Raw genomic sequence first — 57,671 nt, forward strand, 5'->3', positions numbered from 1 at the left:
TCCCCATGAATTTTCAGGAGGGCAGTGTCAAAGAATCGGCATTGCACGGGCGTTGATATTGGAACCACGACTGATTATCTGCGACGAGCCGGTTTCTGCGCTGGATGTTTCCATTCAGGCTCAGGTCGTAAACCTGCTGCGGCAACTGCAGCGTGAAATGCGGCTGTCACTGATTTTTATTGCGCATGATTTATCGGTGGTGAAACACATTTCCGATCGGGTACTTGTTATGTATCTGGGGCATGTGGTGGAGTTGGGAACTTATGATCAGGTCTATCATAACCCGCAACACCCGTATACCCAGGCATTGATGGCGGCAGTACCCATTGCGGATCCTGATAAACAGAGAAATAAGCAGATACCGTTGCTGAAAGGGGAGTTGCCTTCGCCGTTTAATCCGCCATCGGGATGTGTGTTCTGCACCCGCTGTCCCATTGCCGGGCCTGAGTGTTCAGAAAACCGACCGCTGCTGGAGGGGAGTCTCACACATGCGGTGTCCTGTCTGAAGGTTGATCCGCAGTCGTTGCCGCATCATCACGGTAAAGATAAAGAAGCCCCTTTTTAACGGGGCGCATTTAAGGCGGTTTACTGCCGGAGGCTTACTCTTTCCACAGAATGTGGCAAAGCTTATGGTCTTTTTCCCGGCAGATTAACACGCGGGCAAAAATATCGGTGATATCTGCGCCATCCTGCTCTGCGAGTCCAATTATCACTTCAGCAAAAAAATCAGGGTTAAGGTCAAAATCAATATGCTCTGACCAGTCTTCGGCAGGATCGAATAACTCGGCGCCACCGCGCTCTTCAAATTGTAGATTAAACAGTAAGATATCCGCCGGGTCGAGGTTATCAGCAGCCAGCTCCAGAAAGATATCATAGGCCTGTTCCAGCGCTTCATCTTCGGTCAGACGGTTATTTAAATCCATACAAGATGTCCTGTTAATACATGATGGCGCTATTAAAACACGGGAAAAGCCGTATTTATAGCAGTGGACTGAAAAAGTAAAACAGTCGTTCGACGATCCGCTGCCAATAAGGCCGGTTTTGCCATTGCGTTGCATTCAGCAACGTTGAACGAGCGATATAATCTTCCTGCACACAGGCGAGATCGCTGCCGAAACCCGCATCGTCAATCACCACGGTAATTTCAAAGTTCAGCCATAAACTGCGCATATCGAGATTGACCGTACCCACCAGACTCAATTGCCCATCGACCAGGACGCTTTTGGTATGCAGCAATCCGCCTTGAAACTGATAGATTTTGACACCGGCTTCCAGCAATTCTGCAAAAAATGCCCGACTTGCCCAACCAACCAGTACGGAATCATTTTTATAAGGAACAATAATACTGACATCCACACCGCGCTGTGCCGCGGTACAAATGGCGTGCAGCAGGTCATCACTGGGGACGAAATAGGGGGTGGTCATGATTAACTGCTTGCGTGCGGAGTATACGGAGGTCAATAGCGCCTGGTGGATCATCTCTTCCGGATAGCCCGGCCCGGAAGCAATTACCTGAATGGTGTGCCCGGTTTCCTGTTCAAACGGCATCATATTGACATCAGGCGGGGGCGGTAATAGTCGCTTCCCGGTTTCCATTTCCCAGTCGCAGCAATAGATAATTCCCAACGTCGTCGCAACCGGGCCTTCAATACGGGCCATCAAATCAATCCACTGGCCAACGCCTGATCCCTGTTTAAAAAAACGAGGGTCAACCATGTTCATACTACCGGTATAGGCAATGCGGTTATCGATAAGAATAATTTTACGATGCTGACGTAAATCCATCCTGCGCAGAAATGCCCGGAATAAATTCACTTTCAACGCCTCGACGACTTCAATACCGGCTGTGCGCATCAGTTCCGGGTAAGCGTTGCGGAAAAACTGAACGCTGCCTGCCGAGTCGAGCAATACCCGGCAATTAACGCCACGACGGGCAGCGGCAATCAGTGAAGAGGTGACTTGATCAACAAGTCCACCGTTTTGCCAGATATAAAACACCATCTCAATATTGTTATGGGCAAGTTCAATGTCACGGATCAGCGCTTTAATGGTGTCTTCAAAGGTCGTCAGCAATTGCAACTGGTTGCCTTTTACGCCGCCTATGCCCTGACGGCGTTCGCACAATTGAAATAATGAACCGGCAACCTCGCTGTTTTCTGTTGCGAAAATCCGCCGGTATTCCTTCAGTTCACGCAACCATTTCGCCGTCGACGGCCACATTTTACTGGCTCGTTCCGCTCGGCGTTTGCCAAGATGTAATTCACCGAACGAGAGATAAGCGACAATACCGACAAGTGGCAGAATATAAATAACCAGTAACCAGGCCATTGCTGAGGGTACAGTGCGACGTTTCATCAGAATACGTAGAGTGACACCGGCGATCAGCAACCAGTAACTGAAAACAAGCAGCCAACTTATTACGGTATAAAATGTGGTCATAAAGGCGGTACAGCTCCCTTTGGTAAGTCATCGATAAAGTGTACGCATAGTTTGCTGAAAGAGGAAACGCCTTTGTTCTGAATAAAATAGGGCTATTGATGTTTTATGCCGGTAAGGGAGATTTAAACATTATTTGGATCGCGGTGTGAAGGGGCTATAATATACGCCGCGAGTTATCGATAAGAGTTATGTCATGAAACGCAGCCGGAATGAAGTTAGCCGCTGGCGAATGTTGCGTCAGGTTCAGCGTCGTAGAAGTCGTTGGCTGGAGGCTCAATCGCGCACTTACCGTCATATTCACTACGCCCGTTATTTGCAACAAAAGCATCAACGGCGTGCGCTGTTATATGCGATAGCTTACGAGTGGTGATCTGCTGAAAAAATTAGCGGTCGCATTGACACGATCGCTAATTTTTCAGGTAAACGCCGCTTCTTTTCAGGATAATGCCGGTATCAGTGTGGTGTCGGGAGTCGTGGGTAATTCATGGGCATTGGACGGCAGCAGAAATAGCGATACGGCAGTACTGAGTTGTTCTGTTTGTTCCAGCAGAGATGAAAACGTCTGGGCCGTGGCATCAACTTGGCCCGCATTCTGTCTGACGGTATCATTCAGCGTACTGATACGGCTGGTGACTTCATGGATACTCTGGTTCTGCTGATGCGATATTTCCGATATTTCACTTAAAAAAGTGCTGGTGCCTTTCGCCGCCTGAATAATTTCCTGCAGGCTTTCATTCAATTCTTTGACTAACTGCGTACCTGTCTCAACACTGTTGTCCGAGTCACGGATTAAGGCATTAATATTTTGCGCCGAATGACTGCTCTGCGAAGCCAGCGTACCGACTTCACGGGCAACCACAGAAAACCCCCGGCCCATTTCCCCCGCGTGAGCGGCCTCAATAGCCGCATTCAATGACAGAATATGTGTCTGAAATGCCACATTTTCGATCATACTGATGGCATCCGTCATTTCCCGTGTTCTGCCTGCAATATCCGACATGGCGGTTTTTACTTCATTCATCATTACCTCACCCTGAGCGGCGATATTGCTGGTATCTTCTGCGTGCAGACTGGCCTGCCGAGTATGCTGGGTGTTGTGTTCCAGATGTTGGCTTAACTGAATGATATGTTCGGTTGTGGCTTTCAGTTCGTGGGATTGCCTGTTTGCCTGTTCCGACAGTAGCCGGTTATCGGCGGCCACTTTATCAACTTGGTTAATCATGTTTTCAACGCTCTGACGAACCTGATAAACCAAAACAACCAAACCACGTTGCATTTGAATGACGCTGTTATTCAGCAGGTCTATTTCACGCGTGCTGCGTTTCCCTGTTTCGATGGTGTGGGAGAGATCACCTGCCGCAATGCGCCGCAAATGATCGATAATGCGTGTCAGCGGGTGGATAATAACCTTGTTAACGCCAAACCAAACCAGCACCGATACGCCCAGTAATAACCCCAAAACAACAAGCAAAACAGTATGTGCGCGATCAAGAGACAACAGAAATTGCTGACCGTGCTGTTTTTGCTGGATATCGTTGTCCTGAAGGTAGTGCGAATATTTCTGGGTAAAGTCGTTTTGATAAGCCTGAATAGGAACCGCAAAGAAGATGTCGATTTCATTGGTGGCTTTGATGCCCTGCGCGAGTTCGACTAGTCCCGTATACAATTGGTGATAGCTATTTTTCAATTCAACAAAAGCCGATGCGGTGGAGCTGGTATCCAGCGATTTATAATGGGCTTCAGCATACTTCAATGACGCCTCAGCTTCATCCATCAAGCTATGCCAACTGCCGACTGAACCCGTTTCTTTATCAACCAACAGGTAAATTCCCGCCCGGTTAAGTTTATCACTGGCGTTCATAACCTCCATTCTGGCTTTATCCATTAATGCCTGCTGTTGGCGCAGGTTCTCATTAGCGGAAATATCCAGCCTTACCTGAGTCATGGTTTGGGAAATAATACCTACTGAAACCAGTTGCAATAGAGAAAATAGCCCGATAACGAGCAGTAAACCAGAAAGAATGCTAAACCGGTGCCGACGGTAAGCGGTGAGTATCTTCAAACGTGGCATAGCGAACGCGAACATATGATTTGACTCTCTACACATGAAGAGAAGCCAATTTATCATGGTTAAATGACTAAAATATTTCAGGTTTTATCGAGCGGGAAGGGACGGTCATAGCCGATATCTCCGCTATGACCAGTGTCATGATCAAAATCAGAAAACTTTTTTGAAGGGTTTTACCGTCACCTGTTGGTAAACGTTGGCGGCAATGTAGGGATCTTCATCAGCCCAGGATTTCGCGTCTTGCAGAGAGGGAAATTCGGCAATGATGATTGAACCGGTAAAACCGGCTTTGCCGGGATCTTCGCTATCAACGGCTGGCAATGGGCCAGCTGTTATGAGTTGTCCCTGATCGTGTAATTGTTTCAGGCGGGCAAGGTGAGCAGGTCTTGCGGCCAGTCGTTTCTCCAGCGAATCGGCGGCATCTTCAGCATAAATAACATATAACATAGGCGGGCCTCACAGGTTGGGACGTAAAAAAGCAGCAGCGACTTATCATACGTGATGAAACGGCTGGGGCAATAGGCTGATTTACCAGACAATTAGCCTCTGCGCTGGTTTTTTTTAACAATCACATGGGTTGTTATTGAATATGATTGCTATTTGCATTTAAACTTGGCGGCATAAGAGGATGAAGAAATACTATGCCGCCAAAAAAGTTTCTCCTGACCCGCCGTTATTCATGGCCATTTATACTTTCAGTTGGGGTTCACGGTTCACTGATCGCTGGTTTGCTGTACGCGTCGTTCAATAACGCGATCGAACTGCCTCAGGAAGCTAAACCAATCAGTGTCGTTATGGTTAATCCGGCTGTATTGGAAGCGGCCCCTGCGGCAAAGCCTGCCCCCGCTGAACCGGAACCGGTAAAACAACCAGAGCCTGTTACTGAACCTGAGCCAATCCCGGAACCTGAGCCGATTCCAGAGCCGGTTCCCGTCCCGCTTCCTGAACCGAAGCCACAGCCTAAACCCAAGCCCAAACCGGTGAAGAAAGTGGAAAAGCCGAAGCCGGTCAAGCGCGAGAAGGCTGTTGAGAAACAACCGCCAGCCCCCTTTACCAGTGAAGAACCTACGCGCACTGTGACGAATGCGCCAGTTAGTCAGGCGCCGGCACCGGTAGCCAATACCCAGTCGACAGGGCCAAGACCGCTTAGTCGGGTTCAGCCGCAGTATCCGGCACGAGCATTTTCATTGCGGGTTGAAGGCCGGGTGAAAATGCAGTTTGATGTCGATAGTTCCGGGCGAGTAGACAATGTTCGGGTGATTTCGGCAGAACCTCGCAATATGTTTGAGCGTGATATCAAGCAGGCCATGCGGAAATGGCGCTATGAAGCCAATAAGCCTGGCAAAGATTTAGTGGTGACTATCGTATTTAGGATTGATGGCGGGGCGGCGATGGAGTAATCCCGCCAGCATTTTATACACAAAAAAAGCCGCTGACTGCGGCTTTTTTGTATTCCTGACCACCGTATCAACACGCGAATCAGGCATCGTCAGGGTTAAAGTTACTCTTGCCCAGGGGGAGCTCACGTGGACGGCTGTCTTCATCAACGGCAACATAAGTGAACAGGGCCTCGGTCGCACGATAGCGTTGCCCGATCGGCTCGGATGACACTTTTTTTACCCATACTTCGACATTCACATTAATGGAACTACGGCCTGTACGCACACAACGTGCGTAGCAGCAAACAACATCGCCGACGGCAACCGGTTTTAAAAAAGACATCCCGTCAACCCGGACGGTCACGACACGGCCTTCCGCAATCTCTTTTGCCAAAATAGCGCCGCCCATATCCATCTGCGACATCAGCCAGCCGCCAAAAATATCCCCATTTGCATTGGTATCCGCAGGCATTGCCAGTGTACGAAGCACCAGGTCGCCATGTGGTAAAACGTCTTGTTTGCTCATTGTGGTATCAATCAATTAGGTTGAATTATAACGTCATGCTGTTTTTATAACGTGGGCATTATCAGTGCTCGCCGCCATTTTCTTCTGACTTTTCCTGATCGCCGGGCAGATGCCGGTAAATATAAACGCCACAGAACAACGTAAACAGCAGGGTAAATCCCGTCAAACCAAAGACTTTGAAGTTAACCCAAACATTTTGCGGCATCCAGAAAGCAATATAAATGTTTAATAATCCACATACCAGAAAGAACATAGCCCAGGAGAAGTTAAGTTTTCCCCATACTGCTTGCGGTAAGGTTAGCTCTTTACCTAGCATTCTCTGGATCAGTGTTTTTTTCATCACGAACTGGCTAAACAGTAGCGCCACGGCAAATAGGGTATAGATGATGGTGACTTTCCATTTAATAAACTGGTCGTTATGGAATACCAGCGTCAAGGTGCCGAAAATGGCTACCATGGCAAAAGTCACCAACGTCATCTTCTCGATTCTGCGGTAAATCACCCAGGTGACGATTAGCGCAAGCGCGGTCGCCGCAATCAGTGCGCCTGATGCCACATAGATGTCATAAAGCTTATAAAAAACAAAAAAAACAACAAGCGGAAGAAAATCAAGAAGTTGCTTCATTATGTCAATCCGTCACTCAATAAATTGTTGGCGATAACCCAAATGGCTATCTGATAACTGGCCGTATTATCCTTTATTGTGGCGCACGGTTCCCTTGATATCGTAATAATTTGCAGAAAATTACGATTACGCCTTATCAGGATAAAATAAAGAAGAAAGCGTGCCGCAGGATAGGCGGCACACCGTTAAATCATGCGCGAAGCAGCATATATAGGCGGAACAGATAGATCAGCAGGATAGCGGATAGCAGGTTGCTCAGGGCATTTAACACCACGGCAATTACGGTAGGTGAAAATACCGGGATTTTTGTCACCAACAGCAGAATGGCAATTTTAGCCAGTAACCACAGGATCACCGCCGGTGCTGTCACGCGCAAGTTGGCGTAAGCCAGTCTTGCACTGGTATTAATGGAACTGAATACGCCACGCTTTTCGGTGACGGCAATAACCGGCGACAGGCTCAATGCGATAGCTAACAGCACACCTGGAATGACCAGGAACAACATACCGAGTTGTACTAACAGCGTGCAGAATAAAATCAGTAAAAAAAGGCGGGGTAAGACCGGCGCTGAGGCTCCGATTGCCCGTAAAGCGCTGGTGCGATTTCCGGCGGATACCATCTGAATCAGCATAAGTATACCGCCTGTAAGAATAGCGTTGCCGATCAGCGCCGCAAATGTTCCTGCCGCAGACATTTTAAGCAACACGGTTTGCTGTTCAGGCGTCATCTGCTGGATCAAGTCCATCATACCCAGTTCAACAGATGAGGACAGATCGCCGCCTGCGTTGTTAAGCGTCTGTAATTCCTCATTGCCGGGCGACAAGGCTTGATTCAGGATGACAGTAATGAATGCAGTCAGCAGAGCCATCATTAAAATAGTGATGAACTGGTTACGCGTAAAATTCATTGTGTCACGGTACAAAGTGTTAGCCGTGATAGGCATGAAAACTCCTTGAAGAAAGATGAGCAATGATACTTAGCCTTTAATTGTAACCTGTTACGCCAGACTGTGGCACCCCGTGCGTGCTGAGATACGCGCATTTCTCATGATTCAGCAGCCCGCATTTCAGGCGCGATTGTTAGCGGTGGCAATCCATAGTGTGCCCTGGCACGGTTACAGGCGTCATTTACCTGACCGTTTTCTCCGGATTGCATAAATTCACGGCAAGGGGAAGGGCGGTTAACATGAATCGAACAACGGACATTTACGCCGATACTGCCTTCTAAGGCGCAGCAACGGGGATTTTTGCCGTTTGATCCTTGCATACAACGTAAAAAAGGCGAAAGGGGTTCCGTGAGCAAGGCAGGAACTACGCCGCCGCCATCATCAGCCTCAGCCCAATAAAAAGATACCCTGAAATAAGCGCAGCAAGCGCCGCAGTGCATACAGGTGTTATCACTCATTTGTTATCTACCGCCCTTAACCGGTGTTGAATCACCATCGCCAGAGTGAAAATTTATCGCTGAAATCGCCGCTTTGGCAGTGCATTTTCGCTGTAGGGCACTTTATGTGCATTTGTTTGTTTTTGATGTAGATCAATTCTTGTCTTTTTAATGATTTATGTTCATTTGATGAGGTGCATAATTCGCAAAAAGTATTCGAAAGATGTGATCTGGCTTAAAACAAGAATGATTGCATCGGGGTATATTTTTTCCGGAATTTAAACCATATAAAGGGAGTGGATAATGAAAAAGGCGTCTTTCGTACTACTGGCAGCCACACTTATGCCAGCATTCGCTCAGGCTCATCAGGCGGGCGATATCATTGTTCGTGGCGGAACGGCAACCGTTCGCCCGGTGGAAGGTTCAGATAATGTTCTGGGCAGTCTGGGGTCGTTCAAGGTTGATAACAATACCCAACTTGGGCTGACGTTCAGTTATTTGGTTACTGATAACATTGGCGTGGAATTATTGGCTGCCACTCCGTTTACTCATCGGGTGGGGCTTAACGGGGTGGGTAATATTGCAGAGGTAAGCCATTTGCCGCCGTCGTTGGTTGCGCAGTACTACTTTGGCGACAAAGCGGATAAGCTTCGTCCTTATCTCGGTGTGGGGGTGAACTACACCATGTTTTATGATGAAAAATTCAATCAAAGAGGGAAAGAGGCGGGATTGAGCGACCTGAGCCTGAAAAACTCCTGGGGATTGGCGGCGCAAGCGGGGCTGGATTACAACCTGGATGAAAACTGGCTGATTAACGCCTCAGTGTGGTGGATGGATATTGATACCGATGTGAAGTTTACCGCAGGCGGGGAGCAGCATAGCGTCAGCACCCGTTTAGATCCGTGGGTCTTTATGTTTGGCGTCGGATATCGTTTCTGATTTCAGTAAAAATGGCGGGCTACAGGCCCGCCATCATACAAGGGCGGTGCTTATGTTCGTGTTGCCGCCTTCATTTCGCTAACAAAGGCGTGTAGCTGAGACAGCATTTCATCGGGGTGGTGCTGGTTTTTTTCAATAATCCGCACAATTGCCGAGCCGGAAATAGCGCCTGACGCCCCCGCCGTTAATGATTCCCGCACCTGAGAGGGTTCTGAAATACCGAATCCCTGAAGCGGTGGCGCTGCATGGTATTCATGCAACTTGGCAATCAAATGATGAAGCGGCAACTGAGCCCGTTTTTCTGCACCGGTTACGCCCGCACGTGACAATAAATAGGTATAGCCACGGCCATAGGATGCAATCTCACGCAGCAGGTCTTCATCGGCATTGGGCGGGCAGATAAAAATTGGTGCGATGCCGTGACGTTGTGCTGCTGCACGGAAAGGCGCAGACTCTTCAACCGGCACATCGGCAACCAGCACGGAGTCAACGCCAGCCTGAGCACAGCGTTGATAAAATTCATCAATACCGTTACTGAAAACCAGATTGGCATACATCAGTAAGCCGATAGGAATGTCAGGGTATTTCTGCCGGATAGCGGCAAGCATTTCAAAGCAGTGCCCAGGGGTGACGCCTGCGGCAAAAGCCCTTAGCGTGGCATCCTGGATCGTTGGCCCATCGGCGAGCGGGTCTGAAAAGGGGATACCCAGTTCCAGTGCATCAGCCCCTGCGGCAATCAGGGTATCAATGATTTTCAGCGATTGCTCAGGCGACGGATCGCCCAACGTGACAAAGGGGACGAATGCGCCTTCTTTATTGTCAGCCAGACGTTTGAACAGATGTTGATAGCGCTCCATTAAATTTCTCCCCGATCTTTCAGGATATCGTGAACCGTAAATATGTCTTTATCGCCGCGGCCAGACAGGTTGACCACCAGAATTTGCTCTTTCTCCGGCTCTTGCTTAATCATTTTCAGGGCATAAGCAAGCGCGTGAGAGGACTCCAGCGCAGGGATAATGCCTTCATGACGGGAGAGTTGTTTGAAAGCCTCCAGTGCTTCGTCATCGGTAATGGACACATAGTCAGCTCGGCCAATGCTATTCAGATAAGCGTGCTGCGGCCCAACGGACGGAAAGTCCAATCCGGCGGAAATTGAATAGGATTCTTCGATTTGCCCGTCAGTGGTTTGCATCATCGGCGATTTCATACCGAAGTAGATGCCCACGCGGCCATGCTTGAGCGGTGCGCCGTGCTGTCCGGTTTCAATCCCCAGTCCTGCGGGTTCAACGCCAATCAGTCGGACGCTATTTTCATCAATAAAGTCAGCAAACATACCGATGGCGTTGGAGCCACCGCCCACGCACGCCAGCAGCGCATCGGGCAGACGGCCTTCTCTTTCCAGCATCTGGACTTTTATTTCTTCCCCAATCATCCGCTGGAACTCACGTACGATAGTGGGGAAGGGGTGTGGGCCTGCCGCCGTACCCAGCAGATAATGCGCTTTCTCATAGCTGCCGGACCAGTCGCGCAGCGCTTCATTACAGGCATCTTTGAGCGTGGCGGAACCACTGTGGACCGGGATGACTTCGGCGCCCATCAGCCGCATACGAAAAACATTGGGTGACTGACGCTCAACGTCCTTAGCTCCCATATAGATGCGGCATTTCAATCCCAGCAGCGCACAAGCCAGCGCGGTGGCGACCCCGTGTTGCCCGGCGCCTGTCTCGGCGATGATTTCGCTTTTCCCCATCCGCCTGGCCAGCAACGCTTGTCCCAGAACCTGATTGGTTTTGTGCGCACCGCCGTGCAGCAAGTCTTCACGCTTCAGATACAGTTTGGTACGGGTGCCTTTGGTCAGATTTTGACATAAGGTCAGTGCGGTCGGGCGCCCGGCATAGTTCTTCAGTAAATCAGTAAATTCGGCCTGAAACTCGGGATCCTGCCGGGCATGAACAAAGGCTTCTTCCAGTTGTCGCAGGGCCGGGATGAGGATCTGCGGAACATACTGCCCGCCGAATTCACCAAAGTATGGGTTGAGTAACGTCATAATATTCCTGTCTTATCGATGTAATGTTGAGTCGCGCAGTTAGGGTTCATACTGCCCGTAATGCCTTAAAAACAGCGGCGATTTTAGTCGAATCTTTTATCCCAGGCTGACTTTCCACCCCGGAGTTGAAATCCAGTCCGGCGCACCCCAGTTGGGCGGCCTGCGCGCAGTTGTCCGCATTCAAACCACCGGCCAACAGCACGTTGTCCAGGTTCTGATCGTTAAGCACTGACCAATCAAACGGTTGACCACTGCCACCCTGTGCATTGTCCAGCACATAGCGATCGACCTCTTGCAAGTTTCTCTCAGGGAGTTCGCTTGCGACGCTTAAGGCTTTCCAGATTTGACAGGCGGCGGGTAACTGCTGGCGCAGTAGAGAAATAGTCTGTTGATCTTCGTTGCCGTGAAGCTGGACTGCCGCCAGATTCAACTGCTCAACAAGGCTGACAATACGCTCAACCGGCGTATTACGGAACACGCCAACATAACGTAACGGAGCGCCGTTGATAACCGTAATGGCCTGTTCTACGTTGATAAAGCGGGGTGATGAATCAACAAAAATCAAACCACCGTAGATAGCGCCAGCCTGATAGGCTGCCTGAGCATCTTCCCCACGGGTAAGGCCACAGACTTTGTTTTCCCCCAGAATAACGCGGCGAACGGCCAGCGCCAGGTCAGGCTCGGACATCAATGAACTGCCGATCAAAAAACCGTTGGCAAACTGGCTAAGTTCACTAATTTGCGCATGGCGGTGAATCCCCGACTCGCTGATAACGGTAACACCGGCTGGCAGACGGGGGGCCAGTGTTCGGGTGCGGTTTAGATCGATGGAGAGATCGCGCAGATCGCGGTTGTTAATACCCACCACCCGTGCTTCCAACTGAATCGCACGCTGGCGTTCTTCTTCGTTGCTGACCTCGGTTAATATCCCCAGCTTCAGGCTATGGGCGATATCGGCCAACTGCCGGTACTGTTGGTCGCTCAACACGGATAACATCAGCAGGATGGCATCAGCCTGATAATAGCGGGCCAGATAGACCTGATATTCCGAAATAATAAAGTCTTTACATAGCACAGGTTGATGAACCGCCGCGCTAACCTGCGGAAGAAAAGCGAAATCTCCCTGAAAATATTTTTCATCGGTCAGCACGGAAATGGCTGAGGCGTAGTCTTTATAGACCTGTGCAATTTTCACCGGATCGAAATCATCACGAATCAATCCCTTTGAGGGGGACGCTTTTTTGCACTCCAGAATAAATGCTGGTTTATTCTGTTGCAGGGCTTGATAAAAATCCCGCTGGCTGGGGACGACATCGTGCCGGAAAGTCGATAGCGGCTGCTTTTGCTGGCGTGCTTCCACCCATAGGGCTTTATCGCGCACAATTTTATTCAGAATGGTTTCCTGCATGAGTGCTTTATCCTCTTGCGGCCAGTGCGGTGAGTCGCTGGTAGGCCTGTCCGCTATGAATCACTGCCAACGCCTGTTGCGCATTTTGGCGTAAATCTTCCTGCCCGAACAGTTTTAGCAACAGGGCAACATTGGCGGCAACGGCCGCATCATGTGCTGGCTCGCCTTTACCTTGTAGCAGCGCAGCCAGAATGTCACGGTTTTCTTCAGGCGTTCCGCCCTGTAATGCTGATAGCGGGAAGCTGTCCAATCCGAAATCTTTGTGCGTCAGTTGGTAGGTTTCAATATCGCCGTTGTTCAGCTCCGCAACCTGAGTCGGCGCATGGATGGCGACTTCATCCATACCGCCACCGTGCACCACTGCGGCTCGCTGATATCCCAGAACCCGTAAGGTTTCGGCGATAGGGCGAACCAGTTCAGGGTGATAGACGCCAATCAGCGCCAGCGGAGGACGGGCCGGGTTAACCAGCGGCCCCAACACGTTAAACAGAGTACGGGTTTTCAATTGCTGGCGCACTGGTGCTGCATGACGAAAGCCGGGGTGATAGTTCGGGGCGAACAAAAAGCACACGCCCAGGTCGTCCAGCGCCTGCCGGGATTGTTCGGCGGGCATATCAAGCCGGATACCAAACGCAGCCAGCAGATCGGACGAGCCTGAGCGACTCGAAACGCTACGGTTGCCATGTTTGGCGATCTTCAGTCCGCAACTGGCCGCCACGAACGCGCTGGCGGTGGAAATGTTGATACTGTTGATGCCGTCGCCGCCAGTGCCGACGATATCGGCAAACGGATAGTCGGGACGGGGAAACGGTTGGGCATCCGCCAGCAAAGCGGTTGCTGCGCCAGCAATCTCATCCGGGTGCTCACCGCGAATTTTCATACTGATCAACGCTGCCGCCAATTGGCTGTTTTCAAGTTCGCCGCGAACAATCGCCCCAAACAGCGCCTGGCTTTCCTGTCGACTGAGTGTTTCAGCCTGATATAATTTTTCAAGAATGTTTTGCATGATCATGTCCTTTATTAAGCCAACGCCCAGTTCAGCGTCTGTTCGAGCAGTCGTGCGCCGTGGGTGGTTAAAATGGATTCAGGATGAAACTGAAAGCCACATACGCGATCGGCATCGTGGCGGACGGCCATCACCATGTCATTAACATGGGCGTTAACGGTCAGCGCCGCTGGAATATTGCTACCGACCAACGAGTGATAGCGTGCGACCGGCAATGGATTGGGTAATCCTGCAAACATCGCAAAGCCGTCATGATCGATAATGGATGCTTTGCCATGCAGAATTTCGCCTGCCTGACCAACATGGCCGCCATAGGCTTCCACAATCGCCTGATGTCCCAGGCAGATGCCGATAATCGGTAATTGACCGCGCATGCGTTGTAGCAACTCTGGCATACAACCGGCGGCGGCAGGGGTTCCCGGGCCGGGCGACAGCATCAGTACCGGCCTTTCCATTTTCTTTAAATGCTCAATAATGGTGCCGCCAGGCAGATGGTTGCGGTAAATGACCACCTGATGTCCACTGGCGCGCAGTTGATCCACCAGGTTGTAAGTAAATGAGTCGATATTATCGAGCAGTAAGATATCCGCCATCAGAATAACTCCTTTGCGTGGTGCGCACTGGCAATGGCCCGCAGAACGGCCCTGGCTTTATTAAGTGTTTCATCGGCTTCCGACTGTGGGTTGGAGTCCAGAACGATCCCCGCGCCCGCCTGAACCGTGGCGATACCCTCTTCAACATAGGCAGAGCGAATGACGATGCAGGTATCCAGATCGCCATGCGCGGTGAAATACCCCACGGCACCGCCATAGCTGCCGCGCCGGGTTTTTTCACTGTCGGCTATCAATTGCATGGCCCGGACTTTCGGCGCGCCGCTCAACGTCCCCATGTTCATACAGGCACGATAAGCGTGCAGTACGTCTAAATCTTCACGCAGGGTGCCTACCACGCGTGATACCAGATGCATGACGAAAGAGTAACGGTCAACCTGAGTTAAATCGGCTACATAACGGCTGCCGGGTTTACAAATGCGCGCCAGATCGTTACGTGCCAGATCGACCAGCATCAGGTGCTCGGCCATCTCTTTATGGTCGGTACGCATTTCAAGTTCAATACGGCTATCGAGATCGCGATCCAGCGAGCCGTCGGCATGGCGTCCGCGAGGTCGGGTGCCAGCTATTGGATAAATTTCAATCTGGCGGCTGTCGGCGTCATATTTCAGTGAACTTTCCGGTGACGCGCCAAACAGCGTGAAATCCTGATCCTGCATAAAAAACATATACGGGCTGGGATTATTGTCTTTCAGGGTTTGATAGGCAGCCAGCGGCGAGGGGCAAGGCAACGAAAAACGGCGTGATGGCACAACCTGAAAGATTTCACCGATGCGGATAGCCTGCTGCATCTGGCTGACCACTTCACCAAATGCTTCATCACTCTGGTTGCAGCTTAACGTCATGCTGTCAATGGACTGATGGGGCAGTGGCGGCGCGGGTTGTTCCAGTTGCTGCCCCAACTGGGTCAGCCGTTGTTGCAGACGTTGCCGTTCCGAGCTGTCCGGTGTAAACAGGCTGGCCTGGAGAGCCGTGACCTGCTGTTGATGATCGAGTATCAGCAGCGTTTCAGCCAGATAGAAGCAGAAATCCGGACAGCGTTGATGCTGGCTTAATGCGGGCAATGCTTCAAAACCGGCGACCAGATCATAAGCGAACAGGCCGCCAAAAAACATGGCTTCGCGTTCATCCGCAGGGCAGGCAACCAGTGTCAGGATGCTGCGAAGCGCATCAAATACGGATAACGAGCGTAAACGGGAGTCTTCATCCTGCATGTTATCGGCTGGAGGAAACGTCAGTTCCCGGACATTGGGGCGGGGTTCAATAATCACCCCGGATGGCAGCGCATCATCCAGCAACGGCAGCAAACCGGCGCCGTTGGCCGTCAGCGCCTGAACAGAAACTTGCTGACCGAGCGCGGTAATACGCAGTGCGCTGTCGACAATTAACAGGCTTTTCAGATTTTGTTTACTGTCAATTTCAGCCGACTCCAGCAGCAACGTGGCGGGTCTGGCGCCGCAAAGCTGGTGAAATATAGCGCTGGGATCGTTTCGATAGATGGCCTCGGTACGCAGAAGCTCCAGTTTTGGTCGTATTGTTTGCATCATTGTTACCTGTTTTGTGTTTGCCCATAAAAAACACATTAGTGTTTTTCAACGTCACACAGTGACGGCCCGAAGAGGGCGGACAGGAATTGTTCGCCATAAAAAAGCCCGCTGGGTAAGCGGGCCTGGGAATATCTGCATGTAATGATAATAGCTATGCGTGATTACTCCACCCGCGAAAGGGAAGAGCGCCACCAACCAAGTTTCATCATATTTTGCGTTGCCATTATCATTACCTTGTTATCTTGGTCTAAATCCGTGTACTAGTAAACTAGTTCAGTGAGCGAAAGTCAACAACAGGAATAACATTATTTTATTGGTCGGCGGAAAATGTTTGTCAGGTGTGCGTTAGCTTTGGTGGCATGGAACTTCATTATTACTATTCCTGCTGTGTTAATGGCATCATAGTCAATTCGAAACGTGAACTCAGCCAGTGATAGGAAATAGTTGTGCCACAAAAATCGCAACCGCTATCGTCTTTTCCGCTTTACGATTTGCATAGTCATACCACCGCTTCCGATGGAGTATTAACACCTGTTGATCTGGTGAACCGTGCGGTGGCGATGCGGGTCGGCGTGCTGTCGATCACCGATCACGATACTACCGGCGGGCTGGCCGACGCACAACGGGCGATTGATGACCAGGCGTTACCGCTGCGGCTGATCTCCGGCGTGGAGATTTCCACCCTGTGGGAAAACCATGAAATCCACATTGTAGGTCTGGGTATGGATGTCAGTCATCCGGCTTTGTGTGATCTGTTACAGCGTCAGGCGCAGTCACGGCAGGAGAGGGCCGAGCACATTGCGCTGCGTCTGGCGAAAGCACGCATTCCCGATGCGTTGGCCGGCGCGAGCGCGTTGGCAGTGGGTGGACAGATTACCCGAGGACATTTCGCTCGTTATCTGGTGTCGCAGGGCGTCGCGCCGAATATCCCTCAGGTGTTCAAGAAATATCTGGCAAAAGGGAAAACCGGATACGTTCCGCCACAGTGGTGTACAATAGAGCAAGCGATTGATGCTATTCATCAATCTGGCGGTGTGTCGGTATTGGCGCATCCTGGGCGGTATGATTTAACCGCCAAATGGCTGAAACGTTTGTTGACCGCCTTTGCGGATAACGGCGGCAACGCTATGGAGGTGGCGCAATGCCAACAGGCGCCGGATGAGCGTACCCGGCTTGCCTGCTATGCCCGTGAGTTTTGTTTGCTGGGGTCGCAGGGGTCGGATTTCCACCAGCCTTGTGCCTGGATTGAACTGGGTCGCAAGCTATGGTTGCCTGCCGGGGTGGAGCCAGTGTGGCAACATACCGTGTTGGCGGAATAGCGAATTGGGTATGACGATGACGCACGCCATATACTCCTGTCGCAAACGAAAATAACGATGTTGATTGAAAGAACCATGTTGCCGGTTAAGCGGGAGATGCTGTGAGTTCTTTCGTATTGCAGAAGCATGAGGTAGTGTCATGAGTCAGTTTTTTTATATTCACCCACAGAATCCGCAGCCAAGATTAATCAATCAATCAGTGGACTTTCTGCATAAAGGCGGGGTAATTGTTTATCCCACCGATTCCGGTTACGCGCTGGGATGTATGTTGGGCGACAAGAGTGCCATGGAGCGTATCTGTCGTATCCGCGATCTGGACAACAACCATAATTTTACCCTGATGTGCCGCGATCTGTCTGAACTGTCGACCTACGCCTACGTCGATAACGCGGCGTTTCGGTTGATCAAAAACAACACGCCGGGTAACTACACGTTCATCCTTAAGGCAACGAAAGAAGTGCCGCGCCGTTTGATGAACGAAAAGCGTAAAACGATTGGTTTACGCGTCCCCTCCAACCCCATCGCGCTATCTTTATTGGCCGCATTAGATGAACCATTGATGTCGACCACGCTGATGCTGCCGGGCAATGACTTTGCCGAGTCCGATCCGGAAGAGATTCAGGAAACGCTGGGGAAACATGTCGATCTGGTGATTCATGGCGGTTTTCTTGGACAACAGCCGACCACCGTTATCGATTTGACCGAATCAGCTCCCCGAATTGCCCGCGAAGGAACAGGGGATATTACACCGTTTCTGTAGTACGTTAGACGCCGCTAATCTCCCCCGGTTTTCGCTCAGAGGTTTTAGCATCATTCGGCTTAGGATTCGTGTATTATGTCTGACCCCAAAGCAGCTGGCGTGGCGGTTAACTTGACATGCCATATCTAAAAAGATTTTACAAATCATTTGGTTAGTGTTGAATGCGGCCTAGCTTATTGATGAAACAATTATAGACGACGCCTGGGAAGGCGGCACGCAGAGGTTGCTCGATGAGCGAAAAATTACAGAAAGTATTGGCGCGAGCAGGTCATGGTTCGCGCCGTGAAATAGAAGGTATGATTCAAGCAGGCCGAATCAGCGTTGACGGTAAAATCGCTACGCTGGGTGACCGGGTCGAAGTGACTAAAGCCACTAAAATCCGCCTTGACGGCCACGTGGTTTCCATCAAGGAAACGGAAGAAACCGTTTGCCGCGTTCTCATCTATTATAAGCCGGAAGGCGAGTTGTGTACGCGCAGCGATCCCGATGGACGCCCGACGGTTTTTGACCGCTTACCCAAGATACAGGGTTCGCGCTGGGTAGCGGTGGGGCGCCTGGACGTGAATACGTCAGGGTTGCTGCTGTTCACCACTGACGGAGAGCTGGCGAACCGCCTGATGCACCCCAGCCACGAAATTGAGCGTGAATATGCCGTGCGGGTATTTGGTGAAATCAATGACGAGAAGATCAAACAGTTGAGCAGAGGCGTGCAACTGGAAGATGGCCCTGCGTCGTTCCGCACTATTCGTTATCAAGGTGGTGAAGGGCTTAACCAATGGTATAACGTCACGCTGACCGAAGGCCGTAACCGTGAGGTGCGTCGTTTGTGGGAAGCGGTCGGCGTTCAGGTCAGCCGCCTGATCCGCGTTCGTTACGGTGACATTCAGTTGCCAAAAGGTCTGCCGCGCGGTGGCTGGTCGGAAATGGCGCTGGAGAGTCTCAACTATCTGCGCGAACGGGTGCAGTTGCCGCCGGAAACCGTCACCAAGCTGCCCGTTGAACGTGAGCGCCGCCGGGTGAAAGCCAACCAGATCCGCCGTGCGGTAAAACGCCACAGCCAGGTCGCGCCAGCGCGGCGAACCTCACCCAAGCCGAAACGTAACGGCTAATTTTAAAGCATGACCGGCAGCGCAGACTGCCGTCGTGTTATCCTGCATAGTCTTGCCACCAGCTTCAAAAGTATGTTTTAGCGGGCGCATTTTGTTTCCGCGAAGCTAATACGCCTGCACGCTAAATCTATTCTCCCGCTGATAAATTTGATTAAAATCACATTAAATGTCGCTTTTTTTGAATAAATTCATTAATAATGTTTAACTATTCATTGCGGTGACTTCTGTACGCAATGTCAGGCCGTTACGTGGTAAGAGCCACACTTGTCGGGAAGGCAGGACGTTTTAACGCGTAGACAGGGTCTTTTCTCGATACAGTAGCAACGACAAAGCAGCATGAAAACGGATGTTTCAGTAATAAACGAGATTATTGTATGGGTAGAAGGAATTCAGCGAAAGTAACAATGAAAGATGTCGCGGATAAAGCCGGAGTCGGTATGATGACGGTCTCCAGAGTGATTAGGGCGCCTCATCAGGTATCAGAAAAATTGAGGACGTTAGTTCGCAATACTATCGCTGAGTTAGGATATATACCTAATAAGAATGCACACTTATTAGCTTCTTCCATATCAAATCAAACCGTAATAGTCTTACCCAAAAGTGAAGATGTTATTTATCAGGATCTATTGGAAAAACTAATTGAATCCCTTCAGGATAAATGGATGCCTTATCATATTGTATACATTACCCCGAAAAGTCCGGAAGCTGAAAAGATCAATCTTATACATTTGATAGGCCCAAGAAATATATTTTTCGTCAAAATAAGTCCAACTGATGATTTTCTGGATTTAATTTCTGATGAAAAAATTGACGTATATAAAATAATCTCTCCTGATGATTTTTATGCTGTACGGATTTTTATTTAAACTATAACACCCTGAATAATTCGAGTTGCAGGACAAAACGTTGTTATTTTTAACAACGCAGAACGTTGGCCCTTTACGGGCGAGGCGCATTCATGAGCCTCGTAACGCGGCAAAAGAAGGACAAATTCGTCAGGAACGAATTTGACCAGCCAACACACATGCGGCTTGAAGTATGACGGGTAGAGGTGTTAATGATGATATCGGATATCAGGTTGCCGGACTCTCTTGGATGTACAGTCGCCAGTACCGCAGTAATATTGAGTCTCGTTAAGAGTGAATTATTCAAAACCATCAATGTGTTTACGAAATTTCCGTCACTCATCTGCAATTTTAAAAATATTGAAATTGTGGATGCCAGTATAACTGAGGCGGATTCCTATCATGTGGATTTGCGTACATACACGGCAAGAAGACCACATAATAGCCAGCCATATCGGCCGAGTTATGTCCATATGATTGAGATGGCGATGGATCAACTAAAACATGATTTATCAATTGTTAAACCCAATATCATTCTTACTGAAGATGATGAATTTTTTGCCAGGAATGAGATATCCAGATTTAAGAAACCATTAATTTGGCTACAAACAAAATCAACGACAGAAAACAGAAACTGGAGTGATAAATGTTGGCATGAGCTATATTCCATATTTTCCGATCATTTTGATTTTTTAGATTTATCCAATTCAAAATATTCGCTCAGGCAATCACTTGCGATAACGAAATTTAGTTTTGCTGGAATATGTCCGGATAGTTTTTTGGTTCATGGTTCAGCCGCAGTGGGCGCTAAGAATGTGATAGTATTACTCGGTAGCTCCAGAAAAGAGTGTGTCACGTACCCTGGACAAGTCGTGCTGTATAATAAATCGAAATGTGTTGCTCAACCTTGTGGTATGCATGGGTACTATAGAGGAAGCAATAGAGCGCATGATGCTTTATTTCGCAGCAAGAACTGCATCCACTCAACTCATTTGTGTATGGATACATTATCGGTGGCAGAAGTTTCCCGTCATATAAATTCGTTGACGTGACTGCGCTCTGCCAAGCGAAATGGGGTTGCGTCAGAGTTCAAAAGCCACAATTTCTTGATGGATTTGCCACACATTACCAGTCGATACCCTGCTGCGCCTTGATGCCAGCCTCAAAGGCATGTTTTACCGGGCGCATTTCGGTTACGGTATCCGCCATCTCCAGTAAATCACGGTGACAGCCCCGACCGGTGATGATTACCGTCTGTCCGGCTGGGCGATCGCGTAATGCGGTCAATATTTCCTCCAGCTCAAGGTAGCCGTAGCTGATCATATACGTCAGCTCATCAAGCACCACTAGATCCAACTGGGGATCAGCCAGCATACGTCTGCCGTGCTGCCAAACTTTTTGCGCGGCGTCGGTGTCGGTCTGACGATTCTGCGTTTCCCAGGTGAAACCGGTAGCCATAACCTGAAACTCCACGCCGTGTTTTTGCAACAGGTTTTTCTCACCGTTTGGCCACTCGCCTTTAATGAACTGGATGACGCCAGCCCGTAAATCATGGCCCACGGCTCGGGTTACCGTACCGAAAGCCGCAGTGGTTTTACCTTTGCCATTTCCGGTAAAAATCATCAGGATGCCGCGTAGTTCGCTCGCGGCGGCAACACGGGCATCGACCCTTTCTTTAATACGTTGCTGACGTTGTTGGTGGCGTTCATCGTTCATATGTGCTCTCTTGTGACTATTCGGCTGGGCCAGCTTTTCTACCGGGTTGCGCATCAAAACTCATGCCCGTTTTTCGACGGCTATCATCACCCATCAGGTAGAGATACAGCGGCATAATATCCGCGGGTGTCTTCAATTTTTCAGTATTTTCATCGGGAAACGCTGAGGCACGCATGGCGGTTCTCGTTCCGCCGGGATTGATGCAGTTTACTCTCAGGTTTTGCTGGCGGTACTCTACCGCCAGAACCTGCATCATGCCTTCGGTCGCAAACTTTGACACCGCGTAGGCGCCCCAGTTGGCGCGGCCCTGACGACCGACACTGGAACTGGTAAAAACCAGTGACGCACAAGGGGATTTCAGCAACAGGGGCAACAGCGCCTGTGTCAGCATAAATGTTGCGTTGACATTCACCTGCATGACCTCTTCCCAGGTTTTTACCGATTGCTGCGCCATAGGGGCGATATCGCCCAGTAGCCCGGCATTGTGCAGAACCCCGTCGAGGTGGGGAACGATTTGCGTCAATTGATTGGCTATCTGAAAAAACCGGACTGAATCGGCTGTTGACAAATCGCAGACGATAAAATGTGCTTCGGCCCCACCTTCATCATGAATCTGCTGTTTCACCGTTTGAAGTTTACTTTCGGTGCGGCCCAGTAAGATAAGATGGGCGCCGTAGCGGGCATAGGTGAGTGCAGCTTCACGACCAATACCGTCTCCGGCGCCGGTAACCAGAATAATTCGTTGCTGGAGCAGATCGTTTTGAGGCTGGTAGTACACGGGAAATTCCTCTTACAGACATACCGGATACCTGAAGTAAGACGAGATGGTATCGTTATCAAGTTATCTGGCTGAAAAGACAGAAGATGACGGATTTATGCCCTAAATAAGCGGCGTTTTCAATGAGACTGCCACCATTTCTTGCCACAGGTGCGGTAAAAAGCAGCGGAAAGAACAGAAACGGAGTGAATAACATCGCCAGATCCTGTTTGATAAGTTAGGTTAAAGGTTTCTCGTACGATGCTGACCAGGCCGTGGGCTGGCATCATCAATATGATATTTAATACTCAGTTAATGAGGGCGGTATTTGTGGAATTACTTTCTCAGTATGGTTTATTCCTGGCTAAAGCGCTCACCATCGTCGTGTCTATTGGTGCGCTGGTGATTTTAGTCGTCGGCATCACACAACGTAAACGTCAGCGCAAAGGTGAATTGCAGGTGGTTAATCTGAGCGAGCAGTACCGCAATATGCAGCGGGACATGCAGATGGCGTACATGAGTGATGTTGAGCGTAAACGGTTATCCAGGGAAGAAAAAAAGAAAGAAAAAGCACTAGCTAAACAAGAAAAACAGCGTGTTAAACGTGGTGAGAAAAATATTCCAAAACCCTGTCTGTATGTGCTGGATTTCAATGGCAGCATAGATGCCGGTGAAGTGCGTTCCCTGCGTGAAGAGATTTCGGCGGTGCTTGCGGTTGCCAAACCACAGGACGAAGTGCTGCTGCGATTGGAAAGCCCTGGAGGAGTGGTTCATGGCTACGGCCTTGCCGCTTCTCAATTGCAAAGGCTGCGTAAGGGCGGCGTCCGCCTGACGGTAGCGGTTGATAAAGTGGCGGCCAGTGGCGGGTACATGATGGCCTGTGTCGCGGATCGTATTGTCGCCGCACCGTTTGCCATTGTGGGATCAATTGGCGTGGTGGCACAGATCCCCAATTTCAACCGTTTGCTGAAAAGCAAAGATATTGATGTTGAGCTGCACACTGCGGGTGAGTTTAAACGCACCTTGACGCTGTTTGGTGAAAATACCGAACAGGGAAGGGAGAAATTCCGCGAAGAATTAAACGTCACGCACGACCTGTTTAAGCAATTTATTCAACAGATGCGTCCATCGCTGGATATTGATTCAGTGGCAACCGGTGAGCATTGGTTTGGTACTCAGGCCAAAGATCTGGGACTGATTGATGCGATTGGAACCAGTGACGAACTGCTGATTGCAGAGATGACCAATCACGAAGTGCTCAACGTACGCTACACGCGCCGTAAACGCCTGTTGGACAGGCTGACCGGCAGTGCAGGCGACACCCTTGAACGGCTGATGCTGCGCTGGTGGCAGCGTGGGAATAAGCCGCTAATGTAATGAAGATAAGTGGCTGAAGAACATACCTATCGCCCGCGATTGTCGTGGGCGATGTCCGTTTAATCGATCAGATAATATTTTTCCGACAGCACATGCGCCAGGTGCTTGAACATGTTAAACACGGCGGTGGTTTTTAATGTAGGTAAGCCGTTTTGATCGAGAAAAAACTCGCCGCGGAATACCAGCACGTCATTTTTCTGCTCAACATCCTCAGCCACCATGCCGTGTAAATAATCGTCGTGATTCTTGATAATGGTGTTGGCTTCGGCCAACAAAGTCCGGCGGTCAATGGGGGATTTTTCTGCAATAATCTGAATTTCATTGGACATTTATTACTTACTCCTGCAATCAAACCTGTTCGGGGCAATAGCGCATTATAACGGCTCAGGCATTGTGCGCGATTGTACTTCTCTGGCGCATTCTATCGCAAATGTACTAAGTTTTAATCACTTGCCTGCCGATATTGAGTTCATCGTCTGGTGGATAAAACGGTTTTTCCATGCTAATTAAGTTGCGTGACGTCATTTATCAGGTAGAGTGTGGGATTTTGCACGGTCACAGACAGAACATGAGGGTTACGGACGATCTTTTGAGCGGCAATGCTCACTCATAATAGACACGTGAACGACGCCGTGATCCACAATTAATCGAGTATCCGCTTTTGTTTCCTTACGGTGGGTGCCCCCAGAAGATATCTGATTTTCAGAAGAATTCAGCAGGTAATAGTACATATGGGTAAAGCTCTCGTTATAGTTGAGTCCCCGGCAAAAGCCAAAACGATCAATAAGTATTTAGGCAATGACTACGTGGTTAAATCCAGCGTCGGTCATGTGCGCGATCTGCCGACCAGTGGATCAGCCAGTAAAAAGGGCGGGGACTCAGCCAAAGACAAAACGAAAAAAGCAGTCAAAAAGGATGAGAAATCCGCGCTGGTGAACCGTATGGGTGTCGATCCCTATCACGGGTGGAAGGCCAATTATGAAATTTTGCCGGGTAAGGAAAAAGTCGTTTCCGAACTGAAGACGCTGGCGGAAAATGCCGATCACATCTATCTTGCAACCGACCTTGACCGCGAAGGGGAGGCCATTGCCTGGCACCTGCGGGAAATCATCGGTGGCGACGATAATCGGTTCAGCCGCGTTGTGTTTAACGAAATCACCAAGAATGCCATCCGGCAGGCGTTTGAGAATCCTGACAAGCTAAATATCGATCGCGTTAATGCCCAACAGGCCCGCCGCTTTATGGATCGGGTTGTCGGCTACATGGTTTCGCCACTTCTGTGGAAAAAGATTGCCCGTGGGCTATCCGCCGGACGGGTGCAATCAGTCGCTGTGCGCCTGGTTGTTGATCGCGAGCGTGAAATAAAAGCCTTTGTGCCGGAAGAGTACTGGGAACTCCATGCGGATTTACTGGCTGGCAGTGATACGCAGTTGCAAATGCAGGTCACTCACTATAACGGAAAACCGTTTAAGCCGGTCAATAAAGCCCAGACACAGGCAGCCGTCAGCCTGTTGGAAAAGGCTAAATATGTCGTAGCGGAGCGGGAAGATAAACCCACCAGCAGCAAGCCGGGAGCGCCGTTTATTACCTCCACGCTGCAACAGGCCGCCAGTACCCGTTTAGGCTTCGGCGTTAAAAAAACCATGATGATGGCACAGCGGTTATACGAAGCGGGCCATATTACCTATATGCGTACCGATTCAACCAATCTGAGTCAGGATGCGTTGACTATGGTTCGTGGTTATATCGGCGATGAATTTGGTAAACGCTATCTGCCTGAGGCCGCGAATCACTACAGCAGTAAAGAAAATTCTCAGGAAGCGCATGAAGCGATTCGGCCTTCCGATGTGAAAGTGCTCGCGGATCATCTTAAAGATATGGAAGCGGATGCGCAGAAGCTGTATCAACTGATTTGGCGGCAGTTCGTGGCCTGCCAGATGACGCCGGCGAAATACGACTCCACTACGCTGATTGTTGAAGCGGTTGGTTATCAACTGCGCGCCAAAGGGCGTACCTTGCGTTTTGACGGCTGGACGAAAGTCATGCCAGCGCTGCGCAAAAATGATGAAGATCGCACACTGCCGACTGTAGCCGTAGGTGAACAACTGGCACTACAGAAGTTGCTGCCGGGGCAGCATTTTACCAAGCCGCCCGCACGCTACAGTGATGCGTCGTTGGTGAAAGAGCTGGAAAAGCGGGGTATTGGCCGTCCTTCCACTTATGCCTCGATTATTTCGACCATTCAGGATCGCGGGTATGTTCGGGTAGAAAACCGCCGCTTTTATGCGGAGAAAATGGGCGAGATTGTGACTGATCGTCTGGAAGAAAACTTCCGTGAACTGATGAGCTATGATTTCACCGCACGCATGGAGAGCAGTCTGGATCAGGTGGCGAATAATCAGGCTCAGTGGAAAGCGGTGCTGGATGAGTTCTTTGCCGAATTCAGTCAGCAACTGGAAACCGCAGAGCAAGATCCTGAAGAAGGCGGTATGCGGCCCAACCAAATGGTTCTGACCAGTATCGACTGCCCGGCCTGCGGGCGCAAAATGGGCATCCGCACCGCCAGTACCGGCGTATTCCTCGGATGTTCCGGTTACGCACTGCCACCGAAAGAGCGTTGCAAAACCACCATCAATTTGATTCCTGAAACAGAAGTGCTTAACGTACTGGAAGGGGATGAGGCGGAAACCAATGCGCTGCGCGCTCGCCGTCGCTGTTCAAAATGCGGTACGGCAATGGACAGCTACCTGATTGATAATCAACGTAAACTGCACGTCTGTGGCAACAACCCGGCCTGCGACGGTTATGAGATTGAAGCCGGTGAGTTCCGCATTAAAGGCTATGATGGTCCCATCGTTGAATGCGAAAAATGCGGTTCGGAAATGCATATGAAGATGGGCCGGTTTGGTAAATATATGGCCTGTACCAACGATACCTGCGGCAATACGCGTAAAATTCTGCGCAATGGCGAGGTTGCGCCACCCAAGGAAGATCCAGTTCCCTTGCCTGAGCTTCCGTGTGAGAAGTCCGATGCGTATTTTGTGTTGCGTGACGGGGCGGCAGGCGTTTTTCTGGCGGCTAATACGTTCCCGAAATCCCGCGAGACACGCGCACCGCTGGTAGAAGAACTGCTTCGGTTTAAAGATCGTCTGCCGGAGAAACTGCGTTATCTGGCTGATGCACCGGTGGTTGATAAAGAGGGCAACAAGACGATGGTGCGCTTTAGCCGCAAGACGAAACAGCAATATGTCTCTTCAGAGAAAGACGGCAAGGCGACCGGATGGTCAGCGTTCTATGTTGATGGCAAATGGGTGGAAGGAAAGAAATAACTACTTTTCATGCCGCTTATTCTGTACTGAGCCAGCCTTTTCAGGCTGGCTTTTTTGATCTGGGTAAGGTGATAGTGACTTTCCCATGAGAATAATTATCCATTGATATACCCTGCATCTAGCAGGATCCGATGGCGTTGGCTTTCGGACGTTGAAAGGCATCAGGTATAGGTTGGCCATTTTCCGGTAGATGATGATTTTTCCTGATCACTCCGTTTATTTCTGTGCACTATTCGATCATGGTTATATAAAAACTATTTTTATGATTTAATGACATTAATTGATGAAAATATGCACCAGACGACTACGGTGCAAAAAACGTTTAGCGGAAAATGGAACATCGTCAGAATCTTGGATACCGTGCGCATAATTCAATTAATAATGGGATAAATTATGAAACTGCAACAGCTTCGTTATATTGTTGAAGTTGTTAATCACAACCTGAATGTGTCTTCTACAGCAGAAGGGTTGTATACCTCTCAACCTGGGATCAGTAAACAGGTCAGAATGTTGGAAGATGAACTGGGCATTCAGATTTTTGCCCGTAGCGGAAAGCATCTGACACAGGTGACGCCTGCCGGGCAGGAAGTCATTCGTATTGCGCGTGAAGTCCTTTCAAAAGTTGATGCCATCAAAGCTGTCGCCGGGGAGCATACCTACCCGGACAAAGGCTCACTGTATGTCGCCACCACCCATACTCAGGCTCGCTACGCATTGCCCCATGTTATCAAAGGATTCATCGAGCGTTATCCACGGGTATCGCTGCATATGCATCAGGGATCGCCAACGCAGATTGCTGAAGCCGTGGCCAAAGGATCGGCTGATTTTGCCATCGCTACCGAAGCCCTGCACCTTTATGATGATTTAATCATGCTGCCGTGTTACCACTGGAATCGTGCCGTGGTGGTTAAACCCGATCACCCGCTGGCGTCGAAAACGGATATCACCATTGAAGAGCTGGCCGCGTATCCGATAGTGACATATACCTTTGGATTTACCGGGCGCTCTGAGTTAGATACCGCCTTTAACCGCGCAGGGCTGACTCCCCGCATTGTGTTTACCGCAACGGATGCCGATGTGATTAAAACGTATGTCAGGTTGGGACTGGGCGTGGGGGTGATTGCCAATATGGCCGTTGATCCGCAGACAGAAACGGATCTGGTGACGATCAATGCGAACGGCATTTTCAGCTACAGCACCACCAAAATTGGTTTCCGCCGCAGCACGTTTCTGAGAAGTTATATGTATGACTTCATTCAACGTTTTGCGCCGCATCTGACGCGTGATGTGGTGGATACCGCAGTTGCTCTGCGTTCCAATGACGAAATTGAAGCTATGTTTAAAGACATTGCGTTACCGGTAAAATAGACTGGCAAAACACCCCCATCCCTGCGTACAAAATGTTTTTGTACGCAGGGATGATAAGGCGCTGATAGTCTATGCGTAGACTTTATCTTTGTATTCGCACAGATCTTCAATCAGGCAGGCGCCACAGCGGGGCTTACGGGCAATGCAGGTGTACCGTCCGTGCAGGATCAGCCAGTGGTGGCAATCAACCTTAAATTCAGCCGGCACCACCTTAAGCAGCTTTTCTTCAACTTGTTCAACGTTTTTGCCTGGCGCAAAGCCCGTGCGGTTACTGACGCGAAAAATATGCGTATCAACGGCAATGGTCGGCCAGCCAAAAGCCGTATTGAGCACAACATTGGCGGTTTTACGTCCCACGCCGGGCAAGGCTTCCAGCGCCGCACGGTCTTCCGGCACCTGACCATTATGCCGTTCGATAAGTATGCGGCAGGTTTTAATCACATTTTCCGCTTTACTGTTAAACAGGCCGATGGTCTTGATGTACGCTTTTATGCCCTCAACGCCGAGAGCGAGCATGGCCTCTGGCGTATTGGCAACGGGGTAGAGCTTTGCGGTGGCTTTATTGACGCTGACATCGGTTGCCTGCGCGGAAAGTAAAACCGCAATCAACAATTCAAACGGTGTGGTGAATTTCAGTTCAGTTGTGGGGTGCGGGTCATTCGTACGCAGCCTGCTTAAAATCTCAATCCTTTTTTGCTTATTCATAACGTTTCCCCAGCCACCCCCGCGGACGTGGATTTTATTTCTGCGGCCACCCTGGCTTTGCGCTGCTTCATTTTTTCATCAATCAGATATTTAGCCGCCAGCATCAGCCCCAGTCCGATAAAGGCGCCGGGAGGAAGCATGGCGAGCAGGAACGGCGAGTCCAGATGAATAACTTCAATACGTAGCGCTTTAGCCCAGTCCCCCAACAGCAAATCCGCACCGTCAAACAGTGTGCCGTTACCCACAAGCTCGCGCAACGAGCCTAATACAAACAGGGCGCTGGTGGCTCCCAGTCCCATTGCCAGTCCATCCAGCGCCGAAAGTCCCATCGGATTTTTAGAGGCAAACGCCTCTGCACGACCGATAACGATACAGTTGGTGGCGATCAGAGGAATAAAAATACCCAGTGACTGGTATAACCCGTAGGCATACGCATTGATCAGCATCTGTACCGTACTGACCACTGCGGCGATCAGCATGACGTAAATTGGAATACGGATTTCAGCAGGGGCCCAGCGCCGTAGCGCCGAAACGGCAACATTGGTGAGGATCAGCACCAACGTCGTTGCCAGTCCTAATCCCAGGGCGTTGGTGGCGGTTGATGAAACCGCCAGCAGGGGACAAAGCCCGAGCAACTGCACCAGTGCGGAATTGTTTTTCCATAATCCCTGGATCAGAAGATGTTTGGCTTCACTCATTGATTCTCTCCACACAGGGGCAGGGAACTAAGCTGGGATGGCAGCGTTTTCAGGTATAGCGCACTGCGTTTTACGCTGTTGATTACCGCACGCGGCGTAATGGTTGCACCGGTAAACTGATCAAACATGCCACCTTCTTTTTTGACCGCCCAGCGAGCATCATTACTATTTTGCACGGTTTGACCGCTAAAGCGCGTAATCCAGTCTGAAATACGGACATCGATTTTATCACCTAATCCTGGCGTTTCATGATGTTCGGTAACCCGAACACCCAGCACGTTACCATTGAAATCCGCACCAATCAGCAAGGAGATAACGCCTGAATAGCCATCCGGCGCGGTACTTTCTACCGCCGCCGCCACCGGTTCGCCGTCGTTGCGAGCAATGAACACCCGGTGTGGGGAAGCAGAACCCAGCGATTTATCGGTGACAATGTAACATTCTTGCTGTATGTCATTATTATACCTGTCGGCAGGAACAACCTGATCCAACAACCTTTTTTGCTGTAGCGCCGTCTGTTGCGCAATGGTCGGCGCCGTCAAGCTGTTGACCACTGCGGTAAGCGCGGTGGTACAGGCTGCGAAAAGCGCCAACGTCACCGCATGGCGGCGCATCGTGGAAAACATGATAACTCCTTAGCGATGGTGGCCGTAAGCGCGAGGCTTGGTGTAATAATCAATCAGCGGCACGGTAATATTTGCCAGCAATACCGCAAAGGCAATCCCGTCAGGATAACCGCCGTAGGTTCTGATCAACCAGACCAATAGCCCCGTCAGAGCGCCGAAAATCAGGCGGCCTTTATTGGTGGTAGAGGCGGTGACCGGGTCGGTGGCGATAAAGAACGCGCCCAGCATAGTGGCGCCGGAGAACAGATGTAGCAGCGGCGGCGCGCATTTTTCTGGTGACAGCATCCAGCCCAGTAAAGCGCACAACATCAGCGTAAGCAGAAAACTGGCGGGGATATGCCAGCGGATAGTTCCCCGTAGCAACAGGAACAGACCGCCGATCAGAAAGCCGATGTTAACCCACTGCCAGCCAACACCGGCAATAGCGCCGGAAAATAAGGGTTGCTGAAGAATATATTCTGGCTGATGGCCTGAGCGTAACGCCGTTTTGAACGTATCCAGCGGAGTTGCCTGACTGACGCCATCAACCGTTAGCATCAGTTGTTGTACCGAATGCCCTGAAGGCGTATGCCCGGTGAAGATGGTCAGCAGCGCGTCGTAGAAACCGACGGGAAGGCTCTGAAGCGGCGTGGGAGGCAGCCAGCTCGTCATCTGAACCGGAAACGAAATCAGCAACACGACATAACCTATCATGGCCGGGTTAAACGGATTTTGCCCCAGCCCGCCATAGAGTTGTTTGGCAATCACAATGGCAAACGCGGTGCCTATGACCACCATCCACCAGGGCGCCAGAGGCGGCAAACTGATACCGAGCAAAATACCGGTCAATAAAGCCGAATTGTCGGCCAGTATGGTGCGAACGTTGAATTTTCTAAGTGACAATGTCACTGATTCGGCAATCAACGCGGTAACCACCGCCAGAAAAACCTGAATCAGTGAGCCATAACCAAAGAAATAATACTGTGCCAACATGCCGGGAATACAGGCAATGATCACCAGCAACATGATGCGCTGAGTGCGCTGCTGATTATGCGTAAAAGGTGAACTCGCAATCTTGAAAGCCATTTATTCCTCTGGAGACGTCGATGAAGCCTGTGCCGCCTTGCGGGCTTTCACTCGCGCAATAGCCGCGGCAACGGCGGCTTTGCGTGGATCAACCGGCGCCTCAGCCGAGCCGTTGCTGGTTTCCGGTGGTGACGCCACCGGGGTTTCGCCGTTCGCTTCGGCCTGCTGTGCCGCCTTGCGGGCTTTCACTCGCGCAATGGCCTCGGCAACGGCGGCTTTGCGTGGATCGACGACAATATCAGGCCTGGCTTCGGCGGATACCGTCTGATTGGCCCGTGCCTGTGCCTTGCGGGCGGCACGGGCGGCAATAACCGCGCTGTTATCCGGTTGCTGGCCTGACGCGATCTCAATAACCGGTTGAGCCGTTGTCTGCTGGCGGCGTACTCTATCCAGCGCGGCTTGTACGGCTTGCCTGTCACTGTCTGTAACACCGGCGGCAGCCTGCTTATGACGCTGTTCCCGCGCCTGCTTTTCACGTTCAAGACGTGCTTGCTTGGCCTCAAAGCGGGCTTTGGCCTGCGCGGCGCGCAGGCCTTCTTCATCTATTACCCGAATTTCCGCCTTTTCCTGCCGGTAATACTGCACCAACGGGATATTACTGGGACAAACATAGGCGCAGGCACCGCATTCAATGCAGTCAAACAGATGATGATCGCGCGCTTTTTCATGTTCTTGTCCACGACTAAACCAGTACAATTGCTGAGGTAGTAACCCCGCCGGACAAGCATCGGCGCATTTGCTACAGCGGATGCAGGATTGCTCCTCAGCGACGGGTTCTATCTCTGCATGTGACGGCGCAAGAATACAGTTGCTGATTTTGACGATGGGGACATCCAGTGAAGGCAGCGTGAAACCCATCAACGGGCCGCCCATAATCACCATTGGCTGTTGTTGATTGATGTGGAACCCGGCGTGTTTCAGTAAATGGCTAACAGGGGTGCCCAATCTGGCCCATACATTGCCTGGCTGACGCAATGCTTCGCCTGTCAGCGTCACTACCCGTTCGGTCAGCGGTTCGCCATCAATAATGGCGCGTTTGATGGCAAAGGCAGTGCCGACATTTTGCATCAGTATGCCAATGGCGGCGGAGTGTTTACCAAAGGGAACTTCTTTGCCGGTTAAAATTTTGGTGAGCTGTTTGGCGCCGCCAGACGGATATTTGGTGGGAATAACGCGTAAATGGATATCCGAACGCGAGTTCAACGCCTGTTGCAGCGCCGCTATGGCTTCTGGCTTATTATCTTCAATACCAATCAGGATACGTTGTGGCTGCAACAGGTAGGCGAGAATATCGATGCCCTGGAGGATTTCATCGGCGTGCTCCTGCATCAATCGGTCATCGGCGGTAATATAGGGTTCACACTCGGCGGCATTGATGATCAGCGTTTCAATACCGCGCAGACCGCCCTGTAGTTTGGCCGCAGTAGGAAAACCAGCGCCGCCTAAGCCTGCAATGCCCGACTGATGCAAGTGAGTAAGCAGGGTATCCACAGACCGAGTGAGATAATCGCTGAGGGGATGGCGTTCACACCAACGGTCTTCCCCATCGGGGGCGAGGATCACGCTCAATTCAGGCAAAGCGGAAGGATGTGCCGTCATGTGCTGGCGAATGGCGCTTACCGTGCCTGATGTCGGCGCATGGACGGGTAATGTTCTGCCTTTACCCAGCGTGAGAGGCTGACCACGCAATACCTTATCGCCAGCCTTTACGCACAGTTCGCCTTCCGGCCCGAGATGCTGTTTGAGCGGAATAATAAACTGTTCCGGCAGCGGTATGACGCGTAACGGAATCTGACTGGATTGCGTTTTCATTTCCGGTGGATGAATTCCACCATTAAAATCCCAAATCCTCTCTTTTGTTATAACAGGCGTCCTGCCCGTTTCCCCGCGGGCCGTTGCAGGCGACGTTGAAAATCTTTTTATAACGGTAAACAGCTTAAACATGGTGTTCTACTTGAATAACGCGTACCGGAATGGTGTTGAGATCCCATTTCCAGGTTGCGGGCGTCGGGACGATAGGCCGCAGTTCAATACAATCCGTGGGGCAAGGAGAGACGCACAGATCGCAGCCAGTGCATAAATCACTGACAACGGTATGCACCGCTTTGGTACTGCCGATAATGGCATCGACCGGGCAAGCCTGAATGCATTTTGTACAGCCAATACAGTTGCTTTCGTCAATCCAGGCAACTTTTCGTTCGGGATGCCGCGCAGAACTGTCCTCATCAAGCGGCTGCGGGTCAATATTTAGCTTTTCAGCCAGTTTCAGCATCACCGCTTCGCCACCGGGCACACATTTATTGATGCTTTCTCCATTCAGGGACACGGCTTCGGCATAAGGTCGGCAGCCGGGATAGCCGCACTGGCCGCACTGGCTCTGTGGCAACATGGCTTCAACCTGCTCAACCACAGGATCTTCCTCCACCTGAAAACGGCGTGAGGCATAGCCGAGGACTAAACCGAAAAACAGGGCGAGCGAACTGAGCGCCGCGATGGCGATCCAAATAGCCGTCATCAGAATTTCACCAGTCCGGTAAAGCCCATAAACGCCAGCGACATCAACCCGGCGGTAATGAGGGCGATTGAGGAGCCGCGAAAAGGGGCGGGAACGTCAGAAACGGTAAGGCGCTCGCGGATGGCGGCAAACAGCACCATAACAAAAGAAAAACCGGCTGCTGCCCCGAAACCATAGATGGTTGATTGCAGAAAACCATGCGACATATTGACATTGAGTAACACAACCCCTAATACGGCGCAATTGGTGGTAATCAGCGGCAGGAAAATACCCAGCAAACGGTAAAGCTCCGGGCTGGTTTTACGCACCACCAGTTCGGAAAACTGTACCACTACGGCCAGTACCAGAATGAAAGCCATCGTTCGCAGGTAGACGATATTGAGCGGCACCAGGATAAATTCGTTGATTATCCATGAGAACATGGAGCCAAGCGTCATCACGAAGGTGGTGGCCAACCCCATGCCAATGGCCGTTTCCAATTTTTTGGAAACACCCATAAACGGACACAGCCCCAGGAATTTCACTAAAACGAAATTGTTCACCAGGAGGGCGCTAACAAATAACAGTGCGTATTCGGTCATTACTATGCCTAAAAAACAAAACCTGCATATTATCGGGTATTGTCAGGCTTTCGACAACATACCCAATGTAGGGATATAGATGAAAAACTGGGTAGATCTGATATCCGAACCAATATAAAGAAACGGAAAGGTCATCAGGCGGTGATGGCGGAGGGAGTTCAAAAAGATTGAATATGCATAACTATTTTCGATGTTGCAGCACCGTCGCCGTATTGATTACACCACATAATGCCATACCGATTTGGGAACACATGCTAAATCAATAAGTATTTTAAGCAATGGGTGCAGAAAGCGGCAAGGCGGGCGACCGGAGTCGCCCGTCACAGTATGACCGTATCAACAGCCACAGAGTTTGTAGTACACCTCGTTCCAGCGCAGCGCGTCTTTGAAATCAGGGAGCCGGGTATCATTGTCGATCACCAGTAATTCAATATTCTGCATTTCAGCGTATAGACGCATATAATCCACATCCAATGCCTGGCTGAATACCGTATGATGCGCCCCACCGGCTAAAATCCAGGCTTCAGCCGCCACCTCCAGAGATGGTTGGGCTTGCCAGATGGCGCGTGCGACGGGCAGTCTGGGTAATGGGCGGGGCTGTTCGATGGCATCCACCAGATTAACCAGCATTCTGAAACGATCCCCCATATCGATAACGCTGGCATTGAGGGAGAGACCGGCAGGCGTGGAGAAAATCAGACGGGCAGGATCGGCTTTGCCGCCAATGCCCAGATGCTGTGCATCCACACTGGGTTTCTGTTCTTTCGCAATGCTGGGGCACACTTCCAGCATATGGGAACCCACGACCAAATTGTTACCGCTCTGGAAGTGGTAGGTGTAATCCTCCATAAACGACGTACCACCCTGTAATCCGTCGGCCATGACTTTCATGATGCGCAACAAAGCAGCGGTTTTCCAGTCGCCTTCGCCGCCGAAACCATAGCCTTGCTGCATCAGGCGCTGTACCGCCAGACCGGGCAACTGCTTCAGCCCACACAGATTTTCAAAATCTGTGGTGAAAGCTTTATAGCCGCCTTGTTCCAGAAAACGCCGCATACCCAGTTCAATTTGTGCTGCATCCAGCAGGTTTTGACGGTTGGGGCCATGAAGTTTTACGGCATCCGTTAAGTGATAGCTGGCTTCATACTCTTCAACCAGCGTATTGATATCGCCTTTGGCGACGGCATCAACCTCGCTGGTCAAATCACCCAGCCCCCAGGCGCTGACGGAATAACCGAACTGAATCTGCGCACTGACCTTATCACCCTCCGTCACCGCCACTTCGCGCATGTTGTCGCCAAAACGGGCAATTTTCAGCCGTTTACTTTCCTGAATGGCGGCCGCCACCCTCATCCATTTGGCGATGCGTTCATGGGCATGTCTATCCTGCCAGTGACCAACAATAACCTGATGCGGCAGACGCATTCGTGCGCCAATGAAGCCAAATTCCCGGCCACCGTGCGCGGTCTGGTTCAGGTTCATAAAATCCATATCCATGGTATCCCACGGAATTTCCGCGTTGAACTGCGTATGAAATTGCAATAGCGGCTTGTTAAGAAGACTAAGCCCACCGATCCACATCTTGGCGGGAGAGAAAGTGTGCAGCCAGGTGAGCAGGCCGATACAGCTATCCTGATAGTTGGCGTCACGACACAGCGAGATAATTTCGTCCGGTGTTTTTACCAGTGGTTTAAGTACCAGTTTTACCGGCAGAGCTGCTTGCTGATTCAGACCGGCGACAACGCATTCCGCATTCTCTTTTACCTGACGTAAGGTTTCTGGCCCATAAAGAGGCTGGCTGCCAATAACAAACCAGACTTCAAGCGGTTTAAAATGATCCATGATGACTCCTGTTTATTCCCGGCGGGAAGAGAATGAAAATTGACCGGTGATTAAGCATCAGCGTTGCGCTTCGCGTTGTAAGCCGGTTCGGCCAGACGGCACCACTGTTGATAACGTTGGTAAAGCCGTTGGTAGTGTGCGACGCGTCGGCTATCTGGCAGTAATGTTCGCTCAATACGGCTGGACATATGGTGCTGTGCGGTTGGGATATCGGCATGAACACCCGCGGCGACGGCGGCGAAGATGGCCGCCCCCAGCGCACAGCACTGGTCGGACGCCACAATTTGCAAGGGACGGTTCATCACATCGGTACAGACCTGCATGATGGTGGGGGACTTCCGGGCGATGCCGCCGAGCGCCAGAATGTTCTCAACCGGAACGCCCTGTTGTTCAAAACACTCCATAATGGCGCGGGCGCCAAAGGCCGTGGCGGCAATAAATCCGCCAAACAGGGTGGGAGCATCCGTACCCAGATTGAGATCGGTGATGACGCCTTTTAACCGCTGGTTGGCGAAAGGTGTTCTGCGGCCATTAAACCAGTCAAGTACCACCGGCAGATGATCCAGGGTCGGATTTTCAGCCCAGGCCTGAGTGAGCCGCTCAAGCAATCTGGCCTCTGTAGCCTGCAACTGTGGCTTGAGCTGCGGGTGATCGTTGGCCGCTTGCTGTAGCGGCCAGTTTAACAGTCGGCCAAACCAGGCGTACATATCGCCAAAGGCGGACTGTCCGGCCTCCAGCCCGATATAGCCGGGCACCACGCTGCCATCGACCTGACCGCAGATCCCCTTGATCGCCCGATCGCCAATGCGTGCTTCATCGGCAATCAGGATGTCGCAGGTTGACGTGCCGATCACTTTAACCAGCGTATAGGGCTGCGCCCCTGCGCCAACGGTGCCGACATGGCAGTCAAATGCCCCGCCTGAGATAACCACCGTTTCTGGCAGGCCGAGCCGTTTCGCCCATTCGGGCGTGAGAGTGCCGACGGGCAGATCGGCTGTCCAGGTGTCGGTAAACAGAGGGTAGTGCAGATTTTCGGTCAGACAGGGATCGAGCGCGTGCAAGAACGCTTTTGGCGGCACACCGCCCCAGTCAGGGTGCCAGAGCGATTTATGCCCGGCGCTGCAACGGCCACGTTTGATGTCATGGGGGGCGTGGGTGCCAGAGAGCAGGGCGGGCACCCAGTCGCACAGTTCGACCCAGGACACCGCAGCCTGACGGACGGCGGCATCTTCACGTGATAAGTGGAGTATTTTTGCCCAGAACCATTCAGAGGAGTATACCCCGCCGATATAACGAGTGTAATCGGCAAACTGACCACTGCGGCACAGCGTGGTAATCGCTTCCGATTCCTCTATCGCCGTGTGATCTTTCCACAGCACAAACATGGCATTGGGGTTGTCGGCGAATTCAGGGCGTAATGCCAGAATGTTACCCTGTTGATCAATCGGGGCCGGTGTGGAGCCGGTTGAATCGACACCGATGCCGAAGACCTGTTGACGCTGCCCGGCGGTCAGGCGTTCCACCACGGCACGAATAGCCTGTTCCAGTGATTCAATATAATCCAGAGGATGGTGTCGGAATTGGTTATTCGCCGGTTGGCAATATTTTTCTTCGCGCCAGCGGGGGTAATAAACCACATCTGTTGCTAATTCTTGCCCGGTTTGACAGTCAACGGCTAAGGCGCGTACCGAATCGCTGCCAAAGTCGAGGCCAATCGTAATCGCATCCGCACTCATTTCTTTGCTCCTGCTCATCCTGTCTTTATTGCTGTTTACGATAGACAGGGATACGCGGGGGCGTGAGGAACGGTTAGCTGGATGTATGTATTTTTCTGCCGCCCGTCGTCATTTTGTGAGGTTCGTCAAAAGTTAACGGCTGGTTAAATTCGCTGGATATATGCACAAACCTGTCGTTGTTCCGCTATGTGATAACGCTCTATATTCTTGGCGAAAATAACAGCTAAAACATACAACGTCTGAATGCTGCTGCGTAAAGGACTTGCACTAACTCTGTGTTTTTTCTTTATCCAGACCGGAAATACCCTGCTGGAAACGATTACACTCCCAAGATCCTCTGGCGTGTAAAAAGATAAATATACCGGAGAACATCATGCATAAATTCACTAAGGCGCTGGTAACGATTGGGCTGACTGCGCTTATGTCACAATCGGCTATCGCCGAAACCATGAAACTGGGATTTCTGGTTAAACAGCCAGAAGAACCCTGGTTCCAGACAGAATGGAAATTTGCTGATAAGGCAGGAAAAGATCTCGGTTTTGACGTTATCAAAATCGCCGTCCCCGATGGCGAAAAAACCCTTAATGCGATTGATAGCCTGGCGGCCAGCGGGGCGAAAGGTTTCGTGATTTGTACGCCTGACCCGAAATTAGGGCCTGCTATTGTCGCCAAAGCGCGTGGTTATGATTTGAAAGTGATCGCGGTGGATGACCAGTTTGTTAATGCCAAAGGCCAGCCAATGGACACCGTTCCATTAGTGATGATGGCCGCCACCAAAATTGGCGAGCGTCAGGGGCAGGAGCTGTGGAACGAAATGAACAAACGCGGTTGGAAGGTTGATGAAACTGCGGTTATGGCGATCACGGCAAATGAACTGGATACCGCACGCCGTCGCACCTCCGGTTCGATGGCGGCGTTAAAAGCGGCGGGTTTCCCGGAAAAACAAATCTATCAGGTGCCAACCAAATCCAATGATATCCCAGGGGCATTTGACGCGGCCAACTCTATGCTGGTTCAACATCCTAAAGTGAAGAACTGGCTGATTGTCGGCATGAATGATAACACCGTGCTGGGGGGGGTGCGTGCCACAGAAGGTCAGGGCTTCAAGGCGTCCAATGTGGTTGGCATCGGTATCAACGGCGTGGATGCGATCAGTGAACTGTCGAAAGGACAGGCAACCGGCTTCTACGGTTCGCTGCTGCCAAGCCCGGATATCCACGGCTACAAAAGTATCCAGATGCTCAATGAGTGGATCACTAAAGGCGTGGAGCCGCAAAAATTCACTGAAGTCACCGACGTCGTGCTGATCACCCGTGACAACTTCAAGGTCGAGCTGGAGAAAAAAGGGCTGATGTAATCACGGTGACCAAGAACCGTGTATCCCGGTCTTAACTGAACAGATTTCGGCAGGACATGGATGTCCGCCGTTTCTGCGGTAACGTGTTAACCAAGAGGAAACGGAAATGACGGCACAGTCACCTTATTTGTCGTTTCATGGTATTGGTAAAGAATTTCCCGGTGTTAAAGCGCTGGCGGATATCAGCTTTTCCTGTCAGGCAGGCCAGATCCATGCATTGATGGGGGAAAACGGGGCGGGCAAATCAACGTTGTTAAAAATCCTGAGCGGCAACTATTTGCCTTCTGCCGGAGAAATTCACATTCAGGGTAAGCCGGTGCAGTTCAACAACACGATGGATGCCCTGAATGCCGGTGTAGCCATTATTTATCAGGAATTGCATCTGGTGCCGGAAATGACGGTGGCGGAGAATATTTACCTCGGCCAGTTACCGCATAAGTACGGCATGGTGAATTATTCGCTGCTGCGCTATGAGGCCAAATTGCAGCTTGAGCATCTGGGGCTGGATATCGATCCCGATACACCACTCAAGTACCTTTCTATCGGTCAGTGGCAAATGGTGGAAATCGCCAAAGCACTGGCCCGTAACGCTAAAATTATTGCTTTTGATGAGCCGACCAGTTCGCTATCCGCCCGTGAAATCGAACAACTGTTCCGGGTGATCGCTGAATTACGCCGCGAAGGGCGGATCATTCTGTATGTTTCGCACCGTATGGAAGAAATTTTCGCGTTGAGCGACGCCATCACGGTGTTTAAAGATGGCCGCTATGTGCGCACGTTTGAGGATATGCGACAGGTGAACCATGAATCGCTGGTGCAGGCGATGGTGGGGAGAAACCTAGGTGATATCTACGGGTATTCACCTCGTGCGCATGGCGAGGAACGGCTGACGTTGCAGGAAGTTAAGGCGCCGGGCGTGAAGTCAACGATTTCACTGCATGTACGGCAAGGGGAAATCGTCGGGTTGTTCGGGCTGGTGGGCGCCGGACGTAGCGAACTGATGAAAGGGTTATTCGGCGCGACCAAAATCACCAGCGGACAGGTGCTGTTGGATGGCCAGCCACTGGTGGTGAATTCCCCGATTGATGCGATCCGCCAGGGAGTCATGCTTTGCCCGGAAGATCGCAAGGCGGAGGGGATTATCGCCGTTCATTCGGTGCGCGACAACATTAACATCAGCGCACGGCGCAAGAGCCTGAAGGCCGGCTTTATCATTAATAACCCGTGGGAAGAGGAAAACGCGGCCCGCCGCATTCAGTCGCTAAACATTAAAACCCCTTCAGACGAACAACTGATGATGAATCTTTCCGGCGGTAACCAGCAGAAAACCATTCTGGGCCGCTGGTTATCAGAAGAGATGAAGGTCATCTTGCTGGACGAGCCAACGCGTGGGATTGACGTAGGCGCCAAGCATGAAATTTATCACGTCATTTATGCGCTGGCGAAGCAAGGCATCGCCGTTCTGTTTGCCTCCAGCGATCTGCCGGAAGTGCTTGGCCTGGCTGACCGCATCGTTGTGATGCGTGAAGGCGCGGTATCCGGCGAACTTCTGCACGATGAAGCCACCGAGCAGAAAGTGCTGAGTCTGGCAATGTTACGAACCCCCGATATCGAACCTGCGGTTGCCTAACCGCAAAGGAGCCAAATAATGTCAACAGCTACGTCTGCGACTTCGGTGAAGAAGAAAACCGGTAACGGGATGTCCCGCGTTTGGGATAACTACGGCATGTTGGTGGTGTTTGCCGTACTGTTTCTTGGATGTGCGATTTCTGTGCCGAATTTTGCCAGTTTTATCAATATGAAAGGATTGGGGCTGGCGATATCCATGTCAGGCATGGTGGCCTGCGGCATGTTGTTCTGTCTGGCGTCCGGGGATTTTGACCTGTCTGTCGCGTCTATTATTGCCTGCGCCGGCGTGACCACGGCGGTGGTTATCAATATCAGTGAAAGTTTGTGGATCGGCGTGGGTGCCGGGTTATTGCTGGGCGCGGCATTCGGTTTAGTTAACGGCTTTATTATTGCGCGCCTAAAAATTAACGCCCTGATCACTACGCTGGCCACCATGCAGATCGCCCGCGGCCTGGCTTACATTATATCGGATGGTAAAGCCGTCGGTATTGAAGACGAGCGCTTCTTCGCGCTGGGCTATACCAACTGGCTGGGATTACCCGCGCCTATCTGGATTACCGTGGCGTGTATGATGCTGTTTGGACTGTTGCTGAACAAAACCACCTTTGGGCGCAATACGCTGGCGATAGGGGGAAATGAAGAAGCCGCCCGTCTGGCGGGGGTTCCTGTGGTGCGCACGAAAATCATCATTTTCGCGCTTTCCGGTCTGGTATCCGCCGCTGCGGGCATCATTCTGGCATCACGTATGACCAGCGGCCAGCCGATGACCTCTCTTGGTTATGAACTGATCGTGATTTCGGCCTGTGTGCTGGGCGGAGTTTCATTGAAAGGCGGCATTGGTAAAATTTCCTATGTTGTCGCCGGGGTTCTGATTTTGGGGACGGTTGAAAATGCCATGAACCTACTGAATATTTCACCGTTCTCACAATATGTGGTGCGTGGTTTGATTCTGCTGGCCGCGGTTATCTTTGACCGTTACAAACAGTTGGCGAAGAAGAGCGTATAAGCCAGGTTTATTCGTTTTTTTCTGCGTATTCCGGAGGTTTGATGTATCACCGCGTGGCAGATGAATCCCAGTCTAATCCGTTGCTGCCAGGTTACTCGTTTAACGCCTACCTGGTTGCCGGATTAACGCCGATCCTGACGGACGGGCCGCTAGACTTCTTTATCGATCGTCCCGATGGCATGAAGGGCTATATCATTAATCTCACCATCAAAGGACAGGGACAGGTTTTTGATGGTGATAATGCCTTTTATTGTAATCCGGGCGATTTACTGCTGTTTCCGCCCAAATCAACCCATTTTTACGGGCGTTCGCCTAATAGCGACTGCTGGTATCACCGCTGGGTGTATTTCCGACCGCGTGCGTACTGGGCCGACTGGCTGGAATGGCATAGCAGGAATTGCGGTGTGGGCCGCCTGAGCCTGCCGAACAATTCACTGTTGCTGGAGTTTGATCGGCTGTTTGCCAATATTGAACAAACTCAGCGTTCAGGGCGACGATTCTCGGAGGAGCTGGGGATGAACCTGCTTGAGCGCCTGCTATTGAGGGCGATGGAAGAAGATCCGCAGAGCCCGCAAAAAATTATGGACCCCCGGATTATTGAAGCCTGCCAGTTTATTACCAGCAATCTGGCGGGGGAGTTGCGTATTGATGAGGTTGCCCGGCACGTTTGTCTGTCGCCGTCGCGGCTGGCGCATCTGTTTCGTGAGCAGGTAGGTATCAATATTTTGCGCTGGCGCGAAGATCAGCGGGTGATCCGCGCCAAATTACTGTTACAAACGACGCAGGAGTCCATTGCCAATATTGGCAGGGTGGTCGGTTATGACGATCAGCTTTATTTTTCACGGGTGTTCCGTAAACGAGTGGGCGTCAGCCCAAGTGATTTCCGGCGCCGCAGTAGTGAAATCAACTATCCGTCAGTCAAAAAACCAGACCCGCCGATGTGGGGGGCGAGGGAAGCCAGTATCCCCGGAACTTGATATACTGAGGTCAATATCACCACTAAACGCGGCCAGAGGGGAATCTGTATGAGTGACACCGTTCGTGTTGGGTTACTGGGATACGGTTATGCAAGTAAAACGTTCCACGCACCACTTATCGCCGGGACGTCAGGTATGGAGCTGGTGGCGATCTCCAGCAGTAATACCGATAAAGTTCATGCCGACTGGTCGAAAATGCGGGTAGAACGCGACCCGCAAATGCTGTTCAACGACCCTGATATCGATCTTATTGTCATTCCAACCCCTAATGGAACCCATTTCCCGCTGGCAAAACAGGCGCTGGAAGCGGGTAAGCATGTGGTGGTGGATAAACCTTTCACGGTGACGTTGTCACAGGCATATGAATTAGGCATGGTGGCGGAACATACGGGTAGGCTACTTTCGGTATTCCATAACCGCCGCTGGGACAGCGATTTCCTGACGCTAAAACAGTTACTTCATACTGGCTCGTTAGGCGATGTGGTTTATCTGGAATCCCATTTTGACCGGTTCCGCCCTCAAGTGCGTCAGCGCTGGCGTGAGGATGGCAGTGAAGGAAGTGGTATCTGGTACGATTTAGGGCCGCACTTGCTGGATCAGGTTTTGCAGCTATTTGGTTTACCGGTGGCGATTCAGGTTGATATGGCGCAGCTAAGACCCGGCAGTAAGGCGATAGACTATTTCCACGCCACCTTGATTTACCCTCAACGCCGGGTGGTATTACATGCCAGTATGCTGGTGGCCGCCCCTTCGGCGCGTTACATCGTTCATGGTACACGCGGCAGCTTTGTTAAATACGGCCTTGATGGACAGGAAGATCGGCTAAAAACCGGTGAGCGTCCGCCACAGGCTGACTGGGGACAAGATCGGCATGATGGCGTGTTGACCCTGCATCATGATGGCATTGCGGCCGAGCAGGCCGTGCCAACGATACCCGGTAACTACCCGGCTTATTATGCGGCGATCCGTGATGCACTAACCGGAAAGGGCGATAATCCGGTAACGGTTCATCAGGCCATCCAGGTCATGGAACTGATTGAAGTGGGATTAGCATCCCACCAGCAGAGAAAAGTGATGACGCTGAAAAATGGTTAGATCAGCCGGTCCTTATCGCAGATAGTTGGCGTTTTGTTTAAGCAGGCGATCTTGGGATCACCTGAGTTTGCTGACAAAGTCGCCTGTAAGCCTGAGATACCCGGGCTAGCGTACCGAGGGGCCATTATGGGACACATCCTTGTGTCCCACCCTGCGGGTCAGCATAAATGCTGTTCAAATTTTGCTCCCGGCAAATTTGTCGGCGGCTTACACCGCTACGCCCCCTCAGCACGCTCTCCCTAATAATGAGCTTTGTCAATAGTCTGAGGCGAAGGTGAATACTGTAATGCCGTTCTGATGGTGACTAAATTATTGCGCCGCTCCGCGTTTACGCCGTACCTTCTCTCGCAGTTGTCGTTTTTCCTGTTCACTAATAAACGCGATGGTTAATCCGTTTTCTTGCGCCTGCCGGGTTTCTTTGGCGGTTAACCCGGCTAATGGCGCCGCAACCTGATACTCATGCCCGATTTCGATGCCCTGTACGGCAGGATCGTCAGTGTTAATCGTGGCGGGAATACCATAACGCAGAAAATGTTGCAGCGGGTGCTTATCCAGCGACTCGACCGTACTGGTCTGGATATTGGACGTCAGGCAGGATTCAATACCGATACCGTTTTCCGCCATGTATGTCATCAACCCAGTATCGATAATTGCCGTCACACCGTGACCAATCCGCTCCGCTTTCAGTTGATTGATGGCCTGCCAGATACTCTCTGGTCCGGCAGCTTCCCCTGCATGTACGGTAATGTGCCAGCCTGCGTCACGGGCTTGTCTGAAGTGTGATGAAAAAAGCTCGCAGGGATACCCCAGCTCATCACCAGCCAGATCAAGGGCAACGATGTGATCGCGGTGGGCCAGCAGGCCATCCAGCTCCTGTTGGCAGGCATCAGTACCAAAGGTGCGGCTTAGGATGCCAATCAGACGGATATCAATGTCATGATCGCGGCTACCAGCAGTCACGCCATCAATCACGGCTTCCACCACACCGGCAATCGGCAGATGATGGTTCATCGCCATATAGTAGGGGGAGAAACGAAGCTCTGCATAATCCAGCCCGGCGTTGACGGCATCTTCAACATTTTCATAAGCAATGCGGCGGCAGGCATCCAATGACCCCAGAACGGCAACGCCCCAATCCAGTTTTTGCAAAAAACTCAGCAAATCCGGCTCATTTTCAGTGATTTGAACGTGAGGGCGCAGTGATGTCAGATCATTGGCGGGCAACGCAATATTGAACTGGAGACCCAGTTCCAGAATGCTCTGCGCCCGGATATTGCCATCCAGGTGGCGGTGAATATCCGTAAGGGGGAGTAGCAAGTCAATCATGATGTACTCTTTGCAAATAGTCGATCGGTAAACCGGGTCACAGCCCGTAAGTGCGGTGAAGTATAAAAAAAATGGCGGCTAATGACCGTTTTTTGCTAAAAAAAGTGAAATAGATTTTCAGATACAGGACAAAACGTTGCCGTTTTGATCAGTTTTCAGTAAGAGACAGGGTGTCTCTCAATAACTCACTCAACCTCACGTAAGTGGGGCTGTGCAGTTAGCTTAGGGATAACACGGATATAAATCAGTTCACTTAACAACTCCACCAATGTCTGGGTAACGATAATGGCGGGTAGTACCGGGATCGCACCGGGTATAGCCAACGCCAGAGGTAAAACAACCAGAGAATTTCGTGTCCCGGCACTGAAGGCGACGGCGCGGCCGCCAGCGGTATCCAGGCGGAAAATCTTGCCCGTTACCCACCCCAGGGCAGGCGCGACGATCGCGAACACCATATAGAACGGAATGGCTATCAGCACGGTAGACCACGTGGTTTTAAGCTGAGGAATGACGGAAATCACTACCACGAATAACACCAGCGCGGTGGCGGGAACGGGCAAAAAACCAAGCTTATCGGCAATGGTGTTTAATGACTGAGAACGGGATGCCCCCCATTGAACCAACCCGGCAAGCAGCAAGGGAATGACAATCAGCCAGATAAACGCGTGAAAAAACGGCGCCATATGGATGCGTTCAGCCGCATCCCGGCTGAGAAACAGGCCTAGATAAAACGGCAGTGCCAGCATTTGCACCACAAGCAGCACCGGTGTGGCGGCCAGTAGCTGCGGGGCATCGGCACGACCGAGATGAGAGAATGTCACTACGTAGTCAATGCATGGGGCGAGTAAGACCAGCAGTATGCCAAGCCGGATAAGCGGGTCGGGAGGTAAAAAAGGAATAAGACAGGCCAAGAACAGCGGGATAACGATAAAATTGGCAATCAGCAGGGCGGCAAGAAACCGTACCTGAGTAAAACTACGCTTCAGCGACGTTAATGGCACCTGTAAGAAAGTGACAAAGAGCATCAATGCCAGCGCAGGATTGATCGCCACGTCCAGTTTTTCTGTTTTGGGGAGTAACAGGGCAATCAACACCGCCGCTATCACCGAGATAAAGTAGATGGCGGTCTGATGTTCTTCCATGAATATTTTGAATTTTTGCATACAACATCTCTCAGCAGGAAAGACAGACTCAGACCGGAGAAAAATGCCTGTGGCGGCGATACCGCTACCACAGGCTTTTCTTTATCTGTTGATGTTCGGTGCTACTGCGCGGGCGGAGCGGCGGGTTCCTGCCCATTGGGGAGCAGCTCTTCATTGCTTTCGTCGGGGATAGTGATAAACGGCGCAATGAAATCTGCCAATGGCATTTTGTTGCCGTTGAAATCAACCTGACCGTCGGCATACTGCAATGAACTGGTGATGGCATTGTCTTTAGTGACGGTAATCTGGTTCATTTGACCGATACCTGCCATCATCTGTACCTGCTGCAGCGCCATTTTATCGGCCTGTGCTCTCTCTGCATCGTTTGCTGGCGGTTGCCCGGCCTGAACCATCAGTTCTGCCAGCATAACTAAGGGTACATTCAATTTAGCATCAAGTTTTTTGACAGACTGGAGGATGATTTTTTCTTCATCTGAAGCGGATGGATCGGCTGCTTTTGCACTGTTCTGAAGAGGATCGGACAAATCCACGGCCAGCGTGAAAGTGCTTTCGCCTTTGTTGTTTTTCCAACTGAGCGGAGAGAGGGTGATGTTCGGATTACCCTTCAACAAGTCAGGTAAATATTGCAGGAAAACCATTGCCAGTTCTTGCTGATAGGAATCCGGATTCATATTTTGTGGGTCTTGCAAAATCTGTTGCACTTTTTTCTGGTAGTTGGTTACAAAGCGTTTAGTGCCTTCAGCATCAATTTGCGAGAACGCGATAGCCATATTCCCTGAGCCGAGATTACGATCGCTGATAGCCAATGACAACGCCAGCGTCACATTGCCAGCCAGGTTCTTATCATCTTCCGTTAGGGCGCTTTGCAGTGAAAAATTGCTCACTGTAACCGGTTCTTCACCTTCTACGGTAAACGTCAGGGACTTAATCGTCAGATTGCCGTCGCCTAAGTTGATATCAAATTTTCCTTTATGATGATTGCTGTTCAGGACGACGTCTTTTACTTCAACTTTTTCCCTTTCTCCCCAGGGATTTTTCTTTTCCATCAGCAGGTTATTCATGGTTATGGATAGCTTGTTGCTGCGCAGATCGCGGGGAGTGACCCATTGCAGATCGGCACCGTTGAAAGACATTTTTCGATCGCTATCCTGATGCTCAATTGGAAGCAGCGTCACATTGAAATGGATGTCGCCACTGTAAGGCACGTGCGCTTCGGTGATGATAAACGGTTTATTTTGGGTAAGGTCGAACAGCGGTTTAACCGGCGGGGTATTCGCCAGTTCACCGTGTACGGACGCTATTGTGGGAACCAGATTAAACTTTTTGAGCTGCGCCAAAGGGAAGGGGCCGTGGGAAAACGTTTCATTGAAGACAATTTCTTCACCGGGGGCGAGGATTTGTTGCCCTTTTGCGGAGCCATCGGCTTGCATAACGTAGGCAAATTTACTGCTAAAAACGCCACCCTGATAGTCACGGTACACTAATTTCAGACCGGCGTTTGGGTAAGCCATTTTTAATTGCGTATTGATGTTGTCGGTAACCTCATCAATATTCTGAGCCAATTGTTTACCGGTGTACCAGGAAGCGCCGCTCCAGACTGCTCCCAAAGCGATGATGACGCTGACGGCAACTAATGACTTCTTCATTTTTATTCATCCTTATTTAAAAACGCGCCCAGCTTCTTCCGGGCGAGAGAGTATGTACCGGTGGTTATTACCGATTAAACACGCGGGCGATACGCCCTTGTCCTTGCACCATTACTGGTGATTCATTGGCGGAAATAAAGCAGGATTCGCCCGCTTTAAGCCCGAGCTGCTCATGGTCTTTTTGCAATAACGCATTGCCATCAATGCAGAAAATGATGGCTGCGCTGTGCTGGCTGATCGATTTTGGTTCATCGTTCAGGGTATGCACAGAAAAGGCAAAATCATCAACAGGAATAGGAAAGCGTAGCTCATTTCCATGCCTGTTGGGGGTTGTCAATAAATGGGCCGCAGGTTTGGCTTCAAATTTCACGTTGGCCAATAGCTCTGGAATATCAATGTGCTTAGGTGTTAAGCCTGCCCGCAGCACGTTGTCCGAATTCGCCATGACTTCCAGTGCGACTCCGTTTAAATAAGCGTGAGGGGTTTGTGCATATAAAAACATGGCTTCACCGGGATTGAGCGTAATCACATTAAGCAAAAGCGGAGAGAACAGACCGCTGTCGTGGGGGTAAAACTGCGTAATGTCCCGAATGGTTGCCCAGGGTTCACCGTGCTGACTGTTCAGCGCGGCCTTTAATACGCCCAGCGCATGGCTTTTTTGAATGCCGTCGATACTCAGCAGGTTAGCAAACAGCATGGAGAGATTTTTACTGTCTGGCTGCTGTAAAAAAACAGTGATAGAGGGGTGAGCGTTGGCGACTGGTTGTAATAGCGCGACAATTTCAGATAATTCCCGAAAGCCATTCATCGCCTGAAAGGAGGTCAGTGCGTAGACCAATTCAGGCTTGTGATTCGCATCTTTATAGTTTCGTTCAGCGGCATTCAGCGCGATACCTGCGGTATTTTCTTTCGCAAAGCCTTGTTCTGCTGAAGATTTATTTGGGTGTACCTGAATGGAAAGCGGCTGGTCTGCGCACAACACTTTAAATAAAAAGGGTAATTCCCCGAATTGCTGCGCTACGGTTGCTCCCAGGTGCAAGGCTGGATCCTCAGCAATCACTTCCCGCAGATTACGATCGTTGCCTTTTGCATCAATGATATGAGAGCTGCTTTTCGGATGGGCGCCCATCCATAATTCAGCCATTGGTAAATCGTTAGGATTATCAATGCCATATAGCTCAGTTAATGCGTGTTTGCTACCCCAGGAGTAGTGCTGGACACGATTGAGCATTTTTTGCATGTTGGTTTCCTGACGTTAAGTTCATTTTGATTAAAATAGCTAATAAACCCATGTGTTATGAATACACCGTACCTGCTCACACCATGGTAATGTTTTATGTGTCACTATTCCAGACAGTGTAAGGCTATTCATCATTCAGAAGGCTAAGGAGAAAAAGGCAATGACAACGACGCGTATTGAAAAAGACTCAATGGGGCCGATTGACGTTCCTGCTGAACGCTTATGGGGGGCACAGACGCAGCGCTCACTGGAGCATTTTCGTATTTCCGAAGAAAAAATGCCGCGAGCATTGATTTATGCTTTGGCACAGACGAAACGTGCCGCGGCCAGCGTTAATATGGATCTGAAATTGCTCTCCGATGATCGTGGAAATGCCATCATACAGGCTGCTGATGAAGTACTGGCTGGCAAGCATGTCGGAGAATTCCCGTTAGCCATCTGGCAAACCGGATCAGGCACGCAAAGCAATATGAATATGAATGAAGTGCTGGCAAACCGCGCCAGTGAATTATTGGGCGGGGAGCGGGGCAATAGCCGTCTGGTTCATCCCAATGATGATGTGAATAAAAGCCAGAGTTCCAACGATGTTTTTCCTACGGCAATGCATGTTGCGGCCGTTGTAGCCATTAATGAACACCTTATTCCTGAGTTAACGGAACTGCATCAAACGCTGGCGGCGAAAGCCGAACAGTTCAAGGATATCGTGAAAATTGGCCGTACCCATTTGCAGGATGCAACGCCATTAACGCTGGGACAGGAAATTTCTGGTTGGGCGGCCATGCTGCAACATAATTTGAAGCATATTAAAAACAGTGTGCCCCATCTCTGTGAATTGGCGTTGGGCGGAACGGCGGTAGGCACCGGATTAAACACACATCCTGAATATGCCGTCCGGGTCGCCGCCGAACTGGCGCAACTGACCGGGCAGCCGTTTGTGACGGCGCCGAATAAGTTTGAGTCGTTAGGCACCTGTGACGCATTGGTTCATGGGCATGGCGCTCTGAAAGGGTTGGCCGCGTCATTGATGAAGATAGCTAATGATGTTCGCTGGCTGGCTTCTGGCCCGCGCTGCGGTATTGGTGAACTGAGCATTCCTGAAAATGAACCCGGTAGTTCGATTATGCCCGGCAAAGTTAACCCAACGCAGTGCGAAGCCATGACCATGCTGTGTTGCCAGGTTATGGGGAATGATGTCGCCGTCAATATAGGGGGGGCTTCGGGTAACTTCGAACTGAACGTTTACCGCCCTATGGTGATTCATAATTTCCTGCAATCAGTCCGTCTGCTGGCTGATGGAATGAAGAGCTTTAATGAACATTGCGCCGTGGGTATTGAGCCGAATCGTGAGCGCATCGATCAACTGCTGAATGAATCGCTGATGCTGGTTACCGCGCTTAACACTCACATTGGTTATGATAAAGCGGCTGAAATTGCTAAAAAGGCGCATAAAGAAGGCTTAACCTTAAAAGCATCCGCCCTGAAGTTGGGGTATCTCACTGACGCGCAGTTTGACGAGTGGGTACGGCCACAGGATATGGTCGGTAGCCTGAAAAGCTGATTAGCGTATTACTTTACCTGCCGGCGAGTGATTGCCGGCAGGATTTATTACAGGTCGTCGGTATACAGATGCAAACGAGGTATCAACAAACGCAGCGGAATTGCCTGCGGTTTATGCTTATGTTTTATGTTGCCTGCATCATAATTATTCAACTCGCCAATAATGGGAACTTCACCGCCGCGCTCTTGCCGACACAGTACTAACAGCGGAGACGGGCAGGGGTGTTGCACTTGCTTTTGTTGTTGCGGATACCATACTCTGGCGATCGGCTGGACTTTAACCGGGCGTTTTATTTTCAATACCGCGTGTTCCGGCAATCGCCGGACTTCTTCCATTTCCTGCGTCACTAATTCAATCCATTGTTCTTTGCTATACGGTGCTGAACTTCTGCCTGCTTGCAGGCTTTTTCTCAGTTTTTCCAGTAATTCAGCGCGACTCATGTTTTTGATGATATGTTTATTTGCCCATCCAAAGCGTACGGAAGCGGGGTTAGTGATAAGTGTCAGCGATCGGTAGGCGCTTAATGTAATAAGCCCTTGCAGATGAGTATGTACAAACTCAAAGCGTTGTTCGGGTTCTAGCCCTGATTCGACGGTCACTATCTGCTCCAGCGTTTTCTTCAGCTCATTAATGTCGGTTATGCATTGTTGCGCCTGCTGATACTGCTGGTGGTCGACAGAAAAACACAGCGCTCCGGGTAGCCGTATTGCGGCTTTACTGCTGATTGTTTCTGGATAGTGGTGAATAAACAAACGTTGGAAATGTGTTAATCCTAGTTCACGCGCCTCCTTGCCTACATGCTGGTGAACGGCAATCTGTTCTATGACGTCGTGCTCGGTGCCTTTTTCAATATGGGGTAAAGAATAAACGCGGCCTGACAGCAATCTAAATTCTGAAAATAGGGTTTGCATTAAGGCCAGCTTTTCTTCCAACAAAGTAAAGCAATTGTGCATTCGATGAATAAGCGAATAACGATCCATAACATCACACTAATTTAGTTACAACATACTATTATTTATATTACTTATTCCCAATATCAGCAACAGTAATTTATTTTGTCAGACAGGAGAGAAAGGCAATCAGGAGAGTTGTTTTAAGCGAAAGCTAACCGCCAATGCAATAAATAGCAACGTCGCCAGAAATACGGTGATGCCCGCCCAGCCGTATGTGTACCAGAATACGCCGCCCAATGTTCCCGCCAAACTGGAACCCAGGTAATAAGAAAATAGATACATTGAAGAGGCCTGGCCTTTTGCCCGACGCGCACGCTGACCAATCCAACCGCTGGCAACGGCGTGAGCGGCAAAAAAACCGGCGGCAAACAGCATCATACCGATAAAAATACACACCAACGGACTCAGCGCGGTGACGCCTAACCCCAGCAACATCAATCCAATGGAAATACTCAGCACCGGCCCCCGGCCATAGCGGGAGGTCAACACGCCCGCTTTAGGTGAACTGTAACTACCGGTCAGGTAAACCACCGATAGCAGGCCGACGATCGCCTGACTGAGCAAGTAAGGTGTGGTCAACAATCGATAGCCGATATAGTTAAAGAGCGTAACGAACGCGCCCATCAGCAAAAAACCCTGTAAAAACAGTAACGGTAACCCGGCATCATGCCAGTGCACTTTGGCATTTAGCAATAAGGTCTTGGGCCGCAAAGAGCCTGGCCGAAAATGACGCGATTCAGGTAAAATTTTCCAGAAGGTTAGCGCAGCAATTAACGCCAAAACACCAATCGCCCCAACAGCAACCCGCCACGGGAAATAGTCACTCAATACGCCGCAGACCAGACGTCCGCTCATGCCGCCAATGGAGTTACCGCTGATATAAAGGCCCATAGAGAAAGCCAGCACACTGGGGTGGATCTCTTCACTCAGGTAACTCATGGCGACAGCCGCAACGCCACTGAGTGATAAGCCAATCATGGCACGCATAATCAGCACGCCGTGCCAACTGGTCATAAAGGCGCAAATGAGTGTGCAAATGGCAGCCAGCATCAGCGACACTACCATCACATTCTTGCGGCCGACGGTATCAGACAACGGGCCGGTAAACAGCAATCCAATAGCCAACATGACCGTTGATACCGAAAGCGACAAGCTGCTGGCCGCCGGGGAAATGGCAAAATCCCGAGAAAGAAGCGGTAATAGAGGCTGTACACAGTAGAGCAGGGCGAAAGTGGCTAATCCGGCAGAAAACAAAGCCAGTGTGACTCGCATAAACTGAGGTGTGCCACGTTTAATATAAGGTGATTTGCGATTAGCGTTCGGTTTCGATGGAAGCGTTTCTCCGTTGTTAATAGTGGAAACAGGCATGGGGTTCGACGCCGGAGATGACGGGGTACTCAAAATAATTCCAAGTTTAGGCGAGGGAAAGATGAGGCGATCATAGAAGAGCAATGTTAGAACGGCAAGCCGATCTTGGTATTATGCGTAACAACCCGTCACCAGACACGCTGGAGTACCAACTGTTGGCACATGCGGCACGATGCGGTTCGAAGTCTGGCTGGTTACGATCCGACATCGGCCTCTAAAGACAGCGGCCCAAGCGTTGATTTCGCTAATGATCAACCGACAATATCTTCAATATGTGCGTTAAATCACATAACGAATCAAATATTTGACGGCTTTAATGAAAAGCTCCACCATACCCTCAGTTTTTTTATTTTGCAGCGTGAAAATAAAATATTACCCCAAGCAGTGCTAGCAATGCAGAGTAGGAGCCAGGTTTGTGATTGCCGACGGTCAACCAGGACATATCGATCAAATTAAACAAATGAATGCCGGTACTGTATACCGACTGATCGACAAATATGGCCCGATATCACGTATTGAACTGTCCAAACGGGCACAGTTGGCGCCGGCCAGTATCACCAAGATTGTACGTGAACTGATAGAAGCCCATCTGGTACAGGAAACGGAATATCAGGATATCGGCAGCAGGGGGCGTCCGGCCATCGGGCTGATCCTTGATACGCAGGCATGGCATTACCTTTCGGCACGTATCAGTCACAATATTATGACGCTGGCGCTGCGCGATCTAAGCAGTACTTTGGTCGTTGAAGATAGCGTTCCTCTTCCCGCAGAACATCCACAGCCTTTACTCCAGCGAATTCTGAATGAAATCGATCAGTTCTTTATTAGGTATCAAAAACGGCTGGAACGACTGACAGCCATCGCCATCACCGCTCCGGGCATGATCGACGCCACAACCGGCATAATTCACCGGATGCCGTTTTATAATGTGGAAGAGATGGCGATAGGGCCAGCACTGGAGCAGCGAACCGGGTTACCCGTTTTTGTACAACATGATATCTGTGCCTGGACGATGGCAGAGGCGTTGTACGGCGCATCCCGCGGCTGTCAGAACGTCATTCAGGTGGTTATTGATCATAATGTAGGTGCCGGAGTCATTACCGGAGGACGTATTCTACATGCGGGAAGTCGTAATCTGGTCGAAATAGGGCATACTCAGGTCGACCCGTATGGTAAACGTTGTTATTGCGGTAATCATGGCTGCCTTGAAACGGTTGCCGGCACGGAAAGTATGCTGGATTTGGCGCAGCAACGCATGAATACGTCAATGAGCTCAATGCTGCATGGTTCCCCACTGACGGTAGACAGCCTCTGTGATGCAGCGCTGAAAGGCGATCAGTTGGCAAAAGATATTATTAACGATGTCGGTAATAATGTGGGTCGTATCGTCGCCATCATGGTTAATTTATTTAATCCCGATAAAATTTTAGTCGGTTCTCCGCTTAATAAAGCGGCCAGTATTTTATACCCGGCCATGATGGGGTGTATTCATCAGCAGTCTTTTCCTCCTTATAGTCATAATATTCAGGTAGAAGCAACCCTGTTTTATAACCAGGGCACTATGCCCGGCGCTGCATTGGTTAAAGATGCGTTATACAACGGGTCTTTATTGGTGAAGCTGTTACAGGGTTAAACGCCGACTTTCTATTCCTTTGTGTATTTTCATTTTCTGCTGTAGAAGTCCTGAGAAGCAAAACATTGAGCTAACGCAAGCTGCCTGGATGGCGCATCGCCTAGAATTTCACTATTGGAAAGCATTTTTGCAGTGCTTGTTATTTTCAGGTGGCCCGGAGTTGTCTCATGTTGAAACGCATTTTTGTCACAGGTACAGACACTGCAGTTGGTAAAACGGTTGTATCCAGAGCGTTATTGCAAAAGCTGGCAGTGACGGGAAAACCGGTGGCAGGCTATAAACCGATAGCAAAGGGATGTGTGGAAACGGAGGAGGGGTTGAGAAATAAAGATGCGTTGCTTTTGCAGGCTGCCTCTTCCCTTTATTTACCCTATGATTCGGTTAATCCTATTGCGCTGCGTGAAGATGAAATAAGCGCCAGCGAACAGCCGATTAATTACAGCGCCATGACTCAGGGTTTGCATCACTTATGTGAAATAGCAGACGCTGTGGTGATTGAGGGTAGCGGCGGCTGGCGCACATTGATGAATGATCTGCGACCTTATTCTGAATGGGTTGTTCAGGAACAGTTGCCGGTTGTTTTAGTGGTTGGTATTAAACTGGGTTGTATCAGCCATGCGTTATTAACCGCGCAGGCCATTATTAATGATGGATTACCACTAGTAGGCTGGGTCGCAAACCGTATTAATCCTGGTCTGGCGAATTATGCTGAAATTATTACAGCGCTGCGTAAAAAAATCCCCGCACCACAATTAGGAGAACTGCCTTATTTACCCCGCGCTGAACAGCGTGATTTATCTTCCTATATCGATCTTTCGGCTGTGAGTTATTAGTCCTGTTGGTATGTTATTTCTAGCGTAATTTATCCGACCATCCGATATAGTTTTTTAATTCAAAAGGATTGCCAGGGAAACCTGTTCGTTCCCCTGTGAATCCTTGAAAACGAAGTATGCCCATTACTGTGCACTGGTCGTTGACTGACCATCAGCATGTCGGGTATAAACGATTTTATGCGAGTCATTTTCACAATGACCGACCACCTGACCACCGGCCTGATCCACCTGATCGTTAGGAACAATATCAAGCGTGAAACCTGATTCCGGCACGCCGTTATTGATGATCTTCTGTGAAATATCCTCCTTAACGCTCTCACAAGACGCTTGCGCTGCCAGAGGAGCAATCACAAACAAAGCCGCACCAAAAATAATTGCCTTTTTCATCCCATCACCCTTTTATCTGAATAAATTCATGCCCACTGCCTGGTATTATATCCGTCAGGCAATAAGGCTTACTTTACAAGCGTAGACTAAAAATCAGGGTGTAACCGCACGACCGGTGCGGCGATCAAGACAACGCTCGGTATTGGCTTCCCAATAGGCATTAACATTATAGCTGGCGTTACACTTCTCCTGTCCGTCAATCGCCTTTTCAACTTTATCGAATTCTTTCTCAGTACGAGAGTTAACTTTATTACGCAACGAGCGGGTTGAATTCCACTGTTCACTGCTTTGTCGAACCGCTTCTGTCGATAAGGCGCTATTGCCAGAGTCAATCACGACATGTTGCGTTTCTGCCATTACAGTGGGCTGCCAGACAGCAGAGACCATTATTATGGACAGCGGGATCATGACCCGAATCAGAGATACAAAGGAATATTGGTTCATGTTTCACCTTGACATAAATAGGAGACATCGGATTCAGGTCAGAGTGTATCATTGTTCATATCAACGGCACTATAACCGCAAATGGGAAGAACAAGATGTTGTGTTGCGGCGCGAGAGAGACTCCGCGCCATGCAGGGTTAGCCTTCGCGGTTCACATTCAGCCCGGCAAAAGACTGGCTGACCGGCATCATTTCCAGTGAGTTAATGTTAACGTGGGCAGGCAGCGTCGCCACCCAGAATACGGCTTCAGCAACATCCTCAGCCGTAAGCGGTTTGGTATTATCATAGGTTTGGGTAACTTTATCTTCGTTGCCTTTAAAGCGTATGGCGGAAAATTCCGTTCCACCGACCAGGCCCGGCTCAATATTAGTTACACGTACCTGAGTACCGAACAAATCCGCCCGCAGACCAAGGCTGAACTGACGGACAAAGGCTTTAGTCGCGCCATATACGTTGCCGCCGGCATAAGGCCAGTTCCCGGCAGTAGAACCGATATTGATAACATGCCCGACATTACGTTTGACCATATCCGGCAACAGGGCGCGAGTCATAAAGACCAGCCCTTTGTTATTGGTATCGATCATATTTTCCCAGTCATTCACATAGGCTTTATGCGCAGGCTCCAGACCTAAGGCCAGCCCGGCATTGTTTACCAGAACATCAATTTTGCGCCAGGCGGCGGGCAGTGACGTCATTGCCTGATCGATAGATTTCTGGTTGCGGACATCAA

General features: G+C 50.5%; 54 protein-coding genes, 1 pseudogene and 1 other annotated feature (2 of these 56 cut by a window edge). Of the genes and pseudogenes, 21 read left to right on the forward strand and 34 right to left on the reverse strand.

Annotated features, from left to right (window positions below):
• On the forward strand, positions 1 to 565 hold the 3' portion of the coding sequence (gene oppF / locus BIY29_RS04655; protein WP_121573983.1) for a murein tripeptide/oligopeptide ABC transporter ATP binding protein OppF. The gene continues 479 nt to the left of window position 1, outside the view; 565 of the gene's 1,044 nt are visible here — the last part of the coding sequence; its start codon lies beyond the left edge, outside the window; it ends in the stop codon at positions 563 to 565.
• 34 nt (positions 566 to 599) lie between these two features.
• Here oppF and BIY29_RS04660 read toward each other — a convergent pair whose 3' ends face one another.
• Both BIY29_RS04660 and cls read right to left on the reverse strand, forming a co-directional pair.
• Complete coding sequence (locus BIY29_RS04660; protein ID WP_121573984.1) at positions 600 to 923, reverse strand: HI1450 family dsDNA-mimic protein; 324 nt, start codon at positions 921 to 923, stop codon at positions 600 to 602.
• Between the two features lie 55 nt (positions 924 to 978).
• Entirely contained in the window at positions 979 to 2,439 is a 1,461-nt protein-coding gene (cls, locus tag BIY29_RS04665; RefSeq protein ID WP_121573985.1) for a cardiolipin synthase, read from the reverse strand.
• Positions 2,440 to 2,632: 193 nt separating this feature from the next.
• On the opposite strand from cls, the gene BIY29_RS20015 reads away from it, so the two are divergent.
• Positions 2,633 to 2,809, forward strand: a complete 177-nt coding sequence (locus BIY29_RS20015) for a YciY family protein (protein WP_147437137.1) — start codon at positions 2,633 to 2,635, stop codon at positions 2,807 to 2,809.
• A gap of 66 nt (positions 2,810 to 2,875) precedes the next feature.
• Here BIY29_RS20015 and BIY29_RS04670 read toward each other — a convergent pair whose 3' ends face one another.
• Both BIY29_RS04670 and BIY29_RS04675 read right to left on the reverse strand, forming a co-directional pair.
• On the reverse strand, positions 2,876 to 4,525 hold the full coding sequence (locus tag BIY29_RS04670; RefSeq protein ID WP_121573986.1) for a methyl-accepting chemotaxis protein: 1,650 nt from the start codon (positions 4,523 to 4,525) through the stop codon (positions 2,876 to 2,878).
• A gap of 132 nt (positions 4,526 to 4,657) precedes the next feature.
• The gene (locus tag BIY29_RS04675; protein WP_121573987.1) at positions 4,658 to 4,954 is read right to left on the reverse strand and encodes a YciI family protein; all 297 of its coding nucleotides are present in this window, start codon (positions 4,952 to 4,954) and stop codon (positions 4,658 to 4,660) included.
• 194 nt (positions 4,955 to 5,148) lie between these two features.
• Here BIY29_RS04675 and tonB point away from each other — a divergent pair, with 194 nt between their 5' ends.
• A complete protein-coding gene (tonB, locus tag BIY29_RS04680; RefSeq protein ID WP_121573988.1) occupies positions 5,149 to 5,907 on the forward strand; it encodes a TonB system transport protein TonB in 759 nt (252 codons plus the stop codon).
• Positions 5,908 to 5,986: 79 nt separating this feature from the next.
• Here the strand turns inward: tonB and yciA are convergent, their stop codons facing one another.
• From yciA to BIY29_RS04700, 4 genes are all read right to left on the reverse strand, one after another.
• Positions 5,987 to 6,412 carry an acyl-CoA thioester hydrolase YciA gene (gene yciA, locus BIY29_RS04685; RefSeq protein WP_121573989.1) on the reverse strand — a complete coding sequence of 142 codons (426 nt, stop codon included), beginning with the start codon at positions 6,410 to 6,412 and terminating at the stop codon, positions 5,987 to 5,989.
• A 61-nt stretch (positions 6,413 to 6,473) separates the two neighbouring features.
• On the reverse strand, positions 6,474 to 7,037 hold the full coding sequence (locus BIY29_RS04690) for a septation protein A (protein ID WP_121573990.1): 564 nt from the start codon (positions 7,035 to 7,037) through the stop codon (positions 6,474 to 6,476).
• Between the two features lie 190 nt (positions 7,038 to 7,227).
• The gene (locus BIY29_RS04695) at positions 7,228 to 7,980 is read right to left on the reverse strand and encodes a YciC family protein (RefSeq protein WP_121573991.1); all 753 of its coding nucleotides are present in this window, start codon (positions 7,978 to 7,980) and stop codon (positions 7,228 to 7,230) included.
• A gap of 101 nt (positions 7,981 to 8,081) precedes the next feature.
• Positions 8,082 to 8,441, reverse strand: a complete 360-nt coding sequence (locus BIY29_RS04700) for a YkgJ family cysteine cluster protein (RefSeq protein ID WP_121573992.1) — start codon at positions 8,439 to 8,441, stop codon at positions 8,082 to 8,084.
• A 282-nt stretch (positions 8,442 to 8,723) separates the two neighbouring features.
• On the opposite strand from BIY29_RS04700, the gene ompW reads away from it, so the two are divergent.
• Entirely contained in the window at positions 8,724 to 9,359 is a 636-nt protein-coding gene (gene ompW, locus BIY29_RS04705) for an outer membrane protein OmpW (protein ID WP_121573993.1), read from the forward strand.
• A gap of 50 nt (positions 9,360 to 9,409) precedes the next feature.
• Here ompW and trpA read toward each other — a convergent pair whose 3' ends face one another.
• The 5 genes and pseudogenes from trpA to BIY29_RS04735 form a co-directional block, all read right to left on the reverse strand.
• Positions 9,410 to 10,216 (reverse strand): tryptophan synthase subunit alpha, encoded by an 807-nt coding sequence (gene trpA, locus BIY29_RS04710; protein ID WP_121573994.1) that lies wholly within the window; start codon positions 10,214 to 10,216, stop codon positions 9,410 to 9,412.
• Positions 10,216 to 11,406 carry a tryptophan synthase subunit beta gene (gene trpB / locus BIY29_RS04715; protein WP_121573995.1) on the reverse strand — a complete coding sequence of 397 codons (1,191 nt, stop codon included), beginning with the start codon at positions 11,404 to 11,406 and terminating at the stop codon, positions 10,216 to 10,218. The genes trpA and trpB overlap by 1 nt, the downstream gene beginning before the upstream one ends.
• 46 nt (positions 11,407 to 11,452) lie before the next feature.
• Positions 11,453 to 12,814, reverse strand: coding sequence for a bifunctional indole-3-glycerol-phosphate synthase TrpC/phosphoribosylanthranilate isomerase TrpF (gene trpCF, locus BIY29_RS04720; protein ID WP_121573996.1), 1,362 nt, complete (start codon positions 12,812 to 12,814; stop codon positions 11,453 to 11,455).
• A 7-nt stretch (positions 12,815 to 12,821) separates the two neighbouring features.
• A pseudogene (gene trpD, locus BIY29_RS20510) lies at positions 12,822 to 14,413 on the reverse strand (bifunctional anthranilate synthase glutamate amidotransferase component TrpG/anthranilate phosphoribosyltransferase TrpD).
• Positions 14,413 to 15,975 carry an anthranilate synthase component 1 gene (locus BIY29_RS04735; protein ID WP_121573999.1) on the reverse strand — a complete coding sequence of 521 codons (1,563 nt, stop codon included), beginning with the start codon at positions 15,973 to 15,975 and terminating at the stop codon, positions 14,413 to 14,415. The pseudogene trpD and the gene BIY29_RS04735 overlap by 1 nt, the downstream one beginning before the upstream one ends.
• A 98-nt stretch (positions 15,976 to 16,073) precedes the next feature.
• Positions 16,074 to 16,178: a sequence feature (Trp leader region), on the reverse strand.
• Positions 16,179 to 16,424: 246 nt separating this feature from the next.
• Between BIY29_RS04735 and rnm the strand changes: the two genes are divergently transcribed.
• The 5 genes from rnm to BIY29_RS04760 all read left to right on the forward strand — a co-directional run bounded on the left by rnm (position 16,425) and on the right by BIY29_RS04760 (position 21,063).
• On the forward strand, positions 16,425 to 17,297 hold the full coding sequence (gene rnm / locus BIY29_RS04740; protein ID WP_121574000.1) for an RNase RNM: 873 nt from the start codon (positions 16,425 to 16,427) through the stop codon (positions 17,295 to 17,297).
• Positions 17,298 to 17,436: 139 nt separating this feature from the next.
• A complete protein-coding gene (locus BIY29_RS04745; RefSeq protein ID WP_121574001.1) occupies positions 17,437 to 18,057 on the forward strand; it encodes an L-threonylcarbamoyladenylate synthase in 621 nt (206 codons plus the stop codon).
• A gap of 230 nt (positions 18,058 to 18,287) precedes the next feature.
• A complete protein-coding gene (gene rluB, locus BIY29_RS04750; protein WP_121574002.1) occupies positions 18,288 to 19,166 on the forward strand; it encodes a 23S rRNA pseudouridine(2605) synthase RluB in 879 nt (292 codons plus the stop codon).
• A gap of 404 nt (positions 19,167 to 19,570) precedes the next feature.
• On the forward strand, positions 19,571 to 20,032 hold the full coding sequence (locus tag BIY29_RS04755; protein WP_170158884.1) for a LacI family DNA-binding transcriptional regulator: 462 nt from the start codon (positions 19,571 to 19,573) through the stop codon (positions 20,030 to 20,032).
• A 191-nt stretch (positions 20,033 to 20,223) separates the two neighbouring features.
• Positions 20,224 to 21,063 carry a glycosyltransferase family 9 protein gene (locus BIY29_RS04760; RefSeq protein WP_147437138.1) on the forward strand — a complete coding sequence of 280 codons (840 nt, stop codon included), beginning with the start codon at positions 20,224 to 20,226 and terminating at the stop codon, positions 21,061 to 21,063.
• A 73-nt stretch (positions 21,064 to 21,136) separates the two neighbouring features.
• Here the strand turns inward: BIY29_RS04760 and cobO are convergent, their stop codons facing one another.
• Positions 21,137 to 21,727, reverse strand: coding sequence for a cob(I)yrinic acid a,c-diamide adenosyltransferase (cobO, locus tag BIY29_RS04765; RefSeq protein WP_121574005.1), 591 nt, complete (start codon positions 21,725 to 21,727; stop codon positions 21,137 to 21,139).
• Between the two features lie 16 nt (positions 21,728 to 21,743).
• Positions 21,744 to 22,505 carry a YciK family oxidoreductase gene (locus BIY29_RS04770; RefSeq protein WP_121574006.1) on the reverse strand — a complete coding sequence of 254 codons (762 nt, stop codon included), beginning with the start codon at positions 22,503 to 22,505 and terminating at the stop codon, positions 21,744 to 21,746.
• Positions 22,506 to 22,814: 309 nt separating this feature from the next.
• On the opposite strand from BIY29_RS04770, the gene sohB reads away from it, so the two are divergent.
• Positions 22,815 to 23,861, forward strand: coding sequence for a protease SohB (gene sohB / locus BIY29_RS04775; RefSeq protein WP_121574045.1), 1,047 nt, complete (start codon positions 22,815 to 22,817; stop codon positions 23,859 to 23,861).
• A gap of 59 nt (positions 23,862 to 23,920) precedes the next feature.
• Here the strand turns inward: sohB and BIY29_RS04780 are convergent, their stop codons facing one another.
• Positions 23,921 to 24,190 carry a YciN family protein gene (locus BIY29_RS04780; protein WP_121574007.1) on the reverse strand — a complete coding sequence of 90 codons (270 nt, stop codon included), beginning with the start codon at positions 24,188 to 24,190 and terminating at the stop codon, positions 23,921 to 23,923.
• A 402-nt stretch (positions 24,191 to 24,592) separates the two neighbouring features.
• On the opposite strand from BIY29_RS04780, the gene topA reads away from it, so the two are divergent.
• Together topA and cysB are read left to right on the forward strand one after the other, a co-directional pair.
• Entirely contained in the window at positions 24,593 to 27,190 is a 2,598-nt protein-coding gene (gene topA, locus BIY29_RS04785; RefSeq protein ID WP_121574008.1) for a type I DNA topoisomerase, read from the forward strand.
• A gap of 393 nt (positions 27,191 to 27,583) precedes the next feature.
• Positions 27,584 to 28,558 (forward strand): HTH-type transcriptional regulator CysB, encoded by a 975-nt coding sequence (cysB, locus tag BIY29_RS04790; RefSeq protein ID WP_121574009.1) that lies wholly within the window; start codon positions 27,584 to 27,586, stop codon positions 28,556 to 28,558.
• Between the two features lie 69 nt (positions 28,559 to 28,627).
• On the opposite strand, the gene nth is transcribed toward cysB, so the two are convergent.
• The 9 genes from nth to BIY29_RS04835 form a co-directional block, all read right to left on the reverse strand.
• Positions 28,628 to 29,263, reverse strand: coding sequence for an endonuclease III (gene nth, locus BIY29_RS04795; RefSeq protein ID WP_121574010.1), 636 nt, complete (start codon positions 29,261 to 29,263; stop codon positions 28,628 to 28,630).
• Positions 29,260 to 29,961 (reverse strand): electron transport complex subunit E, encoded by a 702-nt coding sequence (locus tag BIY29_RS04800; RefSeq protein ID WP_121574011.1) that lies wholly within the window; start codon positions 29,959 to 29,961, stop codon positions 29,260 to 29,262. The genes nth and BIY29_RS04800 overlap by 4 nt, the downstream gene beginning before the upstream one ends.
• Positions 29,958 to 30,587, reverse strand: a complete 630-nt coding sequence (gene rsxG, locus BIY29_RS04805) for an electron transport complex subunit RsxG (protein WP_121574012.1) — start codon at positions 30,585 to 30,587, stop codon at positions 29,958 to 29,960. Before rsxG ends, BIY29_RS04800 begins: the two co-directional genes overlap by 4 nt.
• Positions 30,588 to 30,596: 9 nt before the next feature.
• Complete coding sequence (gene rsxD, locus BIY29_RS04810; protein WP_121574013.1) at positions 30,597 to 31,652, reverse strand: electron transport complex subunit RsxD; 1,056 nt, start codon at positions 31,650 to 31,652, stop codon at positions 30,597 to 30,599.
• Positions 31,653 to 33,596, reverse strand: a complete 1,944-nt coding sequence (rsxC, locus tag BIY29_RS04815) for an electron transport complex subunit RsxC (protein WP_121574014.1) — start codon at positions 33,594 to 33,596, stop codon at positions 31,653 to 31,655.
• Positions 33,589 to 34,167: an electron transport complex subunit RsxB gene (gene rsxB / locus BIY29_RS04820; protein ID WP_121574015.1), complete on the reverse strand. Its 579-nt coding sequence runs from the start codon at positions 34,165 to 34,167 to the stop codon at positions 33,589 to 33,591. The genes rsxC and rsxB overlap by 8 nt, the downstream gene beginning before the upstream one ends.
• Entirely contained in the window at positions 34,167 to 34,748 is a 582-nt protein-coding gene (gene rsxA, locus BIY29_RS04825) for an electron transport complex subunit RsxA (RefSeq protein WP_121574016.1), read from the reverse strand. Before rsxA ends, rsxB begins: the two co-directional genes overlap by 1 nt.
• Before the next feature lie 336 nt (positions 34,749 to 35,084).
• The gene (araA, locus tag BIY29_RS04830; RefSeq protein ID WP_121574017.1) at positions 35,085 to 36,590 is read right to left on the reverse strand and encodes an L-arabinose isomerase; all 1,506 of its coding nucleotides are present in this window, start codon (positions 36,588 to 36,590) and stop codon (positions 35,085 to 35,087) included.
• A 50-nt stretch (positions 36,591 to 36,640) separates the two neighbouring features.
• Complete coding sequence (locus tag BIY29_RS04835) at positions 36,641 to 38,326, reverse strand: ribulokinase (protein WP_121574018.1); 1,686 nt, start codon at positions 38,324 to 38,326, stop codon at positions 36,641 to 36,643.
• A gap of 373 nt (positions 38,327 to 38,699) precedes the next feature.
• Between BIY29_RS04835 and BIY29_RS04840 the strand changes: the two genes are divergently transcribed.
• The 5 genes from BIY29_RS04840 to BIY29_RS04860 all read left to right on the forward strand — a co-directional run bounded on the left by BIY29_RS04840 (position 38,700) and on the right by BIY29_RS04860 (position 44,390).
• The gene (locus BIY29_RS04840) at positions 38,700 to 39,683 is read left to right on the forward strand and encodes an arabinose ABC transporter substrate-binding protein (protein ID WP_121574019.1); all 984 of its coding nucleotides are present in this window, start codon (positions 38,700 to 38,702) and stop codon (positions 39,681 to 39,683) included.
• A 106-nt stretch (positions 39,684 to 39,789) separates the two neighbouring features.
• Positions 39,790 to 41,313: an L-arabinose ABC transporter ATP-binding protein AraG gene (gene araG / locus BIY29_RS04845; RefSeq protein ID WP_121574020.1), complete on the forward strand. Its 1,524-nt coding sequence runs from the start codon at positions 39,790 to 39,792 to the stop codon at positions 41,311 to 41,313.
• 18 nt (positions 41,314 to 41,331) lie between these two features.
• Positions 41,332 to 42,318: an L-arabinose ABC transporter permease AraH gene (gene araH / locus BIY29_RS04850; RefSeq protein ID WP_121574021.1), complete on the forward strand. Its 987-nt coding sequence runs from the start codon at positions 41,332 to 41,334 to the stop codon at positions 42,316 to 42,318.
• Between the two features lie 41 nt (positions 42,319 to 42,359).
• Entirely contained in the window at positions 42,360 to 43,295 is a 936-nt protein-coding gene (gene araC, locus BIY29_RS04855) for an arabinose operon transcriptional regulator AraC (RefSeq protein ID WP_121574022.1), read from the forward strand.
• Between the two features lie 48 nt (positions 43,296 to 43,343).
• Entirely contained in the window at positions 43,344 to 44,390 is a 1,047-nt protein-coding gene (locus BIY29_RS04860) for an oxidoreductase (RefSeq protein WP_121574023.1), read from the forward strand.
• A 309-nt stretch (positions 44,391 to 44,699) separates the two neighbouring features.
• Here BIY29_RS04860 and add read toward each other — a convergent pair whose 3' ends face one another.
• The 4 genes from add to manA form a co-directional block, all read right to left on the reverse strand.
• Positions 44,700 to 45,716, reverse strand: coding sequence for an adenosine deaminase (add, locus tag BIY29_RS04865; protein WP_121574024.1), 1,017 nt, complete (start codon positions 45,714 to 45,716; stop codon positions 44,700 to 44,702).
• A 185-nt stretch (positions 45,717 to 45,901) separates the two neighbouring features.
• Positions 45,902 to 46,879 carry an arsenic resistance protein gene (locus BIY29_RS04870; protein ID WP_121574025.1) on the reverse strand — a complete coding sequence of 326 codons (978 nt, stop codon included), beginning with the start codon at positions 46,877 to 46,879 and terminating at the stop codon, positions 45,902 to 45,904.
• Positions 46,880 to 46,980: 101 nt separating this feature from the next.
• The gene (locus BIY29_RS04875; RefSeq protein WP_121574026.1) at positions 46,981 to 48,525 is read right to left on the reverse strand and encodes a YdgA family protein; all 1,545 of its coding nucleotides are present in this window, start codon (positions 48,523 to 48,525) and stop codon (positions 46,981 to 46,983) included.
• A 67-nt stretch (positions 48,526 to 48,592) separates the two neighbouring features.
• Positions 48,593 to 49,765: a mannose-6-phosphate isomerase gene (gene manA, locus BIY29_RS04880; RefSeq protein WP_121574027.1), complete on the reverse strand. Its 1,173-nt coding sequence runs from the start codon at positions 49,763 to 49,765 to the stop codon at positions 48,593 to 48,595.
• Positions 49,766 to 49,925: 160 nt separating this feature from the next.
• Between manA and fumC the strand changes: the two genes are divergently transcribed.
• Positions 49,926 to 51,323: a class II fumarate hydratase gene (gene fumC, locus BIY29_RS04885; RefSeq protein ID WP_121574028.1), complete on the forward strand. Its 1,398-nt coding sequence runs from the start codon at positions 49,926 to 49,928 to the stop codon at positions 51,321 to 51,323.
• Between the two features lie 47 nt (positions 51,324 to 51,370).
• Here fumC and tus read toward each other — a convergent pair whose 3' ends face one another.
• A complete protein-coding gene (gene tus / locus BIY29_RS04890; RefSeq protein WP_121574029.1) occupies positions 51,371 to 52,303 on the reverse strand; it encodes a DNA replication terminus site-binding protein in 933 nt (310 codons plus the stop codon).
• A 99-nt stretch (positions 52,304 to 52,402) separates the two neighbouring features.
• Positions 52,403 to 53,644 carry an MFS transporter gene (locus tag BIY29_RS04895; RefSeq protein WP_240629965.1) on the reverse strand — a complete coding sequence of 414 codons (1,242 nt, stop codon included), beginning with the start codon at positions 53,642 to 53,644 and terminating at the stop codon, positions 52,403 to 52,405.
• Between the two features lie 83 nt (positions 53,645 to 53,727).
• On the opposite strand from BIY29_RS04895, the gene BIY29_RS20790 reads away from it, so the two are divergent.
• From BIY29_RS20790 to bioD, 3 genes are all read left to right on the forward strand, one after another.
• Complete coding sequence (locus BIY29_RS20790; RefSeq protein WP_276310278.1) at positions 53,728 to 53,862, forward strand: hypothetical protein; 135 nt, start codon at positions 53,728 to 53,730, stop codon at positions 53,860 to 53,862.
• A 197-nt stretch (positions 53,863 to 54,059) separates the two neighbouring features.
• On the forward strand, positions 54,060 to 55,277 hold the full coding sequence (gene mlc, locus BIY29_RS04905; RefSeq protein WP_121574031.1) for a sugar metabolism global transcriptional regulator Mlc: 1,218 nt from the start codon (positions 54,060 to 54,062) through the stop codon (positions 55,275 to 55,277).
• Between the two features lie 167 nt (positions 55,278 to 55,444).
• The gene (bioD, locus tag BIY29_RS04910) at positions 55,445 to 56,110 is read left to right on the forward strand and encodes a dethiobiotin synthase (protein WP_121574032.1); all 666 of its coding nucleotides are present in this window, start codon (positions 55,445 to 55,447) and stop codon (positions 56,108 to 56,110) included.
• A 123-nt stretch (positions 56,111 to 56,233) separates the two neighbouring features.
• Here the strand turns inward: bioD and BIY29_RS04915 are convergent, their stop codons facing one another.
• The 3 genes from BIY29_RS04915 to ydfG all read right to left on the reverse strand — a co-directional run.
• Positions 56,234 to 56,497, reverse strand: a complete 264-nt coding sequence (locus tag BIY29_RS04915) for a DUF1161 domain-containing protein (RefSeq protein WP_121574033.1) — start codon at positions 56,495 to 56,497, stop codon at positions 56,234 to 56,236.
• Between the two features lie 93 nt (positions 56,498 to 56,590).
• On the reverse strand, positions 56,591 to 56,941 hold the full coding sequence (locus BIY29_RS04920; RefSeq protein ID WP_121574034.1) for a DUF1283 family protein: 351 nt from the start codon (positions 56,939 to 56,941) through the stop codon (positions 56,591 to 56,593).
• 137 nt (positions 56,942 to 57,078) lie between these two features.
• Positions 57,079 to 57,671, reverse strand: the 3' portion of a protein-coding gene (gene ydfG / locus BIY29_RS04925; protein WP_121574035.1) for a bifunctional NADP-dependent 3-hydroxy acid dehydrogenase/3-hydroxypropionate dehydrogenase YdfG. It continues 157 nt past the right edge of the window; only the last 593 of its 750 coding nucleotides appear in the window; its start codon lies beyond the right edge, outside the window; its stop codon occupies positions 57,079 to 57,081.

The organism is Brenneria alni, from assembly GCF_003666245.1.
GTDB lineage: Bacteria > Pseudomonadota > Gammaproteobacteria > Enterobacterales > Enterobacteriaceae > Brenneria > Brenneria alni.

Excerpts from the sequence above, each read along its gene's own strand:
- BIY29_RS04660 (WP_121573984.1), bottom strand. The coding sequence starts at position 923 with ATGGATTTAAATAACCGTCTGACCGAAGATGAAGCGCTGGAACAGGCC.
- cls (WP_121573985.1), bottom strand. The coding sequence starts at position 2,439 with ATGACCACATTTTATACCGTAATAAGTTGGCTGCTTGTTTTCAGTTAC.
- BIY29_RS20015 (WP_147437137.1), top strand. The coding sequence starts at position 2,633 with ATGAAACGCAGCCGGAATGAAGTTAGCCGCTGGCGAATGTTGCGTCAG.
- BIY29_RS04670 (WP_121573986.1), bottom strand. The coding sequence starts at position 4,525 with ATGTTCGCGTTCGCTATGCCACGTTTGAAGATACTCACCGCTTACCGT.
- BIY29_RS04675 (WP_121573987.1), bottom strand. The coding sequence starts at position 4,954 with ATGTTATATGTTATTTATGCTGAAGATGCCGCCGATTCGCTGGAGAAA.
- tonB (WP_121573988.1), top strand. The coding sequence starts at position 5,149 with ATGCCGCCAAAAAAGTTTCTCCTGACCCGCCGTTATTCATGGCCATTT.
- yciA (WP_121573989.1), bottom strand. The coding sequence starts at position 6,412 with ATGAGCAAACAAGACGTTTTACCACATGGCGACCTGGTGCTTCGTACA.
- BIY29_RS04690 (WP_121573990.1), bottom strand. The coding sequence starts at position 7,037 with ATGAAGCAACTTCTTGATTTTCTTCCGCTTGTTGTTTTTTTTGTTTTT.
- BIY29_RS04695 (WP_121573991.1), bottom strand. The coding sequence starts at position 7,980 with ATGCCTATCACGGCTAACACTTTGTACCGTGACACAATGAATTTTACG.
- BIY29_RS04700 (WP_121573992.1), bottom strand. The coding sequence starts at position 8,441 with ATGAGTGATAACACCTGTATGCACTGCGGCGCTTGCTGCGCTTATTTC.
- ompW (WP_121573993.1), top strand. The coding sequence starts at position 8,724 with ATGAAAAAGGCGTCTTTCGTACTACTGGCAGCCACACTTATGCCAGCA.
- trpA (WP_121573994.1), bottom strand. The coding sequence starts at position 10,216 with ATGGAGCGCTATCAACATCTGTTCAAACGTCTGGCTGACAATAAAGAA.
- trpB (WP_121573995.1), bottom strand. The coding sequence starts at position 11,406 with ATGACGTTACTCAACCCATACTTTGGTGAATTCGGCGGGCAGTATGTT.
- trpCF (WP_121573996.1), bottom strand. The coding sequence starts at position 12,814 with ATGCAGGAAACCATTCTGAATAAAATTGTGCGCGATAAAGCCCTATGG.
- BIY29_RS04735 (WP_121573999.1), bottom strand. The coding sequence starts at position 15,975 with ATGCAAACAATACGACCAAAACTGGAGCTTCTGCGTACCGAGGCCATC.
- BIY29_RS04745 (WP_121574001.1), top strand. The coding sequence starts at position 17,437 with ATGAGTCAGTTTTTTTATATTCACCCACAGAATCCGCAGCCAAGATTA.
- rluB (WP_121574002.1), top strand. The coding sequence starts at position 18,288 with ATGAGCGAAAAATTACAGAAAGTATTGGCGCGAGCAGGTCATGGTTCG.
- BIY29_RS04755 (WP_170158884.1), top strand. The coding sequence starts at position 19,571 with ATGAAAGATGTCGCGGATAAAGCCGGAGTCGGTATGATGACGGTCTCC.
- BIY29_RS04760 (WP_147437138.1), top strand. The coding sequence starts at position 20,224 with ATGATGATATCGGATATCAGGTTGCCGGACTCTCTTGGATGTACAGTC.
- cobO (WP_121574005.1), bottom strand. The coding sequence starts at position 21,727 with ATGAACGATGAACGCCACCAACAACGTCAGCAACGTATTAAAGAAAGG.
- BIY29_RS04780 (WP_121574007.1), bottom strand. The coding sequence starts at position 24,190 with ATGTCCAATGAAATTCAGATTATTGCAGAAAAATCCCCCATTGACCGC.
- topA (WP_121574008.1), top strand. The coding sequence starts at position 24,593 with ATGGGTAAAGCTCTCGTTATAGTTGAGTCCCCGGCAAAAGCCAAAACG.
- cysB (WP_121574009.1), top strand. The coding sequence starts at position 27,584 with ATGAAACTGCAACAGCTTCGTTATATTGTTGAAGTTGTTAATCACAAC.
- nth (WP_121574010.1), bottom strand. The coding sequence starts at position 29,263 with ATGAATAAGCAAAAAAGGATTGAGATTTTAAGCAGGCTGCGTACGAAT.
- BIY29_RS04800 (WP_121574011.1), bottom strand. The coding sequence starts at position 29,961 with ATGAGTGAAGCCAAACATCTTCTGATCCAGGGATTATGGAAAAACAAT.
- rsxG (WP_121574012.1), bottom strand. The coding sequence starts at position 30,587 with ATGTTTTCCACGATGCGCCGCCATGCGGTGACGTTGGCGCTTTTCGCA.
- rsxD (WP_121574013.1), bottom strand. The coding sequence starts at position 31,652 with ATGGCTTTCAAGATTGCGAGTTCACCTTTTACGCATAATCAGCAGCGC.
- rsxC (WP_121574014.1), bottom strand. The coding sequence starts at position 33,596 with ATGTTTAAGCTGTTTACCGTTATAAAAAGATTTTCAACGTCGCCTGCA.
- rsxB (WP_121574015.1), bottom strand. The coding sequence starts at position 34,167 with ATGACGGCTATTTGGATCGCCATCGCGGCGCTCAGTTCGCTCGCCCTG.
- rsxA (WP_121574016.1), bottom strand. The coding sequence starts at position 34,748 with ATGACCGAATACGCACTGTTATTTGTTAGCGCCCTCCTGGTGAACAAT.
- araA (WP_121574017.1), bottom strand. The coding sequence starts at position 36,590 with ATGGATCATTTTAAACCGCTTGAAGTCTGGTTTGTTATTGGCAGCCAG.
- BIY29_RS04835 (WP_121574018.1), bottom strand. The coding sequence starts at position 38,326 with ATGAGTGCGGATGCGATTACGATTGGCCTCGACTTTGGCAGCGATTCG.
- BIY29_RS04840 (WP_121574019.1), top strand. The coding sequence starts at position 38,700 with ATGCATAAATTCACTAAGGCGCTGGTAACGATTGGGCTGACTGCGCTT.
- araG (WP_121574020.1), top strand. The coding sequence starts at position 39,790 with ATGACGGCACAGTCACCTTATTTGTCGTTTCATGGTATTGGTAAAGAA.
- araH (WP_121574021.1), top strand. The coding sequence starts at position 41,332 with ATGTCAACAGCTACGTCTGCGACTTCGGTGAAGAAGAAAACCGGTAAC.
- araC (WP_121574022.1), top strand. The coding sequence starts at position 42,360 with ATGTATCACCGCGTGGCAGATGAATCCCAGTCTAATCCGTTGCTGCCA.
- BIY29_RS04860 (WP_121574023.1), top strand. The coding sequence starts at position 43,344 with ATGAGTGACACCGTTCGTGTTGGGTTACTGGGATACGGTTATGCAAGT.
- add (WP_121574024.1), bottom strand. The coding sequence starts at position 45,716 with ATGATTGACTTGCTACTCCCCCTTACGGATATTCACCGCCACCTGGAT.
- BIY29_RS04870 (WP_121574025.1), bottom strand. The coding sequence starts at position 46,879 with ATGCAAAAATTCAAAATATTCATGGAAGAACATCAGACCGCCATCTAC.
- BIY29_RS04875 (WP_121574026.1), bottom strand. The coding sequence starts at position 48,525 with ATGAAGAAGTCATTAGTTGCCGTCAGCGTCATCATCGCTTTGGGAGCA.
- manA (WP_121574027.1), bottom strand. The coding sequence starts at position 49,765 with ATGCAAAAAATGCTCAATCGTGTCCAGCACTACTCCTGGGGTAGCAAA.
- fumC (WP_121574028.1), top strand. The coding sequence starts at position 49,926 with ATGACAACGACGCGTATTGAAAAAGACTCAATGGGGCCGATTGACGTT.
- tus (WP_121574029.1), bottom strand. The coding sequence starts at position 52,303 with ATGGATCGTTATTCGCTTATTCATCGAATGCACAATTGCTTTACTTTG.
- BIY29_RS04895 (WP_240629965.1), bottom strand. The coding sequence starts at position 53,644 with ATGCCTGTTTCCACTATTAACAACGGAGAAACGCTTCCATCGAAACCG.
- BIY29_RS20790 (WP_276310278.1), top strand. The coding sequence starts at position 53,728 with ATGTTAGAACGGCAAGCCGATCTTGGTATTATGCGTAACAACCCGTCA.
- bioD (WP_121574032.1), top strand. The coding sequence starts at position 55,445 with ATGTTGAAACGCATTTTTGTCACAGGTACAGACACTGCAGTTGGTAAA.
- BIY29_RS04915 (WP_121574033.1), bottom strand. The coding sequence starts at position 56,497 with ATGAAAAAGGCAATTATTTTTGGTGCGGCTTTGTTTGTGATTGCTCCT.
- BIY29_RS04920 (WP_121574034.1), bottom strand. The coding sequence starts at position 56,941 with ATGAACCAATATTCCTTTGTATCTCTGATTCGGGTCATGATCCCGCTG.